This window comes from Microbacterium sp. DT81.1 (assembly GCF_049844955.1).
Taxonomy (GTDB): Bacteria; Actinomycetota; Actinomycetes; order Actinomycetales; family Microbacteriaceae; genus Microbacterium.
The window spans coordinates 12,703-68,942 of sequence record NZ_JBNCMA010000004.1; the positions used below are offsets into that span (position 1 = coordinate 12,703).

Annotated in this window: 51 protein-coding genes and 2 pseudogenes (1 of these 53 running past the window's edge); 32 read left to right on the forward strand and 21 right to left on the reverse strand. The window is 67.6% G+C overall.

Translation table 11 applies throughout. The annotated features are described in order from the left end of the window. On the forward strand, window positions 1–1,871 hold a 1,871-nt coding region (locus ACLQ2Q_RS11515; protein ID WP_425820603.1), incomplete at its 5' end, for a cutinase family protein. A gap of 373 nt (window positions 1,872–2,244) precedes the next feature. Here the strand turns inward: ACLQ2Q_RS11515 and ACLQ2Q_RS11520 are convergent. Beyond that, window positions 2,245–3,096 carry an SAM-dependent methyltransferase gene (locus ACLQ2Q_RS11520; RefSeq protein WP_425820604.1) on the reverse strand — a complete coding sequence of 284 codons (852 nt, stop codon included), beginning with the start codon at window positions 3,094–3,096 and terminating at the stop codon, window positions 2,245–2,247. An 863-nt stretch (window positions 3,097–3,959) separates the two neighbouring features. Here ACLQ2Q_RS11520 and ACLQ2Q_RS11525 point away from each other — a divergent pair. Then, window positions 3,960–4,931 carry an aldo/keto reductase gene (locus tag ACLQ2Q_RS11525; protein WP_425820605.1) on the forward strand — a complete coding sequence of 324 codons (972 nt, stop codon included), beginning with the start codon at window positions 3,960–3,962 and terminating at the stop codon, window positions 4,929–4,931. A gap of 779 nt (window positions 4,932–5,710) precedes the next feature. On the opposite strand, the gene ACLQ2Q_RS11530 is transcribed toward ACLQ2Q_RS11525, so the two are convergent. Then, the gene (locus tag ACLQ2Q_RS11530; RefSeq protein ID WP_425820606.1) at window positions 5,711–6,610 is read right to left on the reverse strand and encodes a peptidoglycan-binding domain-containing protein; all 900 of its coding nucleotides are present in this window, start codon (window positions 6,608–6,610) and stop codon (window positions 5,711–5,713) included. A gap of 415 nt (window positions 6,611–7,025) precedes the next feature. After that, entirely contained in the window at window positions 7,026–8,078 is a 1,053-nt protein-coding gene (locus tag ACLQ2Q_RS11535) for a hypothetical protein (protein WP_425820607.1), read from the reverse strand. 284 nt (window positions 8,079–8,362) lie between these two features. Here ACLQ2Q_RS11535 and ACLQ2Q_RS11540 point away from each other — a divergent pair, with 284 nt between their 5' ends. Further along, window positions 8,363–9,289, forward strand: a complete 927-nt coding sequence (locus ACLQ2Q_RS11540) for a hypothetical protein (RefSeq protein WP_425820608.1) — start codon at window positions 8,363–8,365, stop codon at window positions 9,287–9,289. Between the two features lie 296 nt (window positions 9,290–9,585). Here the strand turns inward: ACLQ2Q_RS11540 and ACLQ2Q_RS11545 are convergent, their stop codons facing one another. Beyond that, on the reverse strand, window positions 9,586–10,893 hold the full coding sequence (locus tag ACLQ2Q_RS11545) for a hypothetical protein (protein ID WP_425820609.1): 1,308 nt from the start codon (window positions 10,891–10,893) through the stop codon (window positions 9,586–9,588). Window positions 10,894–11,445: 552 nt separating this feature from the next. On the opposite strand from ACLQ2Q_RS11545, the pseudogene ACLQ2Q_RS11550 reads away from it, so the two are divergent. Beyond that, window positions 11,446–11,538: pseudogene (locus tag ACLQ2Q_RS11550) on the forward strand (aminoglycoside phosphotransferase family protein); the annotation flags it as partial. Window positions 11,539–11,589: 51 nt separating this feature from the next. After that, window positions 11,590–11,718, forward strand: a complete 129-nt coding sequence (locus ACLQ2Q_RS11555; RefSeq protein WP_425820610.1) for a hypothetical protein — start codon at window positions 11,590–11,592, stop codon at window positions 11,716–11,718. 589 nt (window positions 11,719–12,307) lie between these two features. Here the strand turns inward: ACLQ2Q_RS11555 and ACLQ2Q_RS11560 are convergent. The 6 genes from ACLQ2Q_RS11560 to ACLQ2Q_RS11585 all read right to left on the reverse strand — a co-directional run bounded on the left by ACLQ2Q_RS11560 (window position 12,308) and on the right by ACLQ2Q_RS11585 (window position 19,088). Then, window positions 12,308–12,523: a hypothetical protein gene (locus ACLQ2Q_RS11560; protein ID WP_425820611.1), complete on the reverse strand. Its 216-nt coding sequence runs from the start codon at window positions 12,521–12,523 to the stop codon at window positions 12,308–12,310. Window positions 12,524–12,682: 159 nt separating this feature from the next. Continuing rightward, complete coding sequence (locus ACLQ2Q_RS11565; protein WP_425820612.1) at window positions 12,683–15,247, reverse strand: ATP-binding protein; 2,565 nt, start codon at window positions 15,245–15,247, stop codon at window positions 12,683–12,685. A gap of 586 nt (window positions 15,248–15,833) precedes the next feature. Continuing rightward, window positions 15,834–16,694: a hypothetical protein gene (locus tag ACLQ2Q_RS11570; protein WP_425820613.1), complete on the reverse strand. Its 861-nt coding sequence runs from the start codon at window positions 16,692–16,694 to the stop codon at window positions 15,834–15,836. After that, window positions 16,691–17,044 carry a PadR family transcriptional regulator gene (locus ACLQ2Q_RS11575; RefSeq protein ID WP_425820614.1) on the reverse strand — a complete coding sequence of 118 codons (354 nt, stop codon included), beginning with the start codon at window positions 17,042–17,044 and terminating at the stop codon, window positions 16,691–16,693. Before ACLQ2Q_RS11575 ends, ACLQ2Q_RS11570 begins: the two co-directional genes overlap by 4 nt. An 877-nt stretch (window positions 17,045–17,921) precedes the next feature. Then, window positions 17,922–18,584, reverse strand: a complete 663-nt coding sequence (locus tag ACLQ2Q_RS11580; RefSeq protein WP_425820615.1) for an Ig-like domain-containing protein — start codon at window positions 18,582–18,584, stop codon at window positions 17,922–17,924. Window positions 18,585–18,839: 255 nt separating this feature from the next. Next, complete coding sequence (locus ACLQ2Q_RS11585; RefSeq protein WP_425820616.1) at window positions 18,840–19,088, reverse strand: hypothetical protein; 249 nt, start codon at window positions 19,086–19,088, stop codon at window positions 18,840–18,842. 358 nt (window positions 19,089–19,446) lie between these two features. Between ACLQ2Q_RS11585 and ACLQ2Q_RS11590 the strand changes: the two genes are divergently transcribed. The 4 genes from ACLQ2Q_RS11590 (at window position 19,447) to ACLQ2Q_RS11605 (ending at window position 22,166) form a co-directional block, all read left to right on the forward strand. Then, window positions 19,447–19,773, forward strand: coding sequence for a histone-like nucleoid-structuring protein Lsr2 (locus tag ACLQ2Q_RS11590; protein WP_425820617.1), 327 nt, complete (start codon window positions 19,447–19,449; stop codon window positions 19,771–19,773). Between the two features lie 515 nt (window positions 19,774–20,288). Continuing rightward, on the forward strand, window positions 20,289–20,993 hold the full coding sequence (locus ACLQ2Q_RS11595; protein WP_425820618.1) for a GNAT family N-acetyltransferase: 705 nt from the start codon (window positions 20,289–20,291) through the stop codon (window positions 20,991–20,993). Next, window positions 20,911–21,084 (forward strand): DNA-binding protein, encoded by a 174-nt coding sequence (locus ACLQ2Q_RS11600; protein ID WP_425821077.1) that lies wholly within the window; start codon window positions 20,911–20,913, stop codon window positions 21,082–21,084. The genes ACLQ2Q_RS11595 and ACLQ2Q_RS11600 overlap by 83 nt, the downstream gene beginning before the upstream one ends. Window positions 21,085–21,242: 158 nt before the next feature. Then, the gene (locus ACLQ2Q_RS11605; RefSeq protein ID WP_425820619.1) at window positions 21,243–22,166 is read left to right on the forward strand and encodes a phosphotransferase; all 924 of its coding nucleotides are present in this window, start codon (window positions 21,243–21,245) and stop codon (window positions 22,164–22,166) included. Between the two features lie 144 nt (window positions 22,167–22,310). Here the strand turns inward: ACLQ2Q_RS11605 and ACLQ2Q_RS11610 are convergent, their stop codons facing one another. Further along, entirely contained in the window at window positions 22,311–22,904 is a 594-nt protein-coding gene (locus ACLQ2Q_RS11610) for an AAA family ATPase (protein WP_425820620.1), read from the reverse strand. Window positions 22,905–23,250: 346 nt separating this feature from the next. Between ACLQ2Q_RS11610 and ACLQ2Q_RS11615 the strand changes: the two genes are divergently transcribed. The 4 genes and pseudogenes from ACLQ2Q_RS11615 (at window position 23,251) to ACLQ2Q_RS11630 (ending at window position 25,797) form a co-directional block, all read left to right on the forward strand. Then, window positions 23,251–23,517, forward strand: coding sequence for a hypothetical protein (locus tag ACLQ2Q_RS11615; protein ID WP_425820621.1), 267 nt, complete (start codon window positions 23,251–23,253; stop codon window positions 23,515–23,517). Beyond that, window positions 23,505–23,561: pseudogene (locus ACLQ2Q_RS11620) on the forward strand (hypothetical protein); the annotation flags it as partial. The gene ACLQ2Q_RS11615 and the pseudogene ACLQ2Q_RS11620, both read left to right, overlap by 13 nt. Before the next feature lie 27 nt (window positions 23,562–23,588). After that, window positions 23,589–24,104, forward strand: a complete 516-nt coding sequence (locus tag ACLQ2Q_RS11625) for a hypothetical protein (RefSeq protein ID WP_425820622.1) — start codon at window positions 23,589–23,591, stop codon at window positions 24,102–24,104. Window positions 24,105–24,621: 517 nt separating this feature from the next. Then, entirely contained in the window at window positions 24,622–25,797 is a 1,176-nt protein-coding gene (locus ACLQ2Q_RS11630; protein ID WP_425820623.1) for a hypothetical protein, read from the forward strand. A gap of 31 nt (window positions 25,798–25,828) precedes the next feature. Here ACLQ2Q_RS11630 and ACLQ2Q_RS11635 read toward each other — a convergent pair whose 3' ends face one another. Both ACLQ2Q_RS11635 and ACLQ2Q_RS11640 read right to left on the reverse strand, forming a co-directional pair. Then, a complete protein-coding gene (locus ACLQ2Q_RS11635) occupies window positions 25,829–26,938 on the reverse strand; it encodes an Ig-like domain-containing protein (protein ID WP_425820624.1) in 1,110 nt (369 codons plus the stop codon). A gap of 13 nt (window positions 26,939–26,951) precedes the next feature. Beyond that, window positions 26,952–27,164 (reverse strand): hypothetical protein, encoded by a 213-nt coding sequence (locus ACLQ2Q_RS11640; RefSeq protein ID WP_425821058.1) that lies wholly within the window; start codon window positions 27,162–27,164, stop codon window positions 26,952–26,954. A 242-nt stretch (window positions 27,165–27,406) separates the two neighbouring features. Here ACLQ2Q_RS11640 and ACLQ2Q_RS11645 point away from each other — a divergent pair, with 242 nt between their 5' ends. Then, entirely contained in the window at window positions 27,407–28,009 is a 603-nt protein-coding gene (locus tag ACLQ2Q_RS11645; RefSeq protein ID WP_425820625.1) for a DUF998 domain-containing protein, read from the forward strand. A 147-nt stretch (window positions 28,010–28,156) separates the two neighbouring features. Here the strand turns inward: ACLQ2Q_RS11645 and ACLQ2Q_RS11650 are convergent, their stop codons facing one another. Beyond that, window positions 28,157–28,798, reverse strand: a complete 642-nt coding sequence (locus tag ACLQ2Q_RS11650; protein ID WP_425820626.1) for a TetR/AcrR family transcriptional regulator — start codon at window positions 28,796–28,798, stop codon at window positions 28,157–28,159. A gap of 82 nt (window positions 28,799–28,880) precedes the next feature. On the opposite strand from ACLQ2Q_RS11650, the gene ACLQ2Q_RS11655 reads away from it, so the two are divergent. The 4 genes from ACLQ2Q_RS11655 (at window position 28,881) to ACLQ2Q_RS11670 (ending at window position 33,573) form a co-directional block, all read left to right on the forward strand. Continuing rightward, window positions 28,881–30,311 (forward strand): purine-cytosine permease family protein, encoded by a 1,431-nt coding sequence (locus ACLQ2Q_RS11655; RefSeq protein ID WP_425820627.1) that lies wholly within the window; start codon window positions 28,881–28,883, stop codon window positions 30,309–30,311. After that, window positions 30,308–31,939 (forward strand): amidohydrolase, encoded by a 1,632-nt coding sequence (locus ACLQ2Q_RS11660; RefSeq protein WP_425820628.1) that lies wholly within the window; start codon window positions 30,308–30,310, stop codon window positions 31,937–31,939. Before ACLQ2Q_RS11655 ends, ACLQ2Q_RS11660 begins: the two co-directional genes overlap by 4 nt. 101 nt (window positions 31,940–32,040) lie before the next feature. Further along, a complete protein-coding gene (locus ACLQ2Q_RS11665; RefSeq protein ID WP_425820629.1) occupies window positions 32,041–32,613 on the forward strand; it encodes a GNAT family N-acetyltransferase in 573 nt (190 codons plus the stop codon). 9 nt (window positions 32,614–32,622) lie between these two features. Continuing rightward, window positions 32,623–33,573 carry an SMP-30/gluconolactonase/LRE family protein gene (locus ACLQ2Q_RS11670; RefSeq protein WP_425820630.1) on the forward strand — a complete coding sequence of 317 codons (951 nt, stop codon included), beginning with the start codon at window positions 32,623–32,625 and terminating at the stop codon, window positions 33,571–33,573. A 7-nt stretch (window positions 33,574–33,580) separates the two neighbouring features. On the opposite strand, the gene ACLQ2Q_RS11675 is transcribed toward ACLQ2Q_RS11670, so the two are convergent. Continuing rightward, window positions 33,581–34,291, reverse strand: coding sequence for an SDR family NAD(P)-dependent oxidoreductase (locus tag ACLQ2Q_RS11675; RefSeq protein ID WP_425820631.1), 711 nt, complete (start codon window positions 34,289–34,291; stop codon window positions 33,581–33,583). 136 nt (window positions 34,292–34,427) lie between these two features. Here ACLQ2Q_RS11675 and ACLQ2Q_RS11680 point away from each other — a divergent pair, with 136 nt between their 5' ends. From ACLQ2Q_RS11680 to ACLQ2Q_RS11690, 3 genes are all read left to right on the forward strand, one after another. After that, on the forward strand, window positions 34,428–35,681 hold the full coding sequence (locus ACLQ2Q_RS11680) for a multidrug effflux MFS transporter (RefSeq protein WP_425820632.1): 1,254 nt from the start codon (window positions 34,428–34,430) through the stop codon (window positions 35,679–35,681). Between the two features lie 11 nt (window positions 35,682–35,692). Beyond that, a complete protein-coding gene (locus tag ACLQ2Q_RS11685; protein WP_425820633.1) occupies window positions 35,693–36,712 on the forward strand; it encodes a zinc-dependent alcohol dehydrogenase family protein in 1,020 nt (339 codons plus the stop codon). A gap of 534 nt (window positions 36,713–37,246) precedes the next feature. Next, window positions 37,247–38,020 (forward strand): alpha/beta fold hydrolase, encoded by a 774-nt coding sequence (locus tag ACLQ2Q_RS11690; protein ID WP_425820634.1) that lies wholly within the window; start codon window positions 37,247–37,249, stop codon window positions 38,018–38,020. Window positions 38,021–38,032: 12 nt separating this feature from the next. On the opposite strand, the gene ACLQ2Q_RS11695 is transcribed toward ACLQ2Q_RS11690, so the two are convergent. Further along, window positions 38,033–38,449 (reverse strand): CBS domain-containing protein, encoded by a 417-nt coding sequence (locus ACLQ2Q_RS11695; protein ID WP_425820635.1) that lies wholly within the window; start codon window positions 38,447–38,449, stop codon window positions 38,033–38,035. 105 nt (window positions 38,450–38,554) lie between these two features. On the opposite strand from ACLQ2Q_RS11695, the gene ACLQ2Q_RS11700 reads away from it, so the two are divergent. The 9 genes from ACLQ2Q_RS11700 (at window position 38,555) to ACLQ2Q_RS11740 (ending at window position 45,585) form a co-directional block, all read left to right on the forward strand. Then, on the forward strand, window positions 38,555–39,268 hold the full coding sequence (locus ACLQ2Q_RS11700) for a peptidoglycan DD-metalloendopeptidase family protein (protein WP_425820636.1): 714 nt from the start codon (window positions 38,555–38,557) through the stop codon (window positions 39,266–39,268). A 35-nt stretch (window positions 39,269–39,303) separates the two neighbouring features. Beyond that, window positions 39,304–40,017 (forward strand): DUF2510 domain-containing protein, encoded by a 714-nt coding sequence (locus tag ACLQ2Q_RS11705; RefSeq protein ID WP_425820637.1) that lies wholly within the window; start codon window positions 39,304–39,306, stop codon window positions 40,015–40,017. Between the two features lie 4 nt (window positions 40,018–40,021). Continuing rightward, a complete protein-coding gene (locus tag ACLQ2Q_RS11710) occupies window positions 40,022–40,846 on the forward strand; it encodes a sulfite exporter TauE/SafE family protein (RefSeq protein WP_425820638.1) in 825 nt (274 codons plus the stop codon). Window positions 40,847–40,855: 9 nt separating this feature from the next. Further along, window positions 40,856–41,305 (forward strand): FAS1-like dehydratase domain-containing protein, encoded by a 450-nt coding sequence (locus tag ACLQ2Q_RS11715; RefSeq protein WP_425820639.1) that lies wholly within the window; start codon window positions 40,856–40,858, stop codon window positions 41,303–41,305. Beyond that, window positions 41,302–41,709 (forward strand): MaoC/PaaZ C-terminal domain-containing protein, encoded by a 408-nt coding sequence (locus ACLQ2Q_RS11720; protein ID WP_425820640.1) that lies wholly within the window; start codon window positions 41,302–41,304, stop codon window positions 41,707–41,709. The genes ACLQ2Q_RS11715 and ACLQ2Q_RS11720 overlap by 4 nt, the downstream gene beginning before the upstream one ends. Window positions 41,710–41,722: 13 nt before the next feature. Continuing rightward, window positions 41,723–42,859: a UDP-N-acetylmuramate dehydrogenase gene (locus ACLQ2Q_RS11725; protein WP_425821059.1), complete on the forward strand. Its 1,137-nt coding sequence runs from the start codon at window positions 41,723–41,725 to the stop codon at window positions 42,857–42,859. Window positions 42,860–42,913: 54 nt separating this feature from the next. Beyond that, complete coding sequence (locus ACLQ2Q_RS11730) at window positions 42,914–43,591, forward strand: response regulator transcription factor (RefSeq protein ID WP_425820641.1); 678 nt, start codon at window positions 42,914–42,916, stop codon at window positions 43,589–43,591. After that, window positions 43,584–44,936: a sensor histidine kinase gene (locus ACLQ2Q_RS11735; RefSeq protein WP_425820642.1), complete on the forward strand. Its 1,353-nt coding sequence runs from the start codon at window positions 43,584–43,586 to the stop codon at window positions 44,934–44,936. The genes ACLQ2Q_RS11730 and ACLQ2Q_RS11735 overlap by 8 nt, the downstream gene beginning before the upstream one ends. Window positions 44,937–45,015: 79 nt before the next feature. Continuing rightward, window positions 45,016–45,585 carry a PepSY domain-containing protein gene (locus ACLQ2Q_RS11740; RefSeq protein WP_425820643.1) on the forward strand — a complete coding sequence of 190 codons (570 nt, stop codon included), beginning with the start codon at window positions 45,016–45,018 and terminating at the stop codon, window positions 45,583–45,585. Window positions 45,586–45,722: 137 nt separating this feature from the next. Here the strand turns inward: ACLQ2Q_RS11740 and ACLQ2Q_RS11745 are convergent, their stop codons facing one another. From ACLQ2Q_RS11745 to aceA, 4 genes are all read right to left on the reverse strand, one after another. Next, window positions 45,723–46,922 carry a pyridoxal phosphate-dependent aminotransferase gene (locus tag ACLQ2Q_RS11745; RefSeq protein WP_425820644.1) on the reverse strand — a complete coding sequence of 400 codons (1,200 nt, stop codon included), beginning with the start codon at window positions 46,920–46,922 and terminating at the stop codon, window positions 45,723–45,725. Window positions 46,923–46,970: 48 nt separating this feature from the next. Continuing rightward, complete coding sequence (locus ACLQ2Q_RS11750; RefSeq protein WP_425820645.1) at window positions 46,971–48,431, reverse strand: dihydrolipoyl dehydrogenase family protein; 1,461 nt, start codon at window positions 48,429–48,431, stop codon at window positions 46,971–46,973. Window positions 48,432–48,554: 123 nt separating this feature from the next. Then, the gene (gene aceB / locus ACLQ2Q_RS11755) at window positions 48,555–50,339 is read right to left on the reverse strand and encodes a malate synthase A (RefSeq protein WP_425820646.1); all 1,785 of its coding nucleotides are present in this window, start codon (window positions 50,337–50,339) and stop codon (window positions 48,555–48,557) included. 108 nt (window positions 50,340–50,447) lie between these two features. Next, window positions 50,448–51,764 (reverse strand): isocitrate lyase, encoded by a 1,317-nt coding sequence (aceA, locus tag ACLQ2Q_RS11760; protein WP_425820647.1) that lies wholly within the window; start codon window positions 51,762–51,764, stop codon window positions 50,448–50,450. A gap of 148 nt (window positions 51,765–51,912) precedes the next feature. Here aceA and ACLQ2Q_RS11765 point away from each other — a divergent pair, with 148 nt between their 5' ends. Beyond that, window positions 51,913–53,493, forward strand: coding sequence for a helix-turn-helix domain-containing protein (locus ACLQ2Q_RS11765; protein WP_425820648.1), 1,581 nt, complete (start codon window positions 51,913–51,915; stop codon window positions 53,491–53,493). 346 nt (window positions 53,494–53,839) lie between these two features. Here the strand turns inward: ACLQ2Q_RS11765 and ACLQ2Q_RS11770 are convergent, their stop codons facing one another. Continuing rightward, the gene (locus ACLQ2Q_RS11770; RefSeq protein WP_425820649.1) at window positions 53,840–55,375 is read right to left on the reverse strand and encodes a PucR family transcriptional regulator; all 1,536 of its coding nucleotides are present in this window, start codon (window positions 55,373–55,375) and stop codon (window positions 53,840–53,842) included. 94 nt (window positions 55,376–55,469) lie between these two features. Here ACLQ2Q_RS11770 and gabT point away from each other — a divergent pair, with 94 nt between their 5' ends. Then, window positions 55,470–56,240, forward strand: partial view of a 4-aminobutyrate--2-oxoglutarate transaminase gene (gene gabT / locus ACLQ2Q_RS11775; RefSeq protein ID WP_425820650.1) — the 5' portion only. Its footprint extends 591 nt past the window's final position; the window shows 771 of its 1,362 coding nt (coding positions 1–771); it begins with the start codon at window positions 55,470–55,472; its stop codon lies beyond the right edge, outside the window.

The window sequence follows — 56,240 nt, forward strand, 5'->3', positions numbered from 1 at the left end:
CGGTGGGTGGGGACACGAATGGTGACGGTGACGTCACCGCTCCCGCGCCGGGAGACTGGGGCGGTATCACCGTCAACGATGGTGGGTCGGTCGTTGCGGCGTACTCCAGCATCCGTTACTCGTCGACCGGGATCTACGCTCCGTATGCGGGGGCGAACGTGGTGGAGGTTTCGAACTCGACGATCAGCGACAGCTCGAGCAGCGGGATCTCCGTTTCGGTTGATCGTTCGGGCGCGAACGCCGGGACGGCGTCGGTGAAGATCCTGAACAACACGATCCGAAACAGCGGCGGGTACGGCGTGGATGTCTCTGCGACCGGGATCCCGGCCGGATCTTTGACGCAGGTCCCCGTTCCGACCGTGCAGAACAATACTGTGACCGGGTCCGCGAACACTGCCATCCATGTTCACGGCGACAAGCTCGACGGTGGACTGCTGCGCGGGAATGGTGGTTCCGGGAACGGGGTCAATGGCATCAGCCTGACCGGGAACCTCACTACGAATACCACGCTGCCGCTCGGGGGTCTTCCGCTGATTATCGACGACCACGACACCTGGAGTTGGGACGCGCTCACCGTCGCGGCCGGCGCGACCGTCACCGTGAATGCCGGCCAGATCATCAAGTCTCACGGTGGTGGGCTGGTGGTGGCGGGTTCTTTGGTGGTGAATGGGACGGCGGCTAGCCCGGTGACGTTCACGTCGTTGCGGGATGACTCGGTGGGTGGGGACACGAATGGTGACGGTGACGTCACCGCTCCCGCGCCGGGAGACTGGGGCGGTATCACCGTCAACCATGGTGGGTCCACGACGTTGCGTGAGACTCACATCCGCTACGCCTCCACCGGTGTAGATGTCGCGGATGGGGCAATGGTCGAGGTGCACGGCAGGATCACCGATAGCAGCATCGGGATCCGATCTAATGTGTACGTCGATGCGACAGATGTCGACTGGGGCGACCAGTCCGGCCCGTCGCCCCACGGATCCGGCGTCCCAATCTCAGGAGATGGAGTTGTCTTCCTCCCGTGGAGAGGCTGGGTCCAACCTCCGATCCCAGCCAAGACTCCGCGAACAGAAAGTCCGCCTATCGCAGAAGGATGTAAGCAGATTATGTACCTTGCGGTGCGCGGCTCTGGGGAACCACCGAAAGACCGAGCGGACGATCTAGCGTACGAGAGCTGGCTGGATGGGTTCGGCGGTGCCGTTTGGGCGACCTACGAGGGATTCCAGAGTGAATTCGAGGAAAACGGGCACGGCGGCGACACCACAAAAGGCATAGGGGTTCGGTACCAAGCGATGCACGTTCCTGGTACTGAATTGACGGACACAGGATATCTGTTGGCCGGCAACTTCGCCCTTGCCTTCGCCTCGGCGGATTACACACTGAGCATCTGGCAGGGAGTCGATCGAGTTGAGCAGTACCTGCAGGACGAGTTCGCGAGGTGCAAAACGACTCAGAAATTCGTCCTCGCGGGGTATTCCCAGGGGGCTCTTGCACTTCACATCTACCTCACGCAGCGTGCCCCAGCCGACATCCTCCGTCAAATTGCGGCCGTAGGCCTTGTGGCGGATCCCGCGAAAAACGGGAATGGTGCCGAGAGGGTGATCACGAACGAATTCGTGGAAGCCGGCCAAGGTTCGCCCATGAAAGCAGCCCAGGGCCTATACGCGCAAAGCAATCTGCCCGGAGATGGTGCGCTGCCCGCGTCGATTGTCTCCCGGACCGCAACGTTCTGTCACGACAATGACATCGTGTGCGCTCCTGGTTGGGGGTCATGGGTCAATGAGCATCTGAACTACGGGGGAGCCGAGATGATCAGTTTGGGAGGATGGCTTGCGACTACAGCTCTGGCCAGTGGACTTCCTGCCAGATGAACCGTCCGCAGTTCTCTTACGGTTCTAGGTGGGTGCCACCACCAGACGGGATAGGGTTTTCCAGGGCAGCGCAGTTAGTCGGGGTGTGGGCCAAAGTACGCCAACACCGAGCGGTCCGAACAATCCCACGGCCGCGTCATCCGGCGTCATCGACGCGTCTCATCCGGCCATCCCTTTGGGCGGACGGCGGCTCGTCCTCAGACGACCTCGGTATGCGCATCCATCGCCTCGACTGATTGAGTCAGTGACGATCCCTCAGCGGGCGAATTTCGGTCGTCGTGACCGAATGTGCCCTTTGACCGGACGATCAGTGGAGATTCGCCGCGCCCGTGCTTTCGACAGAGCTTTCCAGCGGGATCAGCGGATCGGACCACTAGCCAGGCTTGTCGAATACGCCCTGGATGAACACCGTGCGCCCGGCATCGATGTTGCGCCCGGAGTTACTGATCTTGAGGGCTGCCTGTTCTCCCAGCACGAGATGCATTCCAAGCGGAGGAGGGGCGCTGGAGCCGCTCGCACCCGACGCTTGCGCCTTCGCCTTCTGTGCCTTGCGCGCCGCCACGATGTCGGCGGTAACGTCGCGCCAGGTGCGCTCCAGGAAACCTGCACCGCGGATCAACCCGCGGAGGGATTCCGCATCGGCCAGATGGCTCTGGTTGGGACGGCTCGCCCATGGGACCGGAAGCTCGATCGGCTCGCCGTTCCCCGCGCAGATTTCCTGGCAGACGAACAGCCCGCCCGGCCTGAGTACCCGGGCGATTCCGGAATACAGGCGGCGCTTGTCCCGGATGTTCATCTGCATTTGTATCGTCCACACCACGTCGAAGCTGGACGCGGCGAACGGAAGCTCCAGGGCATCACCCGCCTGAAAGCGGGTGCGATCGGACAACCGCGTCATCCGAGAAAGGGCGTTGGCCACCCCGCAGAAATCAGGCGAGAGATCGATGCCTGTCACGTCGCAACCCAAAGTTGCGGCGAGGTAACGCGCCGGGCCGCCCAACCCGCTGCCCACGTCGAGCACTCGCGATCCTGGCGGAATCTTTGCAAGCTCCACCAATGCGCGCGTGGCCGAACGTCCCGCGGAGTGAAACTCGTCGGCCGGCGCGAGATCTTCGTGCGTGACCGAGTCCAGGTCCTTGCCGAGAGCTTGCAACCCCGCCACGATTCGCGGCAGAAGTCCGCCCGGCTCGTAGTGACGAAGCATTTCCTCGTGCGACTCGCCCATGAACGCAAATCCTGCGCGGATTTCGGGGAGCCGTCAAGTAACCGCTTGCTCCCACCACCCCGTCACCTGCCCTCCTCCGGCAGGAGGGAGGGTCTGGCCTGTGCCCTCACGAGGTCTCCACTCGACCGCAGAACGGCATCGCAGACCCCCCTGACCAGCAAACGATCTCTGTCCTCCTAAACGACATCGGAAGGGTCGCGGTCGCGCAAATTCTCCCTTCGTCCCAAGGTCCGTGGGGGGCTGACAACCTGGATCAGCGGATAGGTCGCCTCCCCGCAATCGCTTACGGCTTCGTCGTCCGCTGGACCGTTCCCGAGATGCGATCCATGGCGCAATTCGTACTGGTGCTGTCAGGCGTCTTGCTCGGCACCGCAGCAACGCTTCTTATCGAATTTCTCCTGCCCCGCCGTGCAGCAGAGAAGGCAAAGGCGGCGACGGATGCGTCGCGAGAAATTCAAGAGACGTCGCTAGAACTTCTTCGCGAGACTCAACTCCTGCTCGCCCACGCGCAGGCCGAGTTGCGTCAACGACCCTGGTGGCGACGGCGGCCGAAAGGTTCAAGGCGATACAGATAGGAACCTTATCTACCTCGACCCTGTCCTCTCGCGGAGGCCAACATCGCCGCTCAGCGATCACAGCGAGCCACCAGCGTTCGTAAGCCGGTTCCTCACCGTTCGTGGTCGTGGCGGACCTAGCCTCGTGGATGACCATGGTGGCGAAGCCTCCGAGGGTCGCCGTCGACCGGGGGGGGTCCCCGGTCGAGCGCGACGATCGCGTTCATGCTAGGACTGAGCCGAGTCATCATAAGGCGATGCTCATCGTCTGCCCGGCCGAGTCCGACGCCAGCGAAAGGAACTCCTCCGATGAAGTACTCCCGTCTCGGTCTGACCGGTGTTCGTGTGTCTCGGATCTGCGTGGGCACGGCCACCTTCGGGGTGGTACCGAGTTCCCAGGACGCGGACGGCGTCGTGGGAGCAGCGCTGGAACTCGGCATCAACTTCTTCGACACGGCGGACGTGTACGGTTCGACCCCGACCTTCGACCGGCCTGGCGCGCCGCCCGCAGCGGAGCGCGAGTCTGCGGAGGAGATCCTCGGTCGCGCTCTCGCCGACCGGCGAGACGAGGTGGTGCTCGCCACCAAGTCCGGCGAACGGCGCTTCGACCCGGATGCGGGGTTGTCGCGTCGCTACATCATCCGGCAGGTCGAGCAGAGCCTGCGCCGGCTGCGCACCGACCGCATCGACCTCTACTACGCGCACTTCCCAGACCCCGCCACTCCGTTGGAGCAGACGCTCGCGGTGTACGACGATCTGATCCGGCAGGGGAAGCTCCGCTACGTCGCCCTGTCCAACCACCCCGCCTGGCAGGTCACCGAGGCGCTCTGGATCGCCGACGACCGCCGCATGGTCTCAGCCCCGGTCGCCGCCCAGGTGATGTACAGCCTGCTGGACCGCAGCGCCGAGCAAGAACTGGCCGCCGCGTGCGAACACTTCGACCTTTCCGTCATCCCTTACGCGCCGCTGCACGGAGGCCTGCTTGCCGACCTCTCCGTCCTGACCCGGGACATCGCCGGAGGCAAACGGTACGGCGGCCCCGGGTTCACCGAGGCCGAGATCGCGATCGCCCGGGAACTCGACCGGCTGGCACGCGAGTGGGGGCTGGGCATGCAGCAAGTCTCGCTGGCCTGGCTACTCTCCCGTCCCGCGGTGGCCTCGGTGATCGTCGGGGCCGAGACCACCGAGGAGCTCCGCGCCAACGCCTCGGCCGCGGACATCGAGCTGACACCAGAGCAGCTGGACACCGTCTCGGCCCTAACCGCCAACCTCGCCCACTGAACTCATTCCGCGCAAGCCGGTCCTCCACCGCGACAGACGCGAGAGTCCGGCGGCGTCGCGAAACACGGCGCGATCATGCCTGTCGGTCGAGCGCGTTTGCCCGGCCCGCTGAAATTCGCGATGAGGGGGCGGCAAACGCACCGCGCTGAGTTGTGGCCGTCGACATCCACTGGCGACACGGTGAAGACGCACACAAGCGCCTCCGACCGCCCTGAGACCCGGTCGTATCGGATTCGATGAGACAACATTTATTCAACGTTTATTGGCTCGAGGACGCCCCAGATTCGTCGAGACGTGGCATACCATCGACAGTGATACACAACGAAGCCGACAAGAAGTGCCTGGTCTAGGCGAGATTCTCCGAGGTATCGACTCCGCCGAGCGGGATCAATGCGACTCCGCCCGAATCGTGAGGTCGCGGGTTCAAGCCCCGCTCCTGCTACAGATAGAGCCCCAGGTGAATCGGAATTTCATTGTGGCTCGGACGCGATAGCCGGTTGTGCCGGTTATGGACCGTGTCTGGCGGAAACGAGAGCTGTCAGTGACAGTTGCCGGCTGTGGGCACGCAGGAGAACCCACGATCGCGCGGGTGATGGACCGCCGCTGGTACCTTCGAGCGCTCTGCGATCGAGGCACCCAGCGGGCCTGTTGAGAAAGGTCTCGCCGCAGTCGACCAGTTCCGTTGCAGGGAAACGCTCGACCTGAGCGGCGTCCTCGGTGTGGACGCACACGATCTTGTGGCCGACGATGCTCAGCCCGGGCAATCGCGTGGCTTCGCTCTAATTCGTCTCGAACAGCCGGTCCCACGTCTCGCTGTCTACGACTCCGTCGACGTCTAATCCCTGGAACGTCTGGAAGTCAGCAACCGCTTGCTTGGTGATCGGGCCAAAGTCGCCGTCGGCGACAAGCCCTGAGGCTGCAACAATATTGAGCTGCCGCTGGATGTGCTTGACGGTGGTTCCTTGCATACCCTCGGCACTCACCGTGCCGGGGTACGGCCGAACGCCGGCGACGAGCGCCCAGACGGTCGAGGCTGCGTCGCCCGCTCGAGCGCAGAACCAGAGAGCGAAGTTCTGACCTGATTCGTCGTGACTGGTCGTGACGAGCAGTTCGCCCCCATTTCCCCTGACCGTCCCCTCGGGAGTGGCGAGGGCCTTGGGGATGAGACGGATCGGCGCAGCCAGTTCAGACTCGAACACACCACCGTTGCCGCTCGTGGACGACCCTCTGACGCCGCTGTTGGTCGCGGCGAGGCCGTGCACACCGATGCCGCTGCCCTCACTGCTTCCGACGACGCCGGTGTTGTCCGACCTGCTGATGCCATGGACGCCAAAACCGCGTTCGCTGCTGCCGACGACCCCGGTGTTGGTCTTGCTGTCACCATGCGCGCCGAACCCCGACGTGCTGAAGCCCACCACCGCGGTGTTGGACTCGCTGATACCGCGCACGCCGAACCCCGTCGCACTCCTGCCGAGCACCCCGGTGCCACGGCCATCACCGAGCGACTCGAGACGAAAATCGCCAGGTGGCACGTTGTGATTGAACAAGTCGCTCGTGTTCGCCACGCTCACCCCGACGACCCCGGTCGATCCTTCGAACCCCGTTCCCATCACCCCGAACTGAGAAAACCGGCCTTGCCCGAGGACGCCGGCGATCCCGCCGCCGCGGGTCTGGCCCACGACGCCACAGCGTTCAGCGTTGACTCGAATTCCCCACCGAAAGCCGACACCGTCCTCGTCCGTAGAAAAGCCCGCGCCTGGGAACCCCGGGGCCGATTGCGGTCGCGGTCCCGTTGCAGTGAATTGGTCATCGTGCATGACGACCTTCCTTCCCGAAACTTACGTGATCCGACGAATACCGCCATTGTGGAACTCCAACACAGACTTCGCCACCCCTTCTGCGCGTCGTTTCACCGCAACCCCCTGACCGCCCAGCCACCGCCCGCTCAAGCACCGGCCTACGCGCGAGCGGACCTAGTGGTAGCGAGTCCGCCGTCCGCCGTCACGGTCGTTGCCGGTTCGGTCGGCGAACCAGTCCTGGAGTCCGCTTTGTGTCGGTCGTCGCCCGGTCGGCGTGCCGAGGGTATGAACGTCGTTACGCCGCCGGCGTCAGGTCTCGGCTGAGCACCCTTGCGGCAGCGGTCCCCTTCTTCGGGAGAATGGTGATGCGCTCGTTCCACCGCTGGCGCGTCTGCATGGCCCAGAAGATGGCGAACAGGGTTAGCCCGACGGCCTCCCCGAACAACACCTCCGGGAAGCCAGGGATCGCGTCTTCGGTGCCGAACTGAGCCATAACGCCCAGCACGATCAGGAAGAGGATGTCGGCAGCCATCGCTATCGCCAGAATCTTGTACCAGAGCCTCTGAGTGTCACTCGGCGGGGTGCGGTCTTCCGGGTCATCGGTGCGTGTGCCGCGGATCCAGACCACCGTGGCGAACGCACCGAAGAACAGGAATGTGGCGATGTAGTGGATGCTGAAGCTCCACGGGCCGACTCGGAAGTACGGGAATGCCTCGTCCCACACGAAGGTGAACAAGAAGAGGGCGACGGCGGTGACCGCGGCGGTCACGGGAACAAGGAGTGCGAACCGTTGCCGCTTCTCATTGCGCTGGACGATCAACATCACCACGACGATCACCACCAGGGTGAGGATGTAGGTGAGGACCGCGTTCTGCACCTCGGGAAATGCGGCCTTCGGCAGGCAGCTCTGCTCCTCGCCCTCGCACGTGAACGTGGTCAAACCCTGCTCAGTCGCCTTCACATCGGTCGGGACGAGCGCGATGAGCGGTCCGAAGATCGCAGCGAAATCCAGCAGCATCGACGGGCTGGGGAGCTTGAGGGTCCGCTTTCCCAGTGGGATCTTTGCAGCGCCTCCTCGGCCGTTGAGCGCGAGCATCGCGAGGGATGCCGCGATGAGGACGCCGACGAACACGTTCCGGGCCGGGGTCCAGTAGTAGTAGCTGATCGACCCCTTCACGTAGCCGCCGGCCACCGAGGCGATGATCACGCCGATGAAGAGCGCTGCGACGGCGAAGACGAGCGATAGTCGCAGATAGCGGTGGGTCTTCAGCGCTGCTGTGATGAAGTCCGGCTGTTCATCCTGGGCTTGCTGTTGCTTGACGATCTTTCCATCCGTCGTGTCGGTCATCACTGCTCCAATGCAGAGAGAATTACTCGCCGCGACGCGATGTCAGTCCGATTGCCGCTGTCGCGACTTGCGCTCGCCCCCAGCGGAGCGCCTGCGTCATGGTACCGCTCCCGGGATATGGACGGCAGGCCCCTTCAGCGAAGAATGACGGTGCACGTCCAGGGCCGCTCCGATCTGCGAGTCCACAAGCCGCTACCGGAGTTCAAGCGGTGACGCCCTCGCACGTAGCCTCAGCGCGTTGCGCGGAGTGGGATCTGCGCTGGAATCACTCGGGAGCGCCGTACATGGCCGAATCCGCCGCGATCCTCTCCCGGACACTGCAGAACGAGATCCCGACGCCCGCCGACGTGAACGAACTGCTCGTCGAAGGTGAGACGCCGGTCGCGTCCTTCAGGACATTCCGCGACTCGGCCACCTTCACGACCAAGCGACTTATCGTCCGCGAAAGTGGCACGATGCATCGTGAACCGTATCGGCCCGATCCGGCAATACTTAACATGAGCGCAGACAGCGAAATCATCGGACGGTCGATCGATATCCCTTCCGCAGCCGTGGCAATCACCGACCGGCACGCGGTTCGCACCGCGTCCGCCCTTGCAGGCGTGGCGCTTGTCGTCGCGGCGCTCACCGGGTGCGCGACGCCGCGCGAGGCTTCCGTCAGCGCCTCGCCAACGACGTCGAGCCCTCCCCCGTCGAGCGCGGCCCTCTCCTCGTCGGCCTCCCTTGCTGGAGCTGCGGGCACCGCGCTGGTGCTCCCGGAAGCGTGCGAGGACATCTACTCCGACGCGATGTTCGCCCATCTGACGGCCACGGCGCCTCCACTCAACGATCCCGGGCACACCACGCCGTCCACCGAGCTTGCGGTCGGCCGGGAGGTGCTCGATACGGCCCCGACCCTGCGCTGCACGTGGGGTGGGCCCTCCGAGTACGGACTCTCCACCAACGTCACCATCGTGGATCCCGGTCAATCGGCATCCATCGAGCAGGCCGCCGTCGAGTCCGGGATGACGTGCACGCCGCACGACGGCGGCACGATCTGCCGCACCCGGGAGGACCTCTTCGTCGACGGGGAGCGCTACGCCACCGTCGGAGAGACGCACTACTTCCGAGACAACGGCTGGATCGCCACGCACTGGACCAACTTCGCACCAGAGGGTTACACGGAAGACATCGTCGCCACGTTGTGGCCCTCACTCCCGCCGACGGGGTGAACAACTCCCCAGATGTCCCGGAAGCAACGCGGATGGCGAGTGGTTCTCGTATCCCGGTGCCAGCTCCCGCTTGTGGCGGGTGGGGGATCAGTCGCACCGATGACGCCTTGCGGATTGTGCGCTCGGGTCGACGTCGACCCCCGAGCGCATCTCTTCGAGCCGTCTGGGTTTGCCTGCCCGCACTGCTTGTCGAAGCACCGCGCATTGCGATCAGGGGGCGCCGGTACGGTTGGTCTCCGCGCCCGAGGGCCGACCAACGGATCCTCACGCGAGACGAATGCGGGTGATCCCTGGGGTCACTCCACTGGCTGGAAGAACTGCCGATCAACCCAGAGGGCAGCGCGGGCGCCGATGTATGCGCCTTGGTATTCGGCATTCCGGAAGTGGAGACCCTGGTAGATGCGCGCGTCGATGGTGTCGCGAACCACGCTCGTGAAGCGCTTGTAGTCGCGCGTTACATCGGGCACGCCAGGCGTGATCTTGACGACGCTGAAGTCCATCCTGTCCGTGCCGAAGAAGGCGATCGCAGCGCCCATGTATGCGGACGATACACAGTTGTAGCCAGACGGGTGCTCCGAGTACGGCGGAGAGGGGAGCAGCGGGGTCCACGCAGGATCGCCAGCGGTCCTGCGGTTGCCGTCATTGTCGCCCTCGCGGATCGCGGTGACCGGGCGCCAGAAGTTCCAGTACTCCTTGTCGTTGAAGCAGCCGATGACACTGTCTGCGGTGGTCAGGTTCAACATGGCGAAGAGGCGGGCTTCGTCGGCGAGCGTGAGCCCTTGGGCCTCGGATATCACCCGGAATGTGCGGTTGAACAACTCCGGCGGGTGTGCAGCATAGAGCTGAGCGAGAGTGTTCTGCTTTTCGTTGCGGGGACTGTCGACCGCCCCGATGGCTTTCACCTCGTTGTAGTCCCTTGCGTAGGCTCGGCTGGTGAGAGAGTACGGCCCTTTCGTCCGGAGCTGCGAGCTGCTCTCGAGCGTGAACGGTTCAACATCGGACAGCCACGCAAGGGCGTTGTTGGGCTCGGGCGTAGTGGGACGCCACTCGCCAGGCTTCGTGCCGACCCGCCACAAGATGTCCGGCGCGAAACGGCCGTCATTCGTTCGTGCTTCCAGCATGGCCGCTGCGGCGGCCGCCCCTACTGCGACCCCTTCGGCTTCGGCATCGCCGTCGGGGATGCCCGCGAGGGCGTCGGCATAGAGGACATCGAGCCGGTCTCGGACCGCCTGCGGCAACGGCGGTACGGGTGGCGTTCCCAGCCCGACCAGCACGTCGTGCGCGGCGGTGGCGACGGCGGCTTCCTGTGATGCCGTCGGCGACGCCGGTGGAAGGCCAGGCAGGTAGGGCTGATATCCGCCGAGGATGGCGTTGACCGCGTCGTAGACCGCACCCTGCACCATCGCGAGGTGCAATTGCGAGACCGGTGGCGGCTGGCCGGCGCCGGGAGTGGGCGCCGTGGGCGGGTTTATCAGCGCGTCCGAAGCGTGGAGATTCCAGACGCGTACCGCGTCGGAATGCTCGGAGTTCGCAGCCGCGGGCGCGGCTCCGAGCACTGTTGCCCCCAGAGCAACGAGAGCAGTAAGCGCGAACGTGCCCAGCATCCGCTTGTGTGTCCCTGTTCGCATGATCCGTCTCCCCAATGTCGCACCTGCGCAGCTAGGCAGATGTGCTAGCGACTCCTCAAATGACTTTCCCGTTGTACGTTTGCCCCGCGTGAACACCTCAACCACAATCCGGTATCAATCCGATATCAGTGGTTCGGCTTCCGGCATACACTCGTCCTCTCGCCGACTGGGTCGCTGGCTCAGCCAAGAGAACGGCTCACCGGAACGGACCAGGAGCGCCGCTCGGACTCCACTGCCACCGCGTCGCGATACTCGTTGATACCGCGCTGGTGCTGGCATGAGATCGACTCGAGCGTGAAGGGGCATAGCATTGTGACCTCGCTTCGCGAGTGGAAGCTGACGCGTCGATGACAAGCGCATAATACTGCCGCGCCCCCCGGGGAACAAGACAGCGACGAGACTCACCTGGAAGTGCTCGCGCAAGGGGGTGCGTGCCTGATTTGGAATCTGCTCGCGAAACGCTGGCCTTGGATCGAGTGCTCGGTGGTGCCTGCGCCGATCGATTGAAGCTCGCGGGGGCACGAGCAGCTGCAGCATGGTGAGCCGCATCCCGGCAACGTCCTCAGTCTTGGCCTTGGCGCCTTATTTGTTGACTTCGGGACCAGTTGCCATGGACCTGTCGAGGTCCACCTTGCCCATGTACTTGAGGCCGTGTGTACGCATCACCCGAGGGTGAACCAGCAACTCTTGAACGACCGCCGGCAGCTCGTGCTCACCATGGTCGCAGCGTGGCGTTGGCAGCTCGGCGACATTCCCAGACCGGAGGAGCAGTTCCTCCGCACCCTTCGTGCGGGGCCTTGAACACCGCCGTCGGACCCCCGTGCAGGATCACTCAGTCGCCGACCCCGTCGCCGGACAGGAACGCCCGCCATCCGTCTTCGCTCATGGCGATTACCGTATGCACGCAGCCACCCGCACAATAGATGAACCGGTGAGCGATCCGTCGGATCGGGTGCGTCTTCAGGAGCTCTGAGGACCGCGACAACGGGATCGCGACGGCCGCGGTGGCACGGTCGGGGTGGCACGGTCGAGGCATACCCGAAACGGACTGCTGAGCGGCCGCCGCAGCGAGGCGCCTACCTGCACACCGGACCGAGGAGCTGCACGAGCGATACGGGTCTGTCCGGGTGCGACGCATCGCCGAGTGGCGGCGGGTCATGCGACACGACCTCTGATACCAGCACGGTGCGACACCCGTTGGCGCGACGTACAGATTCGGTCGAACACGAAGAAGGAGGTGGTTCGCTTCGCCGACCGTCTCAACAGTGACTCGAGACGGCGTTGCCCGTGACCCGCGACGAGGAAATCCAGGGCCGATGATCTCCCCGTGAGACCCAATGGTCAGAGGTTTCATCACGACGGTCGCCGCTGATGGAAGCGCCTCGTGGGTTTACCCCCGGAGCATGCCCATGCGCGCGGCATCGTACGCGCGCTGTTCGTGCAGACGCTCGACCACCCGGCGTCGATCGATCAGCTCCACGAGCTCCTCGCGAGTGAGCGGAGCGCGGGGCGGGCGGAGCCTGGTCAGCACCGTGCGGACCGCGCGGCCAAGGAGGGTTCCGGGCGACGTAGTCGGGAAGGGCGTGGGGGCGGTTGCGCTGCTCATGATTGCTCCAAGAAAGGGTTCTGTTCCGTCCGCGGTTGCGGGCACGTGACTCTTTCTATGGCGAAACCCCGGACCGACTCATCCGCAACGACTACCGAGATCGCCCGACGCCGGTACCGAGATCTCGGCTCGTCGGGCCCGATCGGGATTGCCCGCGCGTCAGCTCCGGAGCAGGTCGGCGCCGCGCCGCGCCGCCTCCTGCCGAGACGAGACACCTAGCTTCATGAGGATGGCGGCTACGTGCGAGTCGACCGTGCGCACGGATAGCACCAGCTGCTCGGCGATTTCGCTATTCGTGAGTCCCTCCGCGATGAGCGGCAGCACGTCGAGCTGCCGATCGGTGAGGCCGGCGGGATTATGCCGCGTCGTCGCTTGAGGTCCTCGAGGGATTCCGCGCGCGCCGAAACTCCGCAGGACCGTTCGCACGCTCCTGGCGAGCGGGGTGGCACCGATCCGGTCAAGAATTGTGAGCGCCTCGATCAGATCGGCCTCCTGGGTGCTCTCTGCGAGAGCGGCCGCCTGGTGGTACACGGCGCCTCCCATGCGCCAGAGGTGGGCCGCGCGGCGCACATCCCCGCGTGCCTGTACCGCGAAGGGATGCTGTCCCTCCGGCACATCGACCTGCTCTCCGGCACGCCGGAGATACAGCGCGAGCTCAGCCTGATGGTTGACCGCCCCGCAGCGCACGGCCTCTTCATACGCGGGGCGCGCGATCGAGCCAACGCTCTCCAGATCGCCGCGCAGGAGCGCCGCTTCGGCCCGTGCGCAGGCGACGGGTCCGATCCGCTGCCACTCGCCGAGGTCCTGCGCGAGCAGCCAGGCTTCGTCGAGCATCGCATACGCGCCCGGATCTCCTCTTCGCACCGCCACCAGGCCCCTCACGGTCAACGCGACACATCGTGCGGACGGGAATGGTTCGGTCAGCGCGGCGCAGGCGGCGAGCGCCTCGTCCCACTGCGCCCGCGCGAGGTGGAGCCGACCACGCTCCACCTGCTGATAAGCCCAAAGACCCATCACCTCGGATCGCTGCGACTGCTCGATCGCGGGCTCGAGGTACTGTTCGGCCAGATCGAGCCGGTACTGGTCGAGCAGGCTCCACACAAGGTTGACGTGCGCGCGTGAGGCATCGTCCATGAAGTTACCCGCCGCCGCGACGGCGGCGGCCTCCTCGAGCTCCGCGATCCCATCCTCGCGGTTCTCGAGCATGTGGGCCGTGCCGACGTTCGTGAGTGCGTGTGCCAGCGCTTGTGTCGCCCCAGATTCTCGTGCGACTGCGATGGCCCGCTCCCCGAGCTGGATTGTGCGGGCGACATCGTGCGCCAGCATCGCGAGCTGAGACTCGTTGCTGAGGGCGAATGCGTACATGGCGCGATTCTCCGTCGAACTGAGGACGTCTGACGCCTCGCGTCCGGTCTCCTCCGCTCCACGGCGGTCTCCCGAGATCCAGTGGAACCTCGACACCCAACGGAGGCTCGCGCCCAGCGAAACGGCATCGCCCAATTCGCGCCGCAGCCGAACGACCTCCGTCTGCACGTCGACGGCCTCCTGCGCCCGGCCGAGCGTGTAGACCTCGATCGCGTATCGCTGCATGAGGTCGGCGCGCTCGAAGGGGTCGTATCGCTCGGCGTGTTCCAGCGCGGCACGCAGGTGCGCCGCCGCTTGCCGGTGTGCGCCGCTCTCGGCGGCGTCGGCCGCGGCCAGCGGCGCCCAATGGATGATGGCGTCCACATCACCCGCCTCGATGGCATGCGAGACGATTCGGCCGGCATCGGCATCCGTCTCACGCAGCACCTCGAGCACGCGCGCGTTGAGCTCGATGCGACGAGAAGCCGAGAGGGAGTCGATGACTGCGCGGCGCGTGAGCTCGTGGCGGAACTGAACACCGTCCGGACGGACGGTCAGCAGACCGCGTTCTTCAGCCGATCGCAGGACGCGGGCTCCGCCTGCCACCAGCCGAGCGAGCTCGGCGGACGATACCGCCGATGGGATCACCGCGAGTTGCTCGACCTGCTCACGCGTCAGGTCATCCAGTCGGTTCATGCGAGCCATAACCGTGTCGACGACCGTGCGGGGGACGTTCACCGCATCCGCCGAGCTGACGACCTCGGTCACGAAGTAGGGATTGCCCCGGGTAAGTGCGAAGAGGCGCTCCGGGTCGAGGCCACGCTCGGTGGCGAGCACGGCGACGGCGGCCGGCGAAAGTCTGGCCACGGGGAGGTGGCGCACGCTCGTTCGGATGTCCCCGAGCAAAAGCGTGAGCGGATGTCCCTGCCCGAGTTCGTCGTCGCGGTAGGTCATCACGAGCACAGCGGGGATCTCGTCGATCCGTCGCGCAAGGTAGCGCAGTGCGTCGAGCGTCGCTTCGTCCGACCAGTGCATGTCCTCGACGACGAGCACCGTGCCCGGCTGCGAGGAGAGGTCGTCGATCAACGCCGCGAACAGCTCCTCGCGGTCTCCCCCGCGGAGGGCCGCCGCCAGTCGCGGCCCGACCGCTCGGCGGAGGTCGCGTAGGGGTCCGAGCGTCCTCGGGGTTGCCAGGGCATCGCACGAACCCACGAGGATGCGGGATCCCGCCGGCGGCCGCGACCGCAGCGCGGCGATCAGGCTGGACTTGCCCACGCCCGCCTCGCCGTGGACGAGCACGATGCGTCCGCCCCCAACCGTCGCTGCTGAGGCGGCCTCGCGGAGGTGTGCAAGCTCCGACTCGCGCTCGAGGAGTCGCATAGTGCGATCGTGCACCGTCCCCACACCACCCCGCAATCCCTCGAGTCGGGCGCGGCCGGGGCACGGCGCGCTCGCGATCGGAGAGTCGCTCGTCAGCACCCGGGGTGCGCTTCGAGAGACGCTTACACATCGGTCCTGCGGACATCCGGGAATGCCCCGGTCGCGAGGATCGCGCGCAGGGCGGCCGCAAGGGGATCCCGCCTGGCGCGGGGACTCTAGCGGAGAGGGCCGTCTCGCTCGCATCGTTGCATCGAGCGACTGCCGCGTGGAATCGGCCGACCTGGGTTGATCAGCGCCCGGGGAGGGATCCTTTCTGAAAAGGCTGTCGGGCCGGTGTCTCCCCGCCCCGGTGAGCACGGTGACGCGTCGCACCCGCATCGATCGATGATCGTGCCGACACCGGCCTCACGGTCGCTGACGGCGGGTCCACAACGTGCCGAGCACGCCGGGACGGGCGACGTCGACAACGGGTCCGGGATACCGTGCCGAGCGGCATCCCGGACCCGCGGGCGGCACGGGCGGGGTCGCGGTCAATGCCGCTGCCGTGCCGGGTTGTACGGCGAGGCGCGCAAGGCGCGCTCGCAGATCACGCCAGGCGTGTGGGTGGCTCGGGCCTCTCGATCGGGTGTGGCGCCGACGCGCGAGTGGCGACGAGGAGCACGATTCCCACGGCAACAGCGACGATGCTGACGGTTACGGCCACCAACGGCGTCGTCACCGGAGCCGGATCGATGCCAAGCATCGGAACGATCGCGCCGGCGCCCAGCAGCACACCGCCGAGCACGGCGCCGGTGCGCGCCACGGCGCCGCTCGCGCTGCGGCGCGCCACTTCGATGAGGGCGCCGGTGGCGACGGCCAGGCCGAGGATCACGAGCGGAGGCGCCCAATATGCCGCGAGCGTGGGAAGAGCACCCACTGCTATAAGCACACCCGACACGCGAGGCGCCTTGACGCGACACGCGATGCCGGCGAGGAGGATCGCGAGGTAGATGAAGCACGCCGCGGCGCCCTGTGGCCGCGGTCCGTCGTCGCCGACGAGGTTCTCGATGCCGAAATTGAGGTAGACGGCGGCGAGAACGGCAGCGCCGACGACCCACCACCACCGGCCGGGTGACTGCTTCTTAGAGTCCATAGCAGATGCCTTTCGATCGGCCCGCTGACCCCGCATCGCCAGGCGTTGTGTTCGTACCCAAAGAAGGTCGTCCGGCATTCCGCCGACGACCCGCAACGCGATAGCACCGGCGACGATCGGTGATCGCGTGCCGTTCTCTCGCGCGTCGGAGCGCTGCTCCCAGAGATCGGACTCGATCTCCGCACGGCGACGCTCGGCCGCCTCCGTGCCCACCAATCCGCAGTACCAGCACACCCAGCGCCGCGCGACGTCCGCTGCCGTCGCCGCGACGCGGTCGTCTCGAGCCGCCGGGTCCGGTCCCAGGTCGGCGTTCACAGCGCCTCCCACGCCGGGCGCCCGATGGGCGCGTCGTGGGCTGCTTCCGCCCGGTGCGACGCGAGCGCGAGCTGCCCCGCCCCGGTCACGGTGTACACACGCCTGCGCGGGCGGCCTCCCTCCTCAGCGGCCGCCGCATCCTCCCACTCGCTCTCCAGCAGACCGGCCTTCTCCAGCCTGCTCAGCGCCTTGTAGAGGGTGCCGTGTGCGGTGAGGGTTTTCCCGTCGCCGGCGAGAACCTTCGCGAGCGCGAACCCATGAAAGCCCACATCGCCGGCCCGTCGAAGGCGCAAAGCGGTGTCCAGGATCTCGCTCTCCAGGGGAAGCAGTGTGCCTGCACGACGTCTCATACCGGAAGTATGGGCAGATATCTTCCCATTGTCAATGGGAAGATATCCATGGCGAGACGTGAAGCGTCGCGCTGAGGGACCGGCTTGCGAGCCGACCCTTCCCTTCCATAGGCGGCGACTCGTCGAACCGATTCACTCGCGAGTCTTCGATAGATTCGGTCCATGGAGTCAGTCGGCTACTCGACACGCGCGAAGGCGTCGCCCTGGAAAGGGCGGCCATGTCGTACCTCGATACTCTGCGCCCGCCGGTCCTCAAGGTGATCCAACAAAGTACGCGCGTGCTACAACCCGACCCGGGCAGCTGGCTGGGTCGCGTCGACACTGTGACGACCCCCTTCGAGGCGTCTCAGATCGCCCGCATGTTCGTGCTCGTAGCTGCGGCCCGGTTTCTCCAATCTCAAGGTCCGCATCGCCATACTGGAATGGGCGACAAGGACGGCTGTGACCGCATGTGCTGGTCCACCCTGGGGGGGTGCGCATCGAACGTCCCGCCCCATAGCGACGCTCTCGCTCTCGCGGATTAGGAGCGGGGGCGAGGTCAACCACCTCGCACTTGCGCGCTCGCTCCACGATAGTGAGGCACGGGATCGCGTAGTCCTCACCGAGTCGGCGCGTCAATAGACCCGATGAACGGAGGGCGTTGCGTGCGGTCGAGGACCGGCCATTGACACGGCCGACGCGCACGACCGACGGGCCACCGAGATGGCCGACGCCGTCGGCAATCTCAGGCTGGATATGACCCCAGTCCCCGCTCGGGTCGAGCGAGCGCGTCATCAACAGCGTCGGGTGCTCCGAATATCCCGATGCGGACGCCGGCGACGCGCTCTCGGGCGTCACGTCGGCGCTCCTCAGCGAGGCGGCTGTAACGCCGGCATCTTCATTCGTCTGCTGGGCGAAGGGTTGGGCTAACCGGGAGTGATCTGAAGAGCACCTTGAGTGTGGCGGGTGCGCTGGTGGAGGAATCAGTGCCGTTGGAGCCGGTGTACGTGGCGATGACGGAATGGGTACCCCGGGAGAGCCGTGGAAGCCAGTATCGGGCGGTCCCGTCCGTCGTGACCGGTGCGGTGCCGACTCGGCGACCGTCCACCAGGAATTGCACGGTTCCTCCGGTCACCGAGCCACCTGCCGGAGCGACTGTCGCGACCGCTTGCACGCCCAGGGCGGCGAAGGTCACCGACCGGCTGAGCTGAAGGGTTGTCGTTGACCGTCTGATCGTGTCGAAGGTGATCGGCGCTGACCAATAGACCGCTCTGGACACGGATTGAGTGGTCGATATGGGTTTCCCGTTGCTGGAGTGGGCGTAGAGCTCCAGGTTATTGAGGCGGATGAAGCGGTCGGAGAGGATCGATGGGATGGTGAAGGTGAGCGTCGACCCGTCGGCGGCGACGGTGGGTACACATTGATTCCACCCGAACTGCTGATTCGAGATGCCGCACCACGAGTAGAACGCAATACCGTCAGACGGCGCCGGGAAGCTGCCCGGTTCTCCTCGGACCACCACCACGTCTCCGCGGGATACCGTCTTCGGCGGTCCCGGCACCGCGGAATAGTGTCGGTCTTGCTGGGTTTGGCTCGGTGCGGTCGGGTCCTCCCGGAGCGTCACGGCAGCGCGATCATCTTCCGGCGACAGGAGCCACTGCACGCTCCAGCCGTTCTCGGATTCCCCGGAGAGGCAGGCGACCGAGTACGAAATCGGTCCGGGTTGCATGCTGCCTGCGGGCACCGGAAGGAAGCGTTGAGCATCTGACTCCCACTGCTCCGGCGTCCACACTTTCTCGCTGATGATCGCGTGCTCCTAGAAGAATTGGCAGAGAACGCTCTCTCCCCGCACCGGCCGTTCCACGTCGAGCCGGATCTCAGTCAGGTTCGGACCGACTGATTCGGCCCACTCGCCATTGCCGCCATAGAAGATGTGGTCATAGAAGGTCGGTATGCCGAGGGGAAATTCCACTGGCTCCGCCGCAGAAGGGCTAAGCGGCGATGAAGCGACGCTCACTCCCGCCGCGAGCAGGGCTACCGCAATTCGCGCCGAAATCCGCGCCATGACAATTCCGCTTCCTATTTATCCCGCGCCCGCCCCCGCTCATGATGACACCGGGAGCCCGCCGGCGATATACCCCAACGAGACTCGCGCAAGGCGCCCGCGCAGCCAATGTGAGAATCTCACCTGGTCTGCACGCGGATCTCTTCGATGACGCTCGAGACGTTGCCAAATCGGCGCCTCGCATTGACCCTTCTTCGAGCTGGGTTCCGTGCTCCGATGTCTCCTGCTCTCGTCTGACACGATTTGAGCGCATGAGCGGAGCGGCATCGATGTTGCGAGGCGCATGTTTCGTGGTCGCACATTGCTAAGTGGCCTAATATGGCTGTCGGGTACCCGACCCGATACATGGAGGATTTCTATGGCTAAGAAGACAATCACGACCTACATTGACGACATCGACGGCTCGGACGCGGACGGCACCGTGACGTTCAGTTTCGACTCCAAGCTTTACGAGATCGACTTGTCGTCGAAGAACCGCAAGAAGCTCGTGGACGCGCTTGAGCCGTTCATCAAAGCCGCTCGTTCCGCTGGGGGATCGCGTCGGTCTACCAGCTCGTCAGCACGTGGGGCGAGTCGGACTGACCTGGCTTCAGTGCGCGCCTGGGCACGAGACAACGGACACGAAGTGAGCGAACGCGGGCGTGTCCCCGCATCGGTCATCGAGGCTTACGACGTGGCCCACTGAACAACATCGTCGCCTACCACCTGATACCCCGCGGAGAGCCCCGGGGTATCATCGTCACGGCGTCAATGGAGTGAAGAGCAGTCCGAATCGACTCGCTGTCAGCGTACCGATACCGGACGGGCACAGCTTTGAGCGGGGCTGAGCTGGAAGATCCTGTGCGGCGGCTGGCTGCTCGCCGGCTAATCCCGCCCGGGTCGCGGTCACCGCTTTCTGCTCCTGCAGGCAAGCGAAGGACGCACGAGAAACCGGGTACCGCTTTCGGGTGCTGAACCCAACGAAACCTGTCGCGCTGAGGGACCCGCTCGCGAACCGCGTTCGTCACGGCGTCTGCCGGAAATCTGCCGCGCTCTCGGGAGGCCATTCCATCCGCGGAGGCGGCATCGTCGTCAGGCAGATGACAGCATTGTGGGGGGAAGCGGCTTGGAAGCGAGCGGGCGATCAGCGAGGATGTGGCATGCCGCGGTGCAATTGGCGAAGGATTGCGACTGCATACTGCGGTGGGGGATGCTCGACGCATGGCCGATGAACGGACACCGGCTGTCGAACTCCGGCGACTGACCGAGGTTCCGCTGTCTGCTGTGATGACGTTGCTGAATGAGCCACGCAATGTACGCCACATGCCGTTGGCTGGGCGGTTCGATGAGGCGCAAACCGCTGGATGGATACAGTCCAAAGACGCTCAGTGGGAAGACTATGGATACGGACCGTGGGCGGTGTTCCTGGACGAGGAGTTCGTCGGCTGGGGCGGATTTCAGCGGGAGGACGTGGGCCCGGAGTTCGGCCTCGTTCTGTTTCCTTCCTTTTGGGGTGTCGGCGCTCAGGTTACTCGAGCCGCTTTGGGCCGCGGGTTCGGCGAGTTCGGATTCGAGGAGGTCTTCGTAGCGCTGCCCTACACTCGCTCGCCGGGCGGTGTCATGGCCAGGTTCGGCTTCACTTCCGCGGAAGACGCGGAAATCGGCGGGGTGCGCTTCCGCCGCTATCGCCTGTCTCGCGACGCCTGGATCCCGTATGCAAAGGCAGACCGGATGGGCGTCTACGATGAACCTGTACGCGACGCCCGCACGGTAGGGGCACCCCGGGTTGGCCCCGTGAATGACCGGTCTATGCATACTCGGTACAGGGCGTACTCTGCATTGCATGAACGGTGCGCGCCGGCTGCCGAACATCGGCGCTCCTGCCACAAGAGCCCTCGACAAGGTGGGCGTGCGGGACCTGGATGACGTCAAGAAAGCCGGCCTCGATCACCTTGCGACACTCCACGGTGTCGGGCCGAAGGCAATTCGAGTGCTGAGAGCCGCGCTTGCGGAATAGCCGACGATCTTGTGCGGAGAGCCACCATGATGGGCGTGCGCCTCTCTTGCGACGCTCCGCCCGAGGAGGTCAATTGCGATTCTCGGTATCCTTCCGCCTCCGTCCCGTTGTTCTCGATACGTTCTCGACTGCCGCCACTGCGCGGAACAAGGTGACTCATGTTGGCACTTGAGGCTGGGCGGGCGACGGACGCCGCAATCGCAATCGCCACGTCGCTTGATCTGGAGGTCGGCAACGCGGTTATCTTGAACAACTCGAACAAGCTGACTCTGCGTCTTCAGCCATGCGATGTCGTAGCGAGAATCGCCCTGGAGCACGATACGTCTGCTCAGTTCGAGATCAGACTCGCGCAACAACTCGTCGACGCTGGTTGTCCGGTCGCTTCTCTCGACCCGCGTGTACCCCCTCGCGTCTATGCCCTCGGCGACTTCGTTGTCACGCTATGGACCTATTACGCATCGGCGACTTCTGAACAGGTACCACCGCCTGACTATGCCGCCGCGTTGATGCGTTTGCATGCCGGCATGCGCACACTGGACGCCCCGGTACCTCACTTCATGGACCGGGTGGAATCGGCTCTTCGCCTTCTCTGCGACCCAAAGCAGAGCCCCGCTCTCAGCGACGCAGACAGAGCCACACTCCTTCACACGTTGAGAACGGTCGCACCCGCGATCAACGAGTTCGGTGGCGCGCAAATGCTTCACGGCGAACCTCATCCCGGGAACCTGCTGGAAACGAAAGACGGGCCACTATTCATCGACCTTGAGACCTGTTGCCGCGGCCCGGTCGAATTTGATCTCGCCCATGCCCCTGAAGCAGTGAGCGACTACTACCCGACTGTGAATACGGAGTTGCTTCGTAAGTGTCGACTGATCGCGTTAGCACTCGCCACGACTTGGCGATGGGACCGAGACGACAAACTCCCACACGGCCGCCAGCTCGCGGCGGAGTGGCTCGAGCAGCTCCACCGCACATCAGAGCTCGCCGGTGATGAGAACTTGGATTCGGGGGCCGACCGGCGCCCAGATGATTGCAGCGCCATTGTCGACAGATCCGCGTGGAGCCCGGTAATCCCTCCTTAACGCTCCACCCACCGTCGCACCGTGGCTTGGGCTGTTGCTCGCCGCCGTCGTCGTAGCCGCTGCGGTGTTCACTTTCGTGCAAGCGACGTCTGCCCGCTTGGCGTCGGTCCCTCGTCTCCACCCGCAGAGGCCGCTTATGGGTGACTAACTGTGCACAACGACGCGATCGAATAGGGAGAGCTCCGCGGCGTCAGGACCATCGATCCTCCGCCGAGATTCTTCCAGCACCTCTTTGGTGATCAGCGCCGCACCGTGAATTGCCGCGGAGTTCCGGAGTTCTAGTCGTCGCCACAGTTCATCGAACGGGATGTCGAAGTAGTGCATTTCGGTGGTGGCGCCGAGGACATGCGCGATCCGGCGGATCTCATCGCGCTCTTCACGCGTCCAGGTTCCGTCTTCCAGAATCACGCTCTGCCCGTGTTCGAGCAGCTCTTTCCACAAATCGTCCAGCCGGTGCTGCAGGTTGTCTCGCATCGCATCGAAGTAGTCGACGCCTAGATCCGCCATCCACTCGTCAGTGCTGAAACGGATGGCGCCCGTCTCCCGTGCTCGCTCGCGCGCAAGAGTCGTCTTACCCGACCCCGGCAGCCCGCAGAAGAGTACGAGCAACGGTCGCTGAATCGTGCTCGCTCTGAAGTCCATCCAGTCCTCCGAATCAGCACCCCACGAAGGCAACCCCGCCACCCCCTGCACCTGGCCCGACCGATTCTTGACGATCAGGACTTCGCCGGAAGCCATGGGTCGAAAATGCTCGTCCCTCGAGGGTAGGCTTCAGCACTTCTCCAGCACACCCGTCCCCATGCACCCGACGCGCACGTTCAAGGATCGCAAGGGAGACAGTCGCGGGCGAGTCCTGTCGGCGGGAAGGAGGGGACGAGAGCTCGTTCGGCCGGGAGACGTGCCCGGCGTTGCTGGTCAGGGGGCTCTGTATCGAAGTGTGGCGAAAGCGGATGACGGTGCGGGGCTAGATCCACGCTCGGGGTCACGGCGTGAGACGGGAGAGACGATGAGGCCTTGTCCAGACCTTCGTCGGGCGGGACAATTCCGCCATCGAGGGCCACGGAACACCGGCGAGGAGTGAGCGATGAATGTTCGGCGCAGTCAGGGAGTGCTCGCGGTGGCCATGACAGTACTAGCCGGCGCCTTGTTGGTTACCCCGGCGACGACGGCAGCGGTGACGGCGCAGGCGACGGGTCTGCGCGATCTGGGCACCCTCGGTGGCCGGGAGAGCAACAGCGTCGACATCAACGCATGGGGTCATGTCACCGGCACCGCGGACACCGCGGATGGGAACAGTCGCGCCTATCTGTGGACTCCGTCTGACGGCATGCGAGCGCGATCAACGATCTAGGACAGGTCGTCGGCTACGCCGATCTCGCCGAGGGCACCACACACGCGTTTCGGTGGACACCGGCAGGCGGAATGCAGGACCTGGGCGCGTTGGCTGGTCAATACAGCATCGCCACCGGAATAAATGTGCGCGGTCAGGTGATCGGAATCTACCGGCCGAACGATGGCGGCGAGCGCGCGTTCCGGTGGTCGCCATTAGAGGGCATGCGGGATCTCGGTGCCTTCTTCCCCCACTCCATCAATGCGCTGGGCCAGGTCGTCGGGGTTGGCGGCGGGATGACGGGACCGACCCGTGCGATTCGGTGGACGGCGTCTGGCGGCATGCAGGATCTGGGCACCCTCGGCGGTCGAGACAGCTACGCGTACGAGATCAACGACCTGGGCCAGATCGTCGGAGTGGCCGACACGAACGTGGAGTTCGAGCCGCATGCCTTTCGATGGACGCCGGCTCACGGAATGACGGACTTGGGCACCCTCGGCGGGAGATACGACAGCGTCGCGGTCGGGATCAACATACGGGGCCAGGTCACTGGAACGTCCAGCATGGCGGACGGCGAACGCCTTCACGCGTTCCGCTGGAGCCCCTAGAAGCCAGGCCCTCGCGCATGGGTGCGAGCCGAAGCACTACCCGTTCGCTCCCTACGCTGCGATCGGTGCACTCGACCCGGTCCCGCTCTCGCCAGCCGTAGTTATGAAGAGGCCCGCCGGGGTGGATGATCGGCGTCCAGACGTATCACCCGAAGGGACCCGATCTCCTTACCAGTGTGAACGGAAAGGTCAGATAGCTATGTCCGTCGTCGGCCACGTCCTGGGAGCCGTGGCCGGTGTGCCCGCTTCTGCAATCACGCGATGCTCCTTCGGCCGCCGACCGCAATGAACCCGTAGAGGAGGTCCCAGCGTTGACGCGGAAGACCCGGCAGCTGCGACTTCGTTTGGGCCCTCGAAGATCTGGTTGTCGTGGCGACCGGACACTCCAATTGTGGCCCGGCGTCATGTACGCAAGCTTTCCTGCTCGAGGGGATACCGGACACGACTCATGGACTCCGAGATCGGGCGGGAATACGATTGGCCGCAGTCACGCAGCACTCTGGGATGGGGGTGTGTGATGCACCTGATTGATTGGGGAGAACGCGTCCGGCGCGTCGTGAGCGTACTAGCACTGTGCGTCGGCGTCGTGCTCGCCGCCTGCGCGTGCTCCGGCGTGATGTCGGGCAATCCGGGGATCGTCGCACCCGGCGCACCGGACCCTGACTGGCCCGATGCTGCCCCCGCGCCAGGGGAAGGCGACCCGAGTGAAGGGCTTGCTGAACCGGACACTGACATCCCGCTGCTCGAATCGTCCAGTCTCAGCGATGCCCTCTCGACAGCGAGCCTCGAGACCCGCTTCGACCCCGCAGTGATCACGCAATTCGAGACGACACGCTTCACGGCCACTATCGTGTTCGGAGTCCCGATCGACAGCGGCGCGACGGAGATTCTGATCGCTTGGACCAACGAGGCGACGTTGATGGGGGAGGACCCGGAGTCATTCGAGGTCAGCCCGACTTCCCCCTCGCGCCAGTGGGTGGACAACGCATTCGCGCACCCCAGCGGCGGGTACGCGCTCAGCTGGACGTGGGATGTGACTCCCCTCCTGGCGGGTGATCGAACACTCAATCTGCGCATTCGCCCGACCGTCGTGATCGACGGCGAGGTCGTCGAGGAGTACGCCGACATCAACGAACCCGTCGTACTCGCCGTTGAGGTCCATCCCGTGCAGCGCGACCTCGACGAAGTGGCTGCGGCGGCTCAATCGCTCGAACTGGACCTGCCGGAGAAGATGACGGTCGGCGAGGAGCACGTGGTGACCATCACCGTGCCGCTGGAGGGGCACGCCGACACGATCGGTGCAGACGTCGAACTCTCGCGCGAGCAGGGGTCGGCAGCGGCCAGTATTGAGATGGCTGGCCAGGTCGAGAACGACGCGACCGCCGGTGCGGAGTCCCGTGCCGCCATCGAGCGCACATGGACCGTCACCCCGACCGAGTCCGGCCGGCTAGACCTCGTCCTCATGACATCCGTACGCGGGGAGGCTGCCGGCCAAGAGCTTCGACGAGAAGTCCACATCACCGCGGCGACAACGGTCGTTGCTGCGCCGCCGACGTTCTGGGAGCTGCTGCAGGGCCCGGTGGTGTACATCACGCCGTTCGTCGCCCTCGCCGCGACCATCGTTGGAGTGTGGCAGACCAGGCGGCGGCGAAAGCCGGCCACCTCGAAGGACACGACCGAGCAGCCCGCGTGAAATAGGGCCGACAAATGGAGAGCGTTCGGCGTCAGATCAGGATGCGCAGGGATGATGCCGCACTCGATGAGGACTTCACCGCGTCCGTGCCTCGGAAGGTTGCGACCACGACATGCTTGCCGCGCGGCAGCTTCGGCAGCAGGAGGGATGCCCGTCCGTCCGCGGCGACCGCGACGCTGCCGACCAACTTCGAGTCCACGAAGAAGTCCATCGTCCCGGCGACGTCGACGCCTGCTGCGGTCGTCACGCGGGCTGAAGCGGTCAGCCGCTCCCGTGAGGTGCCCAGACTGCGTTCCAGTGCGAGGAAGGTGTTCGATGGTGCGGCCGCGCCGAAGGAGACCGGGCCGCTCCAGGACGTCCTCCAGCTGAAGGAGCCACCCGCCTCCCTGCTCCCGCCGGATGCCGCTGCGAGAGTCGCCGGGGTATCCGTGAAGCCTGCGGGCAGATCGGTAGGGATCTGCACCACCAGGCCGTACGGATCGGACCCAGGGAACGTCGGGGAGAGGTTGATCGGGGCGAATCGCGCGTTGCTTGAGGTGAGAGTCGCGGAAGCGTATCCGTTCCATTCCGGTTCGGGGTATTCCCATGGTCCTTCCAGCAGCACCGTCGCGCCGGGGGAGATCACATGGGACGGACCGGGGTCGAACACCGTGTGCTTGGCGTGGTAGAAGAAGTCATCGTCCTGATCGACGCTGTTCATGCCTCCGGTGCCAGAGGTGTCGAGGGACCAGTAGATGGTCCAGTTCGTTTCGCCGCCGTCTGACGTGCAGGTCAGATCAGACACCCCGTCGGAGAGCGCGCCGTCCGGGATGCCCATCTCGACCGGTCCGGGCGCGTCCCACTCCTCGGCGGTGAACGTTGCGGTGACCAGGGGAGAGTCGAAAAGCAGCAGCGTGCAGTGGACCGTCTCCCCCTCCGCCTGCTCGTAGCTGTGGATCATCAGCGATGTCGCGCTCGGATCGATGCTGGTGGGGAGGGGGTGTGTCCAGGTCACGCTGGTCGTGCCGCCCGTCGTCGGGATCACGATGGTGGGCGGCTCAGCGGCATACGCGGAGGAGTCAGCGGCGACGAGGGCGATCACCGCCCCTACCGCGATGGCAGCACGCGAGAGGGAGCGGCGGTTCTGGGTCATCGGCGGCATGGCGTTGTCCTAGTCATCGGCTGAGGTGCTGGTTCCGGCCAGTGTGCTCCCCCGGCCGGAACGAAGGCAAGGGGCCCGATCGTGTGGTTTCGGCGTTTCCGGTGACCTGGCCGCGGATGTCGATTGCAGCAGGGGAGTTGTCGCCACCACCGAGCGTGCCCAGGTCCCTCATTCCGGCAGATGGCGTCCACCGGAACGCATGGCCAGACCCCGTCGGCCGGCGCAGTGGACGGGCTCTCCCAGTCGCTGACCGTCATCTGCGGCTGAAGTGGCTGGCCGGCTCGGACCGTGCCTCGGGTTGCATGCGGACACTCGCTGCATGTCGGCTGCCACGTGAGAGTCCGGGAAGCTGGCAGGTCGTTTGAGCACCGAGATGAACGCCCATGAGGGCATGATGCCGCGAGCCACCACCGGATAGAGTGCCGCGCAGGAGGATGCGCATGGTCGCTGGACGTATGGCTGCTTATATTGAGCGTCGCTGAGATCGCCGCCATCACCGCGGTCGTCGCCGGCGGGATCACGACTGGGCTGATCGCGATGCTTCACGTCCTCAAGCCCGAGTTCGACCCGTCCTGGCGGATGATCAGCGAGTATTCTCTCGGGCGACGCGGGTGGGTGATGCGCCTGGCCTTCGTCACGATGGCCGTCGGCCTTGCGGCGACGTGCGTCGCCTTGTGGCCGTTGGGCGGGGTGTGGACGGTCGGCCTTGCCGCTGTTGCACTCGGCGCGCTCTGCGCCGCGTTCATCGACGCCGATCCGATCATGACTCCGCGCGCTCAGGCCACGCCCGTGGGCAGGGCGCACACGGTGCTGGGCGGTGTGCTGCTCGCCGGGTTTCCCCCTGCCGCGCTGTTCGCGGGGGTCGGAGCGGCACCCGCGCTCGGCTGGACGCTTGCGATCGCCTCCATCGTTCCGCTGGCCGGCCTGGTGTGGTTCCTCATCGCCGCTGCCCCCGCCCACGGGCAGGGCGGCTCGCCTGAGATCCGAATCGGATGGCCCGACAGGTTCTGCCTCCTCGCCTACCTGGCGTGGGTGGTGCTCGCCGCCACCGCCGTTCTCTCCGTCGCCTGACGCAAGAGCACCACGTGAGAGCCCGACACGCGGCCGGTCCGGGATACCTGCGACCCACTCGGTCACAGCGGCACGCCCGGATGTCGATGCCTGCGGTGAATCGAGGCTGCACCGCACGGGCGCTCGGCGGCCGAGCACGCCGTTCTGTCACCGGACCTCGTCCGCGCAAATGCCCTCACGAAGCGTCCCCGGCGGGAGCCCGAGCGCCCATTCCGCCACATCGGCGAGAAAGTACTTGTGGGCGGGGTTGTCCACATCGGCCGCGCTGTTCACATAGGAGCCGGCGCCGTCCACGGCGATGAAGATCCGGATGCAGGCCGCCTCGACATCCTGCTCGGCGAAGTCACCTGAAGCGATCCCGTCGACGATTAGCGTGCTCATGCGTTCTCTGTCAAGGCCGTCCTGCTCTTCCAGCGCCGCACACAGGGCCGGGCTGAAGCGGGAAAGATGACGGGCGTTCAGCCACAGGCGGGCGAGGGATGCGGATGCGCCGCTTTCGATGTAGCGGACGAAGTGCGTCAGGCGTTCGATCGGGCTTCTGCCCCCCGGAAAGAACCGCTCGCGCTCGAGCACGGCCGCCCGCGCGAAAGCTTCGATCACCAGATCTTCGGCGGCGGGGAAGTAGTGCGTGATGAGACCGGGACGCACGCCGAGCCGGTCGGCGACGGCGCGGAGCGTGATGCGCTCGAGCCCTTCCTCGAGTGCGATGTCGGCCGCGTGCGAGAGGATCTCCGCTCGCCGTTCCTCCGGGGGCTTGCGCGATCGGACGGAAACGGGACTTGACGTCATGGGCTCCATGTTATTGAATGGCTGACCAATAGTCCATTGGGCGAATGACCAATAGCAGCGCCGCTGGTCCGGAAGGAAACCCATGTCTCACACGCAGGCTCCCGATGAGCTTTTCGTCGATACCGCATCCCGGCCCGAGACGCGGGGCATCGAACTCATCGACGACTCAGAACGCCACGGGCGTGCCCGCGACCTCTTCTTCATCTGGGCGGCTCCCAATGTCAGCATCCTGAACCTCACGATCGGCGCCACGCTGATCCTGCTGGGGTTGGAGATCTGGCAGGCGATCGCCGTGATCGTGGCCGCCTCCACGCTGTGGATCTTCCCCGGGGTCATCGCTGCGAGCGGCCCGGCGGCCGGAACGTCGGGATCCGTCGTGACGCGCGCGATGTACGGCATCTTCGGCAACAGGTTCTTCGTCGCCTTCGTCGGCTGGTTCATCGGCGCGGTGTTCCTGTCGCTGACATGGCTGGCCTCATCGTTCCTCGGCGCAGACCTTCTGCGACGGGTGGGAATCGACGATCCACTGTGGGTGCCGATCGGCGTGACGCTGGTGGTGTCGGCGGTCACGATAGTCGTGGCGATCTACGGTCACGGGTTGATTCTGCGGCTGTACCCGGCCATGGCGGCGGCCCTCTTCGTCATCTTCCTCGTCGTGGCGGGGTTCATCCTGCCGAGCGTCGATTGGCAGTACGCCGCGCCTGCGCCGCTGGAAGGTGTGGCGCTGTGGTCATCGATCTCGATCGGATTCACGATCCTCGCCTCGACCCCGCTGTCGTTCATCAACAGTCCTGACATCGCCCGGTACCTGCCGCGCTCCACCAAGCCCACGAACATCGCTGCGGCGACCGCTCTCGGCGGTGCCGTGCCGTTCATCGTGTTCACGACGGTCGGCGTACTGCTGGCCACGAGTGTCGGTCCCACCGCATTCGACGCGGGGATCGACGTGGCACTGCTCGACCTGCTGCCAGGGTGGGTGGGCCCACTGCTAGTGGTGGGAGTCGTCATCAACACGATCGCCCTGAACGCCATGACGGCCTACACCTCGAGCATGGCTCTGCAGGCGATCGGATTCCGGCTGCGCCGCATCCCCGCCACGATCATCGTCGGGGTGGTGGGTACCGCGTTGACGATCTATCTCGTGCTCTCCTCGAGTCTGCTCGAAGCCGCGAACCTGATGCTCCAGTTCCTCGTGATCGTCTCGGGCCCGGCGATGGCGATCTTCGTGGTGGACGTGCTGCGTCGCCGATACGCATATGACGGCGTCGAACTCTTCGACGACGCGCCGGGCGGCCGGTTCTGGTATTCGGGCGGGTGGAGCATTCCAGGCATCGCCGCGCTGCTGCTCGGCGGTCTCGCTACCGCGCTGTGCCTGGCGACGGAGGTGTGGGCCGGACCGATCGCGGAGGCGACCGGCTACATCGACCTGTCTGTGCCGGTGGGGATGCTGGTGGCGGCGGCGCTCTACGCCGGCTTGCAGCGCACGCCACTGGGGAAGGGCGGCCGGCCGTGACCACCCTTTTCGTCAACGGCCGCGTCTTCACCGCCGACCCCGATCCCGCGAAGGCATGGGCCGAGTCGGTCGTGATCGACGGCGACACCTTCGCGTACGTCGGGGACGCCGATGGTGCGCCGGATGCGGACACGACGGTCGACCTGGGGGGCCGGCTGGTGCTGCCGGGTTTCACCGACGCCCACACCCACCTTCTGATGATGGGCGCCGCCCTGGCGCAGGTGCAGCTCACGGATGCCCGCAGTCTGGACGAGATCCAGGCGCTCCTGCGGGGCGCCCGCGCCGACAATCCGGATACGGCCGTGCTGCGCGGGCGGGGATGGCTCTTCGATTCGATCCCCGGCGGCGCCCCCACGGCGGCGATGATCGATGCGGCGGTCGCGGACGTTCCGGTATACCTCGATGCGAACGACTACCACTCGTGCTGGGTCAACAGCGCGGCCCTGGCGCAGCTCGGCATAACGCGGGACACTCCGGATCCGCTGGGGGGAGAGATCGCTCGGGATGCCGAGGGCGAGCCGACCGGGATGCTCTACGAGACGGCCGCGACCCGGTTCGCGTGGCGGCACCGCGACGCGACGACCACCGACGTGGACCGGGACGAGCAGGTGGAGCGCGCCATGGAGGCTTACCTCGCCACCGGCGTGACCGGCGTCGTGGACATGGCGTTCGATGAGTTCGGGCTCGCGGCGTTCGAGCGAGCTCAGCAGCGCCGCGGCGGCGAGCTGCCGATCCGCGTCGCCGCGCACTGGATCATCACGAACACCGGTGACGATTCCGCGAACCTCGCACAGGTCGCCCGTGCGATCGAGCTCGCCCATGCGCCCTCGACGCCGTGGCTGCGGGTCGTCGGCATCAAGCTCATCCTGGACGGGGTGATCGACGCGTGCACGGCCGCGATGCGGGATCCCTACGCGGACGGGTCGAACGCGCGGCCGATCTGGCCGCTCGAGCAGCTGAAGCCCGTCATCGCAGCGGCGGACGCAGCGAACCTGCAGGTCGCGCAGCACGCCATCGGCGACTACGCGAGCCAGATCGCCCTCGACGCGATCGAGCACGCGGTCGCGCAGAACGGCGACCGACCCCGACGGCACCGCATCGAGCACCTGGAGTACGCCGCACCAGGAACGGCGGAACGGATGGCCCAGCTCGGTGTGACGGCATCCATGCAGCCGGTGCACGCCGACCCCGCGATCTTCGCGAACTGGGCTGAGATGCTCGGCGATGCCCGGGTCGAGCGCGCCTTCCCCTGGCCCGAGTACGAGGATGCGGGAGCCCTTCTGGCGTTCTCGACGGACGCCCCCACCGCGCCGCATCACGCGCTCGCCAACATGTACATCGCGACGACGCGGGCGTCGGCACTCGACCGCGGGGTGCCCGCCCTGCACCCCCGCTACGCGCTGCCGCTCGAGCGCTCCATCGGGCACGCGACCCGCGACGCGGCCGCCTCGGTCGGCGACGGCGACTGGCGGGGCCGCATCGCACCGGGCTTCGCCGCCGACCTCATTGTGCTCGACACCGATCCCTTCACCGACGGTGCGCCATCGCTGCTGGATGCGCGTGTCCTCGAGACCATCGTCGCCGGGCGCTCGAGGTACACGGCGCAGGAGATCCGACGAGGCAGCTGATGCCGTGGGACACATCCCGCATTGGCGCCCGCGCCTCACACCGACGAGGGTGCGCGTCGTGAGCGTCCATCCTCGCCGGCGTCGAACTCTAGGCTCGTCGCATGAGTGCGGCGATGACGGTACGTGGGGCGGTTCCTGGCGACGCCACGGCGATGGCCGCGGTCATCGTGCAGTCGTGGCGGGAGACGTACCGCGGCATCATGGCCGACGCGGTATTGGATGATCCGGAACTGCTGCCGCGCCGCGAGAGATTCTGGGAGATCGCACTCACGGACGAGCGCTATCGGGACAACCGTGCGGCCGTCGCCATCCGGGACGGCGAGATGATCGGGGTCGCGATGGCGGGTCCTCCGCTCGACGAGGACGCCTGGTGGCCACGGCAGCTCTACGTCCTCTACGTTCTCGAAGCGTTCCATGGGAGTGGGGCGGCCCGCCCCTTGCTCGATGCCGTGATCGACCCGGCTCTGGACGCCGCACTCTGGGTGGCCGACGCGAATCCGCGCGCCCAGGCGTTCTACCGGAAGTGCGGCTTCCGCAGCGACGGCACCACGACGATCGACGAGGGGGTCCTCGAGATCCGGATGGTGAGGCGCGCCACCCATGACGCGGGGGACCGCGAAGACCGCGGGCCGAAGATTCCCCGAACCGATCCCGGGTGGCCGGAGCGGTCATAGCATTTGGTCATGGCTGGTCGCACCGTTGCCCGTACCTTGACCGCTGCTGCACTGACAGGGCTGCTCGCCGTCTCATCGGCGAACGCCGCCTACGCCGCGGGTTCCCCGCCCGGTGGCGGCGCGGTCGAGGACCTGATCGATCTCCCCGACGGGTTCCAGCCCGAGGGAATCGCCATCGACCGGCGGGGGACCGCGTACCTCGGGTCGCTGAGCGACGGTGACATCTACGCCGCCGATCTGCGAACCGGTGAGGGCGAGGTCATCAGCGAGGGACCAGGAACCGCGTCCGCGGGACTGAAGGTCGACCGCTTCGGCCGCCTGTTCGTCTCTGGAGGTCCATCCGGCACCGCGCGCGTGATCGACTCGGCCACCGGCGAGGTGCTGGCGACCTACCAGCTCGCCACCGGTGCGGCGTTCATCAACGATGTGGTCGTGACGCGGGACGGCGCCTGGTTCACGAACAGCCAGGCTGCCGAACTGTACCTGCTGCCGATCGGTCCGTCCGGGGACCTTCCTGACCCCGACGACATCGTGACGCTGCCGCTCACGGGCCAGTGGGTGCAGCAGGCGGGGTTCAACGCCAATGGAATCGCCGAGACGACCGACAAGAAGGCACTCCTCGTGATCCAGTCGGCGACGGGGACTCTCTTCCGCGTCGACCCCGACAGGGGTGACGCGACGGTCGTCGACCTCGGCGGCACGTCGCTCCGGTTCGGTGACGGACTGCTCGTCGTCGGCCGCACGCTCTACGTCGTGCAGAACCGGCTCAACCAGGTCGCGGTCATCCGGCTGGATGCGCACGGCACGAGCGGATCGCTCGTGGAGACCCTGACCAGCGAGGACTTCGACGTGCCGACCACGCTCGCCGCCTACGGATCGAGCCTGTTCCTCCCCAACGCCCGCTTCGGCTCGCCGCCGGCGACGGGCACCGACGACGACGTGGTGCGTATCGACCGCTGAGCCGGGCCTAGCCGAGCGGGATGCCGGTGTGTGCTTCGAGCGCGGCCAGAAGCTGCGCCTGGAAGCGCTGGTCGCGGGCGTTCGCGTCGGGGAGCTGGGTTCGCCGGTGGTACCAGTACCCGCCCGTCGCGGGCTCGACATCCGGGTGCGTGGCCAGCCACGCCTGAGTCTCGTGCCCCGCGGCCAGATCATCCGGTGCTCCGGCACCGCCCATCCGCGTCGGAACCCAGCCAGGATCCACGGCGTGGCTCGTGGTCCCCGGCCAACGGGCCGCGACAGCGAGGGCGAGAGCGGTGACCCAGAGCTTACTGTCACCGTAGGAGGCCCGGCCTGAGCCGAGACCCCGAAGGTCGGTGGAACCGCCGCGATGCATCGAGCTGCTCAGGTAGATCAATCGACCCGGCTTGTCCATCAGGGCCGTGAGCGCATATGGCGCCACGATGTTGACCGGAACCGCGTCAGGGGGACGCAGCGCTCCGGCGTTGTGGATGACCGCATCGAATCGTCCGAAGGCGGCTGCCTGCTCGGCGACATCCCGTGTCTGATCGAGGTCCGCGAGGTCACCGAAGACCGCTCCCAGCCACGGCGCGGCACCCTCAGCCGGCCGCCGAGACGACCGGCGCGCGTGCACCACGACCTCGTGTCCCCGAGAGGCCAGCTCGGTCGCGGCGTTGAAGCCGAGACCCCCGGATGATCCGGTCACCAGGATCCGCGCCACCGCTCCACCTTCCGCACGCAGCTTGAGTGCCGCGGAACTCAACGCTAAGCGCACTCGCGCGCTCGAGGGGTGCCCTTGCAGTACACCCCTCACCAGAGACTCCCGCCGATCTGGTCGAGCGACGAGGCTGAGGGGTATGCCCGATCAGATCGCTCCGCCCCGGCCGGCGTTCAGCCGCCTGCTGCCGACCCTGTTGCTGCTGCTGACGGTGTTCGGTCCCATCTCCATGGACCTCTACCTGCCGGCGCTGCCCGCTCTGACGGACGAGTTGGATGCCGCGACCTCCGTCGCGCAGCTGACGGTCACCGCGTGCCTGATCGGACTGGCCGCCGGCCAGTTGATCGCAGGACCCCTGTCCGACCGGTTCGGACGCCGCGGCATTCTGCTCGGGGGCATCGCCGCGTACATCGCCACGTCCGCGCTCTGCGCGATCAGCCCGACCGTCGAATTGCTCGTCGCGGCACGCTTCGTGCAGGGGCTCGCCGGTGGCGTCGGCATCGTGATCGCCCAGGCCGCGGGCCGTGACATCTATGCCGGTGGCGACCTCATCCGGTTCTACGGGCGACTCACCGTGGTGGGCGGGTTCGCGGCGATCGTCGGACCGCTGCTCGGCGGCATGCTGAACACGGTCACCGACTGGCGGGGACTGTTTGCTCTCCTGGCTGCCGTCGGTGCCGGCATCCTGCTCGTCACCCTGCTGGTGTTCCGGGAGACGCTCCCCATCGAACAGCGCATTCGGGGCGGCTTCGCGCGGACGATCCACGACTTCCGCACGCTGCTGGCGGATCGGGTGTTCCTCGGCGCGGTCCTCAATCAGGGCTTCCTCTATGCCGCGCTCTTCGCCTACCTGGCGGGCTCCACGTTCGTACTGCAGGACATCTACGGCCTGTCCCCGCTCGGGTACGCCCTCGCTTTCGGCCTGAACTCCGCCGGATTCATGACCTTCGGCTACCTCTCCGGCCGCTCGGCCGAGGCGTGGAGCGTCTCCGGCACGCTCACCATCGGCATCGTGACGGCGGGGCTAGGGGCTCTCGGGCTACTCGCCTCCGGCGTCACGTCCATGCCGCTGTGGGTGATGATCGTGTCGCTCTTCCTGCTCGCCAGCGGCGTCGCCATCACTTCGCCGCCCGCCACGACCCTCGCCCTTCTCGGATACCCGCAGATGGCGGGAACCGCGTCGTCTCTGCTGGGCATGGTGCGCTTCGGGTTCGGTGGCGTCGCGGCACCGCTCGTCGGCATCGCCGGCGCTCTGAGCATCCTGCCCCTCGGGGTGGTCACGACCGCAGCGGTGCTGCTCGCGGGTGCAAGCTTCCTCTTCCTGGTTCGCCGAGCGACGCCGTCCGCGGCGCCGTCGGCGACGCATCCCCTTCCCGCCACTCTCATCGAGTAAGGAGCCCCACCATGCGTGGAGTCATCATGTACGCGCCCGGCGACGTCCGGGTCGAGGACCGCGAGGACCCGGTGATCGTCGAACCGACCGACGCCATCATTCGCCTCTCGGCGTCCTGCATCTGCGGGTCCGACCTCTGGCCGTATCGTGGCGCCGAACCGGCCGACCACATCGCGATGGGTCACGAATACGTCGGCGTCGTCACCGAGATCGGGGCGGACGTGAAGAACGTGGATGTGGGGGACTTCGTGGTCGGGTCGTTCTTCGCATCCGACAACACCTGCGAGATCTGCCAGGCCGGCTACCAGTCCCGCTGCGTGCACGCGCAGCCCGTCGGCGCGCTCGGCACCCAGTCCGAGTTCGCCCGCATCCCGCTGGCCGACGGCACCCTGGTCGCCACTCCGGGTCAGCCGGACCCGGATCTCATCCCGTCGCTGCTCGCGGCATCCGACGTCCTGGGCACCGGCTGGTTCGCCGCCATCGCCGCCGAGGCCGGGCCGGGGAAGACCGTCGCGGTGGTCGGCGACGGCGCCGTCGGCCTGCTCGGCGTCCTCGCGGCGCGCGAGCTGGGCGCGGCGCGCATCATCGCCATGTCCCGCCACGCCGACCGGCAGGCCATGGCTCGAGAACTCGGCGCGACCGACATCGTCGAAGAGCGCGGCGACGCCGGCGTGGCGAAGATCAGGGAGCTGACGAACGGGCTCGGCGCGCACAGCGTGATCGAGGCCGTCGGCACCCAGGAGTCGATGATGCAGGCGATCCGCGCCACGCGCGCGGGCGGGCATGTCGGCTACGTCGGCGTCTCGCACGACGTGTCGCTGGACGGGCTCGAACTGTTCTTCTCGGGGGTGCACCTGCACGGCGGCCCCGCGCCGGTGCGCCGATTCCTGCCGGAGCTGATCCGGCTCATCTGGGATCGCAAGATCAACCCGGGCGTCGTGTTCGACCTCACCCTTCCGCTGGAGGATGCCGCGGAGGGCTACAGGGCGATGGACGAGCGCCGCGCGACCAAGGTGCTGCTCACCGTGTGACCCCGGAATACGGGCGGCCGCGGCGACCCCGGCCCGCGAGTTGCGACGAGGACTCGCGCCGGAGATTAGACAGCGGCGGTGATGTGCGTCAGCATGGGGGTGGGGGTTCGGGTCAAGACCTCAGGTCGAGAGTTGTCCCCAGCGACTGTGGGTGACGGTCCCCAACGTCAACCGACTCGATCTGCCCCTGGGCCCTCTCGAGAAGATCTGTCCCCAAAGGGAGTCTCGAGAGGGTCCTTGGCTCCCGAGATGACCACCGAGCCTCTTTCGCCGGCTCCCCATCGGGCGGAGTCGGCGAAAGAGCTCAGGTGCAGGTCTGATGACCCCAGCAATCGCCCGAGTCTCGGATGCCTTCGCCGCAGTCCCCACTGCCGGCACGAAGATCCCGGGTACTCCTCACCCTAAAGCCACTTCCGGCATCGTGTCCACCAAAAGGGGGACAAAAAGCCTGCGAGTTCGGCGAGAGACGCGGGCGGGGTGCACTTCGGCGTCGGTGCGGGGCAGCGGCTACGGTAGCGGGATGGGGAGAACGGGGTGAGTGGTGTGCGCAAGGGGCTCAGTCCTCCGTCGCTGGAAGTGCCGATCCGCGATCTGCTCTTCCGGGTGTTCGCGTCCACCCGTCCGGAGAACGCGTCCGCGGTGCCGTACGTGATCGTGCACGGCATCGGCGTCTCTCACCGGTACTCGTCGCCTCTGCACGACACGCTGGCAGCCGAAGCCGACGTCTACTCCGTCGACCTTCCCGGATTCGGCGGGCTGCCGAAACCGAAGCGCGATCTGACGATCGAAGAGATGGCGGGCGCACTGGGTGAGGCGCTCGACGCCATCGGCGTGAAGGATGCCGTGCTGATCGGTCATTCGATGGGCACCCAGTGGGTGGTCGAGTTGGCCCTTCAGCGCCCCGACCTCGCGTCATCCGTCGTCGTCATCGGTCCTGTCACCGACGACCGGCATCGATCCGTCCTCGCGCAGTCCGCGGCGCTCGGCATCGACACGTTGGGCGAACCGCCGATCGCGAATGCGATCATCTTCACCGACTATCTGCGGTCAGGGCCGGTCTGGTATTCCACGCAGCTGCGTCACATGCTGGCGTACCGGCTGGAGGACAAGGTCGGCGATCTCGCGGTGCCGCTGCTCGTCATGCGCGGCGGCAAGGATCCCATCGCGGGGACCGAGTGGTGCCGGCGGGTGCGCGACAGCGCGCCGAGGGGATCCCTCGTTCTGGTGCCGGGGCACCACCACGTCGTGCAGTACACGGCTCCGCGCGCTGTCGCGTCGGCCATCACCTCGCTCGTGACGACCGTCTAGCTGTCGCCGGTCTCAGTCCTCGGAGATCTCCGCCACGGTCTCGCCCGTCTCGGTCGCCGAGAGCGAGCGTGCGATGTCGGCCTGGCTGATGATGCCGACGAGGTCGTGCCCGTCGATGACCGGCAGCCGGCGCACCTGGTAGTCCTGCATCACGCGCAGCGCCTCACGGATGTCGTCATCCGCGCCGATCGTGACGGGCTTGCCTTCGGCAAGGCTTCCGGCGGTCACCGACGACGGGTCGCCACCGTCTGCGATGCATTTGACCACGATGTCGCGGTCGGTGATCATCCCCTTCAGCCGTTCGTCGTTGCCGCAGATGGGCAGTGCGCCGACATCCAGCTCGCGCATGAGTCGGGCGGCGTCGACGAGTGTCTCGTCCTCACGGACGCACCGGGGGTCGGTGCTCATGATGTCGCGTGCAACAGTCATGGGACTGGTCCTCTCTCTAGATGGATGCCGTGACTGTAGTTTCGGCGCGGCGAACGCGCCCGGGGGTTGACGGATGGACTTCGGCGGGTGTGGAGTCGAGGTTCGATGCCGAATGAGCTGGATTCGCCGGTGGTGGTGGACTTCCCCTTGCGGGGGGAGGGCTGGCTCGCCGTCACCACACCGGCAGCGCGCATCCCGAGCCACGGCGTGGACGCGCTGGGTCAGCGTTATGCGTACGACTTCCTCATGGTCGACGAGCGCCCGGGCGAGTACTTCTTTCCCGGCAGCGGTCTCGGCGGCGCGCTTTTGGGAGTGCGCACCCGCGACTGCTACGCGTGGGGAGCGCCGATCCACGCGCCGTTCGCCGGAGAGGTGGTGGCCGCCCTCGACGGGATGCCGGAGCGGCAGTGGATTCATCCTGTGCGGGAGGTCGTGCGGCAGGTCGTTCACGGGGCGACGTTCGCACCGTCCCGGCTGATGTCGATCCTCGGCAATCATGTGGTTCTGCGCTCGGGCGGCCTTTTCGCGGGTCTCGTGCATCTCGCACCCGGCACCCTCACCGTCGCCGTCGGTCAGTCGGTGCGCTCCGGAGACGTGCTCGGCGCGGTCGGCCACACCGGCAACTCGACCAGTCCGCATCTGCATTTCCAGCTGATGGATGCGGCGGATCCGCTCGTCGCCCAGGGGGTGCCCTGTGCGTTCCGCTCGTACGAGGTGCAGCGCCACGGCGCCTGGTCGGCCGTGACGAATGGCATCCCGGGCCGACACGAGCGCCTGCGCTTCGCCGGGGATGGCGTAGGCGGCGCGGATAGGGTGTGAGGGCGGGGCCTCGACTTCCCGCGGACGAGGGCACGATGACATCGACACCTGCCGGCTGGTACGACGACGGCCACGGTGCCGCACGCTGGTGGGACGGCGCGCAGTGGACGGAGCACACCCAGGCCGCGGCGGTCGCCCAGCCCGCGGCGGTCGCTCAGCCCGCGGCGCCCAACCAACCCGGGCCGAACAGCCAGCCCGCGGCGGTCGCGACGACCTCTGCACCGTTCAGCGGCACGGCCGCCGCTCTTCCGCCGGTCGCCCCGGCGAAACGCGGTTGGCTGATCCCCGTCATCCTGGGCGGTTCCTTCCTGCTGCTCGTCCTCCTCGCGGTGATCTTCGTCCCGGTGCTCGTGAAGACGATGGCGACCGGCGGGTACGCCGGCGACGAGCTGGAGGCGGTCGAAGTCGTAGAGGCCTACGACGACGCCTGGCAGTCCGGCGATTGCGACGGTTTCGAGGCGACGACGACCGAGAATCTGCGCGCCGAGACGTCGCTCGAGGACTGCGCGACGTTCGAGGAGGCCTCGGCGGGGTTCCAGGAGTCGACGGACGCCTACGAGCTCGAGGTGGTCGACGTGACCAGCGAATCGGGAGTCATCACGGTGCGGACCGACGAGACCTACACCAGTTATCTCGACGAGGACGACAATCCTGTCCCCGGATACGACGCCCTCTCGACGGTCGACTACACCCTGGTCGAATCCGATGGGGAGTGGCTCATCGACAGCGCCTCCTACCTCGAGGAGTGATCGCATGAGCGAGGCGCCTCCGCGCGCGGGCATGACTCCGCGATTCATCCTGACCTGCATCGGCGTCGGGCTGGCCGCCGGCCTCCTGTCCGGGCTCTTCGGAGTGGGTGGCGGTACGGTCATCGTCCCGCTGCTCGTTCTCCTGTTGGGCTTCGACCAGCGGCGGGCGGCCGGCACATCCCTTGCGGCGATCGTCCCGACGGCCACCGTCGGCGTCATCTCGTACGCGCTGACGGACTCCGTCGCATGGATTCCCGCGCTGCTGCTCGCCGCCGGGGCCGTCGTCGGCGCTCAGATCGGCACGTGGCTGCTGCCCAGGGTGTCGCAGGTGGCCCTTCGGTGGGCGTTCGTCGGGTTCCTGGCGGTGGTGATCGTGAGCCTGTTCGTCGTCATCCCGTCTCGGGACGCCGTGCTGGAACTGTCGTGGCTCGTAGGAATAGGCCTCGTCGTGCTGGGCGTCATCACGGGGACCCTTGCGGGGCTGCTGGGCGTCGGCGGCGGCATCATCGTTGTTCCCGTGCTCGTGCTGGTCTTCGGCGCGAGCGATCTCATCGCCAAGGGCACGTCGCTGCTCATGATGATCCCGACCGCGGTGAGCGGCACGATCGGCAACATCCGCCGGCGCAACACAGACCTGCGAGCGGCGGCCCTGATCGGCGTCGCCGCGTGCACCACGACCGCCCTCGGCGCGTGGATCGCGACCATCATCGATCCGCTCCTCGGCAACATCCTGTTCGCCGCCTTCCTGACCTTCATCGCGGTGCAGATGGCACTTCGCGCCATTCGCGCGCAGCGCGAGGCGAGGAGGCGCCCCAAGGAGGATCGGTAGGATGGCCGGGTGCCAGTGAACCCCGAGCTCGTCGGCCGAGTCTTCCCCCCGACATCCCCCTATCTGGTCGGCCGCGAGAAGGTGCGCGAATTCGCGCGTTCCGTCTTCGCCGAAGATCCGCGGCACTTCGACCCCGAGGCGGCTCGTGCACACGGCCTCGCCGACGTGGTGGCCCCGCCGACATTCGCGATCGTCGTGCAGGAGCAGACTCTGGCCCAGCTGCTCGGCGAACCCGACTCCGGGATCGTTCTCGAGCACGTGCTGCACGCCGAGCAGCGCTTCCGCTACTCGCGGCCCATCGCGGCCGGCGACGAGCTGACCGCCACCCTGACCGTCAGCGGGATACGAGCCCTCGGAGGCAACACGATGGTGACCAGTGACGCCGAGGTGCGCGATGCGGCGGGCGAGCACGTCGTGACCACGACGTCGGTTCTCGTCGTCGGCGGAGGCGATTCGTGATCCCCGCCGTCGGCGATATCGTCGCAGAGCGCACCGTGCACCTGACCCGCGAGTCGCTCGTACGCTACGCAGGGGCGTCCGGTGACTTCAACGCCATCCATTACCGCGACGACATCGCACGGGCCGTCGGGCTGCCCGGCGTGCTGGCGCACGGGATGCTGACGATGGGCGTCGCCGTGTCGACACTCGATGCGTGGCTGGGCTCCTCCGGCACCGTGACCGAGTACGGTGTGCGGTTCACCCGCCCGGTGGTGGTGGATGCCGAGAGCGGCGCCGATGTGACGGTGGTCGCCAAGGCCGCGGAGGTCGACGCCGAAGCCCGCACGGCGCGCATCGATCTGACCGTCACGCACAACGGAACCACCGTCCTCGGCAAGGCGCAGGTGCGCGTGCGGTTCGAGTAGGGCCCGGATGCCGATGCCCGATGTGACGCCCGTCCCGCTGTCCACCCTCACCACCCTTCGAACCGGCGGAACGCCGACCGCACTGATCGACGCTGCGACGACCGATGAACTGGTGGCCGCTCTGCGCGAGACCTGGGCGTCGGGCGACGAATGGCTCGTCCTGGGCGGCGGTTCGAACCTGTTCGTCGGCGACGAGCCCTTCGAGGGGACGGTCGTGCGCGTACGCACGACCGGTATCGAGCGGCTGCCGTCGCCCCGACCGGGGTACGGGCGCCTGCGGGTGCAGGCGGGGCACAACTGGGACGAGCTCTGCGCGTACGCCGTCTCGGCGGGACTCGCCGGGTTGGAGGCGATGTCGGGCATACCGGGGACCGTGGGCGCCGCGCCGGTGCAGAACATCGGCGCCTATGGCCAGGAGATCTCCCAGACCCTCGTCGAGGTCGACCTGCTCGACGAGTCGTCGGGTGAGGTCTCGACCGTTCCCGCCTCAGAGCTCGGGCTCGGATTCCGCACCTCCGTCTTCAAGCACCACTACGGCTCGGCGCCACTTCGACGCGCGGTCATCCTCACCGTGACGTTCGAAGTGGCCGAGGTCGGCCATGAGAAGCGGGAAGTGGTGGGCGCGCAGCTTCGAGCTGCGCTGGGGCTCAAGGCCGGTCACCCGGTGTCTCTGGAGTGGATCCGGGAGCACGTGCTCGCGGTGCGGCGCTCGAAGGGCATGGTGCTCGATGACGCGGATCCCGATACGTACAGCGCCGGCTCGTTCTTCCAGAATGCGGTGGTGTCCGCATCCTTCGCCCGCACGCTGCCGGACGAGTGCCCGCGATGGCCGCTCGCACCCGACGTGGATCCCGTGACGATCATTCCGCTGGCCGCATACGACGGCGTGGTCGCCCCGCCGCCCTCGGTCGTCAGCGACGTGAAGGTGAGCGCCGCCTGGCTCATCGAGCACTCCGGGCTGCGCAAGGGCTTCAAGCTGCCGCGCTCGCGGGCGGCGCTGTCGACGAAGCATGCGCTCGCGCTGACGAACCGCGGCCAGGGGACGGCGGCCGAACTCGCCGAGCTCGCGCGCTTCATCCAGGGTCGCGTGCAGTCCGAGTTCGGGCTCGTGCTGCAGCCGGAGCCCGTGCTCGTGGGCGTCGAACTCTGACGCGGATCGCTCCGCTTCAGCGGCGCTTCAGCGTTCATCGGCCACGATAGGCACATGCGCCTGCTTGTGGTCGACGACGAGCCGCGCCTCGCGGAAGGCCTCAAGAGAGGGCTGGAGGCCGAGGGGTTCGCGGTCGACGTCGCGCACACGGGGCCGGACGGGCTCTGGTTCGCTCGCGAGCAGGAGTACGCCGCCATCCTGCTCGACATCATGCTGCCGGGAATGAACGGTTACGTCGTCTGCCGCACCCTGCGGAACGAGCGGAATTGGACACCGGTGCTGATGCTCACCGCCAAGGACGGCGAATGGGACCAGGTCGAGGGACTCGACACCGGGGCCGACGACTACCTGACGAAGCCCTTCTCGTTCGCCGTGCTCGTGGCCCGCGTGCGGGCGCTCATCCGCCGCGGGGCATCCGCCCGCCCCACCGTGCTCACCGTGGGAGACCTCGCCCTCGACCCTGCATCCAGGTCCGTCGTGCGGGGCGGAGCACCCATCGACCTAACGGCGCGGGAGTTCGCGGTGCTGGAGTTCCTGATGCGCCGGGGCGGGGAGGTGGTGTCGAAGGCGCAGATCCTCGACGGCGTCTGGGACTTCGCCTTCGAGGGGGATTCGAACATCGTCGAGGTCTACATCGCCCATCTCCGGGCGAAGATCGACCGGCCGTTCGGTCGCGCGAGCATCGAAACGCTCCGCGGAGCGGGATACCGGCTCGGCGCCGACGATGGCTGAGCTCCCGGGCGTTCCACGGGGCGCGGCGCGACGGCGCGCCGGCATCCGGATGCGGATCACGGCGGCCGCCGCATCGGTCGTCGCCGTCGCGCTGCTCGTGGGGGCGGTCGCCTTCTGGTTGACCCTGCGCACCGCGCTCTACGGAGAGCTGGCGTCCTCGGCCGAGCAGGATGCGGCGGCCTTCGCGGAACAGGTGGAGCAATCGGGCCGAGAGGCCCTCCCGGACCTGGACGACGATCGGTTCTGGCAGCTGATCGACCGCGACAGCGGGTCGGTGATCGCAGCCAGCGAGGCCGCAGAGGGCGTCGATGCGCTCGCGGACCGGGAGGGCGGCACCCAGAGCCTCGTCGTTCTGGAGGACGGCGATCCGCCCTTCGTGACCGCGGCGGAGCGTGAGGGAGGCGACGTGATCGTCGTCGCCGGACGCAGCACGGAATCCGCGGACGACACCCTTGCGACCGTGGGGCTGCTGCTCGCCGTCGCCGTGCCCCTCATCGCCGCCATCGTCGCCGGCACGACCTGGCTCGCGGTCGGACGGGCGCTCGCGCCGGTGGAGCGCATGCGGCGAGAGGTCGAGGCGGTGACCTCGACGGATCTGCACCGCCGCGTCGAGGACCCGGGCACGTCGGACGAGCTGGGAAGGCTGGCGCGCACGATGAACGGCATGCTCGCTCGTCTGGAAGACGCCCAGGCGGCGCAGCGGCGGTTCATCTCCGACGCCTCGCACGAGCTGCGGTCGCCGTTGGCGACGCTGCGGCAGTACGCGGAGGTGGCGCACGCGCACCCCGATCGCATCGGAGCCGTGGAGCTGAGCGAGGTCGTGCTCGACGAGGGGGCGCGGCTCGAGCGGCTGGTGCAGGGCATGCTCGTGCTGACGCGGGCGGACGAGGGCGCCCTCGCGCTGACTGCGGCGGATGTCGACCTCGACGACCTGCTCTTCGCAGAGGCGCGGCGGCTGCGGGAACTGGGCGGCGTCGAGGTGGAAGTGAGCGCGGTTGTGCCCGTGCGCGTCCGCGGTGACGCGGGTCTGCTTCGCCAGGTGGTGCGCAACCTCGCCGACAACGCCGCCCGCCACGCCCGCGGGAAGGTGGCCTTCGCGTCGTGGCAGGACGCGGCATCCGCCTTCTTCGCTCTCGACGACGACGGCGCAGGCATCGCACCCCAGAGCCGCGACCGGGTGTTCGAGCGCTTCGTGCGGCTGGACGAGGCCCGCACGAGGGACGCCGGAGGCAGCGGGCTGGGACTCGCGATCGTGCGGGAGATCCTGCGCGGCCATGGCGGCGTCGTCCGCGTGGTCGAGAGCCCGCTCGGCGGCGCCCGGTTCGAGGCGCGCCTCCCGCTCTGATCGGGCTCTCCGACTTTCGGCCGCTTCAGGTTGGCTTCAGGGTCGGCGCGACAGGCTGGATGCGAAAGAGGAGGACACCATGCGCACACGCACCATCTGGATCACATCCGCCGCCGCCGGCCTGGCACTCGTCGCCGGGGGCACGGCGGTCGCATTCGCGGTCACGGACGACCTGACCGACGACGACGCCCGCGAGTCGGCAGAGATCACGTCGGAGGAGATGGACGCGGCGATCGCCGCAGCCCTCGACGAGGTGGGGCCGGGGACGGTCGTCGACGCTGATCGCGACGACGACACAGGCCACGCCTACGAGATCGACGTCGTGCTCGATGCCGGAGGACGGGTCGAGGTGAAGCTCGACGAGTCGCTGAACGTGCTCGATGCCTCACCCGAGGACGCGACGGACGCTTCCGACGACACGGGCTCATCGGACGACGAGGCGGACGACAACGGCGGCCAGCCGGTCGAGCCGGCCGATGCGGACCGTGCCTCGAAGGCCGCACTGGCCCACACGGGCGAGGGGACCGTCACGGAGGTCGAGCGCAGCGACGACGCCGACCACGTGTGGGAGGTCGAGGTCACCCTCACCGACGGCAAGGACGTCGACGTCGAGCTCGACGCGGGCTTCGCCGTCACGAAGGCCGACTGACCGGGCCCGCCGCCGCCTCGAGCCGAGAATCGGTCCCGCGGCCGAGGATCGGTGCGTCGCGCCGATTCTCGGCCGCCCGGCCGATTTGTCGAGTTACGGGGAGAGCTCCGGCATCCGGCGCACCCGCGATCGCCGGGCTACGCGAAGAGCTCCTGCATCCGGCGCACTCCCTCGAGGAGCGCGTCATCGCCCAGGGCGTACGACAGCCGCAAATAGCCGCTGGGGCCGAACGCCTCGCCCGGCACCACCGCGACCTCGGCCTCTTCGAGGATCAGGTCGGCCAGCTCGAGCGACGTCGTCGGCGTCTTGCCCCGCCACTCGCGGCCGAGCAGCCCCTGCACGTCCGGGTACACGTAGAACGCGCCGAGCGGATTGGGGACCGTGACGCCCTGGATCTTCGCCAGCTCGCCGACGATGAGCCGGCGGCGGCGGTCGAATGCCTGGCGGAACTGCTCCGCCTCGGCCTGGGGACCGGTCAGCGCGGCGAGCGCCGCACGCTGCGCGATGTTGTTCACGTTGCTGGAGAGGTGGGACTGAAGATTCGCGGCCACCTTGATCGCGTCCTTCGGCCCGACCATCCAGCCCAGCCGCCACCCGGTCATGGCGTAGGTCTTCGCGACGCCGTTGACGAGGATCGTCTGGTCGGCGAGCTCCGGCACGGCCTCGACGATCGAGATCGCCGACACTCCCTCGTAGACGAGGTTCTGGTAGATCTCGTCGGAGATCACCCAGATGCCGTGCCCGAGCGCCCACTCGCCGATGGCGCGGGTCTCGTCGGCGGTGTAGACGGAGCCCGTCGGATTCGACGGCGACACGAAGACGAGAGCTGTCGTACGGTCGGTGCGGGCGGCTTCCAGCTGATCGACGGTGACCTTGTAGTTCTGGTCGGCGCCGGCGAACACCTCGACGGGCACACCGTCCGCGAGCGCGATCGCCTCGGGATAGGTGGTCCAGAACGGTGCCGGCAGCAGCACCTCGTCGCCCGGGTTCAGCACCGCCTGGAACGCCTGGTAGACCGCCTGCTTGCCGCCGTTGGTGACGATGACCTGCGTGGCGTCGACCTCGAGGCCGGAGTCGCGCAGCGTCTTGGCGACAATCGCCTCGCGGAGCACCGGCAGCCCCACGGCGGGCGTGTACCGGTAGTTCGCGGGATCGCGCAGCGCCACTGCCGCGGCATCCACGATGAACTGTGGCGTCGCGAAATCGGGCTCGCCCGCCGCATACGAGATCACGGGCCGACCGGCCGCCTGCAGTGCCTTGGCCTTGGCGTCGACCTTGAGAGTCGCCGATTCGGCGATCGCGGAGAGCTTTCGAGAGAGAGGAGCGCGTTCAGTCACGCGATCGAGCGTAGTCGGGGGACGGATGCCGCGGCATCCACTCTCTGTTCACTCCCGACCTGGGGAACCGGTCGCATCGGCGCGGAGGAGCGCGCGGGCGGCGCTGCCGATGATCGCGCTGTACGTCGGGTAGGCGAACTTCACGCCGGCGAGCGTCGCGACATCGATGCCCGCCGCCATGGCGGTCGTGACGGACTGGATGACCTCCACGGCGTTCTCGCCGACGGCATGTGCGCCGAGGATGAGCTCACGGCGGTTGTCGGCGATGAGCTTCAAGAACCCGACCCCTCGATCGTCGATGACGGCGCGCTCGAGCTCTCGGTAGGAGGCGGTCGCCACGATGCAGCGCGGATCGCGCTCGCGGGCCTGCGCCTCGGTCAGCCCCACCCCTGCGTAGTCGGGATCGGTGAACCCGCCGGCCGGCAGCAGGTGGTGAGGAGTGCGGCGGTTGGCGTCGAGCACGGCGTTCTCGGCGGCCGCCTCGCCCTCGAACTGCGCTGCCTGCACGAGCATGTCCCGACCGTTGGCGTCGCCGACGGCGAAGATGTGCGACACGCTGGAGCGGAAGTACCGGTCGACGGGGATCGAGGAGCGGTCCACCTCGACCCCGGCGTTCTCGAGACCCAGATCTTCGACATCCGCGGGCCATCCGGTCGCCATGACGACGGCGTCGAAGACGTCGTTCCGCTCGTCCCCCTCGGCGGTCCACGTCAGGACGATCCGGCCGTCGTCGGCGGGCGCGAGCGATGAGACCCCTTCGATCCCGGTGTGGACGACGATTCCCTGCGCTTCGAAGGACTCGGTCACGGCGGCCGCGACATCCGCGTCGGAGGGCATGAGGATGCGGGGCGCCAGATCGAGCAGCGCGACCTCTGAGCCGAACGAGCTGAACACGGTCGCCAGCTGCACGCCGGTGTTGCCGGCGCCGATGATCGCAACGCGGCGGGGCAGCGCGGGCAGACCGAGCACGTGCTCCGGAACGGTGGCGAGTTCGGCGCCCGGGATCGGCAGCAGCCGCGAGTGCCCGCCGACGCAGACGAGAATCGTGGATGCCGTCAGCCGGCGCCCGGAGTCGAGCAGGAGGGTGTGCGGGTCCTCGAACCGCGCGCGCCCCTCCTGCACCAGAGTGATCCCGGCGTCGTCGAACCGCGCCGCCTCGGCCTTGATCCCTCGAACCGCGTCGACGCGCTCGTGCACACGGGCGACCGTCGCCGCCCAGTCGATCGGCTCAGGGTGCGTGGTGATGCCGTACGCCGAGGCCGCCCGGACGTCGCGCATGAGCCGCGCGGTCTTGGCGAAGACCCTCGTGGGAACGCAGCCGGTGTTCACGCACGTGCCGCCGAGGCGGTCGGAGGATTCGAGCACCACGACACGTGCGCCGAGCTCGGCCGCACGGATCGCTGCGGCGGTGCCGGCGGGCCCCGCTCCGATGACGGCGACGTCGTAGTGATCAGGGGACGCCGGGCCGGCGGCATCGTGTGCCGTGCCGGGGGCGGAGATCGTGGTCATGCGGTCCTCTTCCTCGTGCCTCGCCCCAGTCTGACATCGCCGCACCGGTGCAAGCCGAAGGGGGCGGATGCCGCGGCACCGCCCCCTCTTCCCGGCTGCTCTTTCGATTCGCAGACGTCGCCGTTACCCGGTCTCGACGAGGAATCGGCTGTAGGCGCCGAGCGTCAGGAACGCGGGGAATTCGTCGCGGAGCGCGACATCCCGGAACACCTCTGCGGCGTCCTCGAACCGGTCGATCTTCGAGCCTGTCGAGTCGGCCCCGGAGCCTGTCGAGTCGGTCCCCGAGCCTGTCGAGTCGGTCCCCGAGCCTGTCGCATCGGTCCCCGAGCCTGTCGAGGGGTCGCGGCGACCGACCTCGGTGAGCACCTGATCGATCAGCTCCTCGACGTACTCCCGCGTGATGCGGGTGCCCTCGGCCGTGCTGTGGTCCTGGTGGATCCACTGCCACACCTGGCTGCGGGAGATCTCCGCGGTTGCGGCATCCTCCATCAGGTTGTCGATCGCGACGGCGCCGAGACCACGAAGCCACGCCTCGATGTAGCGGATGGCCACCGACACGTTGTCGTGCACGCCCTGATCGGTCACCGGTCGCCCGATGTGCACATCGAGCAGCTGGGCGGCCGTGACCTGCACGTCGTCGCGCCGGCGATCCAGCTGGTTGGGGCGGTCGCCGAGCACGGCGTCGAACTCCGCCATAGCGGTCGGGATGAGGTCCGGGTGCGCGACCCAGGTGCCGTCGAAGCCGTCGCCGGCCTCCCGCCGCTTGTCGGCCGACACCTTCTCGATCGCGCGCTGAGTCACCTCGGGGTTGCGGCGGTTCGGGATGAAGGCGCTCATCCCGCCGATCGCGAAGGCGCCTCGCTTGTGGCACGTCTTCACGAGCAGCTCGGTGTAGGCCCGCATGAAGGGCACGGTCATCGTGACCTCGCTGCGGTCGGGCATCACGAACCGCGCTCCGCGCCCGCGGTAGTTCTTGATGATCGAGAAGATGTAGTCCCAGCGGCCCGCGTTGAGCCCGGCGCAGTGGTCGCGCAGCTCGAAGAGGATCTCCTCCATCTCGAACGCGGCGGGCAGCGTCTCGATCAGCACGGTCGCGCGGATGGTGCCGTGCGGGATGCCGATGTACCGCTCACTGAACGTGAAGACGTCGTCCCAGAGCTTCGCCTCCTCGGAGCTCTCCAGCTTCGCGAGGTAGAAGTACGGCCCGCGGCCCGTGTCGATCAGCGTCTGCGCGTTGTGGAAGAAGTAGAGGCCGAAATCGACGAGCGAGCCGGATGCCGCCAGCCGGCGTCCCGATCGGTCGGTGAAGTGCAGGTGCTGCTCCGGCAGGTGCCAGCCGCGCGGGCGCATCACGATCGTCGGCGTGCGCTCGGCGGTGACCTCGTACGTCTTGCCTTCCGGGCTGGTGAACGACAGCTCGCCGCGGATCGCGTCGCGGAGCGACAGCTGCCCCTCGATCACGTTCTTCCAGGTGGGGGAGGTCGCGTCCTCCTGATCGGCGAGCCAGACCCGCGCCCCGGAGTTGAGGGCGTTGATCGTCATCTTGGGGTCGGTCGGGCCGGTGATCTCGACGCGGCGGTCCTCGAGGCCCGGGCCCGCGCCGGCGACGCGCCACTCGGCGTCGTCGCGGATGTGCGCGGTGTCGTCGCGGAACCGCGGGTCGTGGCCGTTGCCGATCTCGAAGCGGCGGCGCATCCGGTCGGCGAGCCGGTCGTGCCGGCGCCCACCGAACCGCTGGTGCAGCTCGGTGAGGAAGGTGAGCGCCTCGGGGGTGAGGACCTCGTCGTAGCGGTCACGGATCGGTCCGGCGATCTGGATCGTCGGCGTGTGCGTGTGGGTGCGGATGGATCCGGTCGTGGTCGGCGGGGTCGTTGTGCTCGGCGGGGAGCCGGTGTCGGTGATGGTCATGGTGTCTTCTCCTGCGGTGTGTGCGGGTTTGGGGCGGTATCCCTCCGCTGGGGCGCGTTGCTCGCGCCCCAGCGGAGGGGATGCGCCCCAAACCCGGGTGGTGGTGAATTAGTGGAACTGCTGCGCCTCGGTGGATCCCACCAGCGCCAGGGTCGCGCTGTCGGGGTTGAGCGCGGATGAGACGAAGTCGAAGTAACCGGTTCCGGCTTCTCGCTGGTGCTTGGTCGCGGTGTAGCCGCGGGCCTCGGCGGCGAACTCTGCCTCCTGGAGCTCGACGTACGCGCTCATGGCGCTGTCGGCGTAGCCCCGGGCGAGGTCGAACATCGAGTAGTTGAGAGCATGGAAACCGGCCAGGGTGATGAACTGGAACTTGTAGCCCAGGTCGGCCAGCTCCTGCTGGAAGGTCGCGATCTGCTGATCGTCGAGGTGGCGCTTCCAGTTGAACGACGGCGAGCAGTTGTACGCCAGCAGCTTGCCGGGGTACCGCGCGTGGATCGCGGTGGCGAAGTCCCGCGCCAGCTCGATGTCGGGTTCGCCGGTCTCCACCCAGAGCAGGTCGGCATACGGGGCGAAGGCCAGGCCGCGGCTGATCACGGCGTCAAGGCCCGGGCGCACCCGGTAGAAGCCCTCGCTCGTGCGCTCGCCGGTCGTGAACGCCCGGTCGCGCTCGTCGACGTCGCTCGTCAGCAGGTCTGCCGCCAGGGCGTCGGTGCGGGCGATGATCACCGTCGGCACGCCGGCGACATCCGCCGCCAGCCGGGCCGCGTTGAGCGTGCGGATGTGCTGCTGAGTGGGCACCAGCACCTTGCCGCCGAGGTGGCCGCACTTCTTCTCGCTCGCCAGCTGGTCTTCCCAGTGGATGCCGGCGGCGCCCGAGGAGATCAGCGACTGGGCGAGCTCGTACGCGTTCAGCGGCCCGCCGAAGCCGGCCTCGGCATCCGCCACGATCGGCGCCAGCCAGTCCTGGGTGAGCTCTCCTTCCGCGTGCTCGATCTGGTCCTGGCGGATCAGCGCGTTGTTGATGCGGCGGACGACGGCGGGCACCGAGTTGGCGGGGTAGAGGCTCTGATCGGGGTAGGTCTGACCGGCGAGGTTGCCGTCGGCGGCGACCTGCCAGCCGCTGAGGTAGATCGCCTTGAGGCCGGCCCGCACCTGCTGGACGGCCTGTCCGCCGGTGTAGGCGCCGAGGGCCCGGATGTAGTCCTCGGTGTGCAGGAGGTTCCACAGGTTCTCGGCACCGCGCTGCGCAAGGGTGCTCTCCTCGCGGACCGAGCCGCGGAGGCGGATGACGTCCTCGGCCGTGAAGGTTCGCTCGACGCCGTCCCAGCGGCGGTCGGTGTCCCAGGTCTCCTGCAGCTCGGCGGCGGTCTGGGTCTGGTCGCCCGCTCGCAGCGGCGGGCGGCTGGGGGTGGAGTGGAGAGTCATGTCCGTTTCCTCTTCGTCGTGGATGCCGGTCGTCTCGGTGACAGGGACCGGATGGCGTGCTTCCACTCTCGGAGAAGTAACAGCGCCACCATGTCCATTCGTCCGGAGAAGATTCGCGAAACTTCTGCTCCAGTGACAGAATCTGGTCATGATTGCTTCGGATCCCGGATCGGGACTCTTCGTCTCGCCTTTGGCTCGCTCAGCGACCGCAGCCTCCGCGACGGGCACCCCTCGGTCCCTGAGCGAGCGCAGCGAGACGAAGGGCCCCCCGGCGGCATCGGCGACGACGGACCTCGAGCCGGAGACGGACGTGCTCACCATCGGCCGCCGCATCCGTCAGCTCCGAACGCAGCGCGGGCTCACGCTCGAGGAGCTCGCCGCCGCCGTCGACCGGGCACCGAGCCAGCTCTCGATGATCGAGAACGGGAAGCGCGAGCCGAAGCTCACCCTCCTGCAGGCGATCGCACGCACGCTCGGATCCAGCCTCGACGCGCTGCTCGAGTCCGAGCCGCTCGACGAGCGCTCCTCGCTCGAGGTCGCCCTCGAGCGCTCGATGAAGGGCCAGACGTTCCAGGCCCTCGGGATCCAGCCCTTCCGCATCGGCAAGGGGGTGCCCACCGAGGCGCTGCAGGCGATGCTGGCGCTGCAGGGCGAGATCGAGCGGTTGCGCGACGAGCGGGCCGCTACCCCCGAGGAGGCCCGCCGCGCCAATGTCGAGCTGCGACACCTGATGCGCCGGCAGGACAACTACTTCGCCGAGCTCGAGGGGCACGCCCGCCGCATCCTGGATGCCGTCGACCACCCTGGTGGTCCGCTCACTCAGCGCACGGCATCCGATATCGCCGCCCATCTGGGGTTCACCCTGCATTACGTGCCCGATCTGCCGCAGACCACTCGCAGCGTCGCTGACCTGAAGAACGGCCGGCTCTATCTCTCCAGCCGGCTCACGGCGAAAGGCGACCCGCGCACGGCGGTGCTGCAGGCGCTCTCCAGCCGCATTCTCGGGCATGTCGAGCCGACGTCGTATGCGCAGTTCCTGCGGCAGCGGGTGGAGACGAACTACCTCACCGGCGCGCTTCTGATCCCCGAGGAGCACGCGGTGCCGTTCCTGCACGACGCCAAGGCCCAGCGCGCCATCTCCATCGAGGATCTGCGAGACGCCTACTCGGTGTCGTACGAGACGGCCGCGCATCGGTTCACGAACCTCGCAACGGAGCATCTCGGCATCCCGGTGCACTTCCTCAAGGTGCACGAGTCCGGCACCATCACCAAGGCGTACGAGAACGACGACGTCAACTTCCCGACCGATCGGCTGGGCTCCATCGAGGGCCAGATGTGCTGCCGCAAGTGGACCAGCCGCGTCGTGTTCGACGTCGACGACAAGTTCAACCCCTATTACCAGTACACCGACACGGGCAACGGCACGTACTGGTGCACCGCGCGGGTCGAGGCATCGAGCGAGGGGGCGCACTCGGTGAGTGTCGGCGTGCGCTTCGACGACACGAAGTGGTTCCTCGGGCGGGACTCGACCAACCGCGGGGTGTCGCGGCACGCCGTCGAGGTCTGCTGCCGGCGCGCCCCCGCCGACCTCGAGGCGAGCTGGCGCGAGAACGCGTGGCCGAACGTCCGGACCCCCCGCACCCTGCTGGCGACGCTGCCGACGGGTTCGTTCCCCGGGGTCGACTCGACCGATGTCTACGAGTTCCTCCAGGCGCACGCGCCCCAGTAGGAAGCAGCGGCCGGCGTTCTCCTCGGGTTCGGGGCGTGATCCCTCCCTTGAGGCGCGCTGCTCGCGCCCCAACGGAGGAGACGCGCCCCAACCCATTCTCCGCGCGCCGAGCACCGCGCAGGCGTTCTCCTCGGGTTCGGGGCGTGATCCCTTCCTTGGGGCGCGCTGCTCGCGCCCCAGCGGAGGAGACGCGCCCCAACCCATTCTCCGCGCGCCGAGCACCGCGCAGGCGTTCTCCTCGGGTTCGGGGCGCATCACCTCCCTTGGGGCGCGCTGCTCGCGCCCCAAGGGAGGGGATGCGCCCCAAACCCGTTCTTCTCGCGCCCTGAACCCGGTCGTCCGCAAGTCACCGGGACAGCTGAAGCGCCGCCCAGAGATCGGCGCGGGCGGCGAAGCCGCGCAGGTCCCGGTGCAGCAGCCGCTCGATCAGCGAGATGCGCGCGCGCAGCGTGTGGCGATGGATGCCCAGTGCCTTGGCGGCGGCATCCCCGTTCGCGTCGTGCTCGAGCCAGACGCGGGCGCTCTCCGCGAGAGAGGTGCCGTGCTCCGCATCGTGCTGTTCCAGCGGCGCCAGTGTCGCGCGCGCCACCTCGCGCGCGGCCCCGTCCTGTGCGGCGGCGAGGACTCCCCGGCGCGCGAGCGCGCCGAACCGCGTGACTCCCGTCCCCTCCGCCGAGGCCAGCCGCGCCTCCCGGTACGCGCGGGCGAAGGCGTCGTAGCCCGCCGGTTCCGAGACACCGACCGCGAGCCCGAAGGCGGCCGCGAGCTCCTCGATCAGAGCGACGTCGTCGGCCTCGACACAGATCACCAGCCCCTCGTCGCCGCGGCCGAAGAAGACGCGAGCCTGTCGTTCGCCCGCCCGAAGGTCGAGGAATGCCGCGATGGCGTCGCTGTTGCGCCCGACATCCGTCACCAGCCCGACGACGATTGGCGCGGCCGGCAGCCCGCCCCACAGCTCCCGCGCCACGCGACGTGCGAGCCGAGGATCATCCGACAGCAGGGACTGCACGAGCCCGGCTCGCAGCATCCCCCTGGCGCGGGCGAGGTCGTGCGTCTGCTCGAGCGCGAGACCCGCCATGGCGATCACCGATGTCACCACGCCGCGGGCTGCCTGGTCCAGTCCCTCCGAAGCGATCGCCATCACCCCCCGCAGGTGTCCACCGCGCCCGAGCGTCTGCAGGGTGAAGGCGCGGCCGCGGATGCGCGTGGATGACGCGGCCCGCGCACCGCCGCGCAGCACCGCCACCGCCTCCCGCGCCAGTTCGGGGCCGAGGTCCTCCTCGAGCTGCCCCTCCGGAAAGCTGCGGGCGAGCGAGCCCGCGGTGTCGTACAGGCCGACCCAGGTTCCCAGCTGGCGGGCGAGTTCCGCGAGGCTGGCACCCAGCCCGTCCGGCCGGAGCGCCGCGAGCGAAATGGCCCTCTGCGCCGCGAGCGCCCAGCTTCGGCGCGCATACGCCTCCGCGGCGATGGCCTCCGCGTTGGCCCGCGCCACCGCGATGAACGGCGTCCGGTACGGCACCTCGAACAGCGGGATGCCGTGCGCCGCGCAGGCGTCCACCAGCAGGGGAGGGATGCCGTCGCGCACCACTTCCGTGCCGAACCCGAGCCCCGCGACGCCCCGCGCGCGCAGGCGACGCACGTACGCGTCGTACGACTCCCGCGAGTCCGCGTCCGGCTGCGCGGCGTCCGGCACGAACTGGGTGCCCGTCGTGAGGAGGAGCAGGCCCTCGGACAGGAACGGTGTCGGGTCCACGAGATCCGAGCTGTGCACCCACCGCACCGGCACGTTCTCGAGTGCGGAGAGCTCGCCCTGGAGCCGCAGTGCGAGGTCCGCACGCAGCAGCAGCGCCCGCAGTGTCGCGGACTCGGGCGGCTCTGCCAATTCCCTGCCTCCTGTACACGCTGTCGAACATCAACCTCCACAATGTACATCCCGGCGAGTGCGTCGCCACACGCCGCGGCCTACGCTCACCTCCATGAGCATCATTGACGCCGCCCTCGAAGCCGTTCCCCTCGGCGGGCCGTCGCTCCCGCAGGAGCGCCGCCTCGTCACCGAGTTGCCGGGCCCTCGTTCGCAGGAGCTCCTCGCGCGAAAGGCCGCCGCGGTGGCCGCGGGCGTCGGTCATTCGGTTCCCATCGCCGCGGTCGCGGCCGGAGGGGGAGTGATCGTCGACGCCGACGGCAACTCGCTCATCGACCTCGGCTCCGGCATCGCCGTCACGACGGTGGGCAATGCCCACCCCCGCGTCGTCGCGGCCGTGCAGGCCCAGGTGGCCCAGTTCACCCACACGTGCTTCATGATCTCGCCGTACGAGCCGTATGTGGCCGTGGCCGAGGCCCTCAACCGGGTGACGCCCGGCGATCACGAGAAGAAGAGCGCGCTGTTCAACTCGGGCGCCGAGGCGGTCGAGAACGCCGTCAAGATCGCCCGCAAGTTCACCGGCAGGCAGGCCGTCGTCGCGTTCGACCACGGCTACCACGGCCGCACCAACCTGACGATGGCCCTGACCGCGAAGAGCATGCCCTACAAGAGCGGCTTCGGTCCCTTCGCTCCGGAGATCTACCGGGTTCCGCTGTCCTACCCCTACCGTGACGGCCTCAGCGGCCCAGAGGCGGCGAAGCGCTCGATCTCGCTCATCGAGAAGCAGATCGGCGCCGATAACCTCGCCGCGGTGATCATCGAGCCCATCCCGGGTGAAGGCGGCTTCATCGTCCCGGCCGAGGGCTTCCTCCCGGCGATCGTGGAC

What these genes read in the sequence shown, in the direction of transcription:
- ACLQ2Q_RS11520 (WP_425820604.1), bottom strand. Translation starts at nt 3,096, where the DNA reads ATGGGCGAGTCGCACGAGGAAATGCTTCGTCACTACGAGCCGGGCGGA.
- ACLQ2Q_RS11525 (WP_425820605.1), top strand. Translation starts at nt 3,960, where the DNA reads ATGAAGTACTCCCGTCTCGGTCTGACCGGTGTTCGTGTGTCTCGGATC.
- ACLQ2Q_RS11535 (WP_425820607.1), bottom strand. Translation starts at nt 8,078, where the DNA reads ATGACCGACACGACGGATGGAAAGATCGTCAAGCAACAGCAAGCCCAG.
- ACLQ2Q_RS11540 (WP_425820608.1), top strand. Translation starts at nt 8,363, where the DNA reads ATGGCCGAATCCGCCGCGATCCTCTCCCGGACACTGCAGAACGAGATC.
- ACLQ2Q_RS11545 (WP_425820609.1), bottom strand. Translation starts at nt 10,893, where the DNA reads ATGCTGGGCACGTTCGCGCTTACTGCTCTCGTTGCTCTGGGGGCAACA.
- ACLQ2Q_RS11560 (WP_425820611.1), bottom strand. Translation starts at nt 12,523, where the DNA reads ATGAGCAGCGCAACCGCCCCCACGCCCTTCCCGACTACGTCGCCCGGA.
- ACLQ2Q_RS11565 (WP_425820612.1), bottom strand. Translation starts at nt 15,247, where the DNA reads ATGCGACTCCTCGAGCGCGAGTCGGAGCTTGCACACCTCCGCGAGGCC.
- ACLQ2Q_RS11575 (WP_425820614.1), bottom strand. Translation starts at nt 17,044, where the DNA reads ATGAGACGTCGTGCAGGCACACTGCTTCCCCTGGAGAGCGAGATCCTG.
- ACLQ2Q_RS11585 (WP_425820616.1), bottom strand. Translation starts at nt 19,088, where the DNA reads ATGGCGCGGATTTCGGCGCGAATTGCGGTAGCCCTGCTCGCGGCGGGA.
- ACLQ2Q_RS11590 (WP_425820617.1), top strand. Translation starts at nt 19,447, where the DNA reads ATGGCTAAGAAGACAATCACGACCTACATTGACGACATCGACGGCTCG.
- ACLQ2Q_RS11595 (WP_425820618.1), top strand. Translation starts at nt 20,289, where the DNA reads ATGGCCGATGAACGGACACCGGCTGTCGAACTCCGGCGACTGACCGAG.
- ACLQ2Q_RS11600 (WP_425821077.1), top strand. Translation starts at nt 20,911, where the DNA reads ATGAACGGTGCGCGCCGGCTGCCGAACATCGGCGCTCCTGCCACAAGA.
- ACLQ2Q_RS11605 (WP_425820619.1), top strand. Translation starts at nt 21,243, where the DNA reads ATGTTGGCACTTGAGGCTGGGCGGGCGACGGACGCCGCAATCGCAATC.
- ACLQ2Q_RS11610 (WP_425820620.1), bottom strand. Translation starts at nt 22,904, where the DNA reads ATGGCTTCCGGCGAAGTCCTGATCGTCAAGAATCGGTCGGGCCAGGTG.
- ACLQ2Q_RS11615 (WP_425820621.1), top strand. Translation starts at nt 23,251, where the DNA reads ATGAATGTTCGGCGCAGTCAGGGAGTGCTCGCGGTGGCCATGACAGTA.
- ACLQ2Q_RS11625 (WP_425820622.1), top strand. Translation starts at nt 23,589, where the DNA reads ATGCAGGACCTGGGCGCGTTGGCTGGTCAATACAGCATCGCCACCGGA.
- ACLQ2Q_RS11630 (WP_425820623.1), top strand. Translation starts at nt 24,622, where the DNA reads ATGCACCTGATTGATTGGGGAGAACGCGTCCGGCGCGTCGTGAGCGTA.
- ACLQ2Q_RS11635 (WP_425820624.1), bottom strand. Translation starts at nt 26,938, where the DNA reads ATGCCGCCGATGACCCAGAACCGCCGCTCCCTCTCGCGTGCTGCCATC.
- ACLQ2Q_RS11650 (WP_425820626.1), bottom strand. Translation starts at nt 28,798, where the DNA reads ATGACGTCAAGTCCCGTTTCCGTCCGATCGCGCAAGCCCCCGGAGGAA.
- ACLQ2Q_RS11655 (WP_425820627.1), top strand. Translation starts at nt 28,881, where the DNA reads ATGTCTCACACGCAGGCTCCCGATGAGCTTTTCGTCGATACCGCATCC.
- ACLQ2Q_RS11665 (WP_425820629.1), top strand. Translation starts at nt 32,041, where the DNA reads ATGAGTGCGGCGATGACGGTACGTGGGGCGGTTCCTGGCGACGCCACG.
- ACLQ2Q_RS11670 (WP_425820630.1), top strand. Translation starts at nt 32,623, where the DNA reads ATGGCTGGTCGCACCGTTGCCCGTACCTTGACCGCTGCTGCACTGACA.
- ACLQ2Q_RS11680 (WP_425820632.1), top strand. Translation starts at nt 34,428, where the DNA reads ATGCCCGATCAGATCGCTCCGCCCCGGCCGGCGTTCAGCCGCCTGCTG.
- ACLQ2Q_RS11685 (WP_425820633.1), top strand. Translation starts at nt 35,693, where the DNA reads ATGCGTGGAGTCATCATGTACGCGCCCGGCGACGTCCGGGTCGAGGAC.
- ACLQ2Q_RS11695 (WP_425820635.1), bottom strand. Translation starts at nt 38,449, where the DNA reads ATGACTGTTGCACGCGACATCATGAGCACCGACCCCCGGTGCGTCCGT.
- ACLQ2Q_RS11700 (WP_425820636.1), top strand. Translation starts at nt 38,555, where the DNA reads ATGCCGAATGAGCTGGATTCGCCGGTGGTGGTGGACTTCCCCTTGCGG.
- ACLQ2Q_RS11705 (WP_425820637.1), top strand. Translation starts at nt 39,304, where the DNA reads ATGACATCGACACCTGCCGGCTGGTACGACGACGGCCACGGTGCCGCA.
- ACLQ2Q_RS11710 (WP_425820638.1), top strand. Translation starts at nt 40,022, where the DNA reads ATGAGCGAGGCGCCTCCGCGCGCGGGCATGACTCCGCGATTCATCCTG.
- ACLQ2Q_RS11725 (WP_425821059.1), top strand. Translation starts at nt 41,723, where the DNA reads ATGCCCGATGTGACGCCCGTCCCGCTGTCCACCCTCACCACCCTTCGA.
- ACLQ2Q_RS11730 (WP_425820641.1), top strand. Translation starts at nt 42,914, where the DNA reads ATGCGCCTGCTTGTGGTCGACGACGAGCCGCGCCTCGCGGAAGGCCTC.
- ACLQ2Q_RS11735 (WP_425820642.1), top strand. Translation starts at nt 43,584, where the DNA reads ATGGCTGAGCTCCCGGGCGTTCCACGGGGCGCGGCGCGACGGCGCGCC.
- ACLQ2Q_RS11740 (WP_425820643.1), top strand. Translation starts at nt 45,016, where the DNA reads ATGCGCACACGCACCATCTGGATCACATCCGCCGCCGCCGGCCTGGCA.
- ACLQ2Q_RS11750 (WP_425820645.1), bottom strand. Translation starts at nt 48,431, where the DNA reads ATGACCACGATCTCCGCCCCCGGCACGGCACACGATGCCGCCGGCCCG.
- aceB (WP_425820646.1), bottom strand. Translation starts at nt 50,339, where the DNA reads ATGACCATCACCGACACCGGCTCCCCGCCGAGCACAACGACCCCGCCG.
- aceA (WP_425820647.1), bottom strand. Translation starts at nt 51,764, where the DNA reads ATGACTCTCCACTCCACCCCCAGCCGCCCGCCGCTGCGAGCGGGCGAC.
- ACLQ2Q_RS11765 (WP_425820648.1), top strand. Translation starts at nt 51,913, where the DNA reads ATGATTGCTTCGGATCCCGGATCGGGACTCTTCGTCTCGCCTTTGGCT.